Source organism: Paraliobacillus ryukyuensis, assembly GCF_003315295.1.
GTDB lineage: Bacteria > Bacillota > Bacilli > Bacillales > Amphibacillaceae > Paraliobacillus > Paraliobacillus ryukyuensis.
This window is the reverse complement of sequence record NZ_QNRI01000009.1, coordinates 57,672-115,342: the sequence shown is the minus strand read 5'-3', so window position 1 is coordinate 115,342 and position 57,671 is coordinate 57,672. Positions and strand designations below refer to the sequence as shown.

Sequence of the window (57,671 nt, the reverse complement as noted above, 5' to 3'; positions counted from 1 at the left end):
GTAGGGAAGCAAATTATTGAAAAGCTAGCAAATGTCCCTGTTGAAGTGCATATAGCCAGTGAATTTTCATATAATATGCCACTTCTTTCAGAAAAACCATTATTCATTTTTATTTCACAAAGCGGCGAAACAGCAGATAGTCGCTCCGTATTAGTCCGTATCAAAGAACTTGGTCATAGATCCATTACAGTTACCAATGTTCCAGGATCCACCCTTTCTCGTGAAGCGGACCATACGTTACATTTATATGCAGGTCCGGAAATAGCAGTGGCTTCAACCAAAGCTTACACTGCCCAAATTGCAGTATTAACTATACTAGCAGTAGATACTGCTAAAGCAAAAGGTATGACGTTAGACTTTGATCCATTACAAGAACTAGGGATTGTGTCTAGTGTAATGGAATCCTTAACCGATCAGAAAGATGTATTTGAACAAATTGCGAAAGATTTATTTGCGAATACACGCAATGCATTCTTTATTGGTAGAGGAGCAGATTACTTCGTTGTTCAAGAGGCTTCTTTAAAATTGAAAGAGATTTCTTATATTCAAGCGGAAGGATTTGCAGGTGGAGAATTAAAACATGGAACCATTGCATTGATTGAAGAGGGAACTCCTGTTATTGCAATCTCCACCCAAGAAAACGTCAATTACTCGATTCGCGGAAATGTGCAAGAAGTTGCCGCTCGTGGAGCAAAAACATGCGTAGTAAGTATTGAAGGTTTAGATCAAGCTTCAGATGCATTTGTATTACCGCATGTGCATGAATTACTCACACCCTTAGTCAGTGTGGTTCCAATGCAACTTCTTGCTTATTATGCAGCACTACATCGTGATTGTGATGTGGATAAACCGCGTAACTTGGCAAAAAGCGTCACAGTGGAATAAAATGTTTCAGTAACAGGGAGATAATTATCTCCACGTAACTCTCCCTTTCAAAAATGTAACTCTTCTTACAAGATGTAAGTAAGTTTTACAAAGCAGGGGCAGCGACACCCATTTATATATTGGCTTTAGATAATACTTCAAGAAGAATCGGGAACGTACTATTTGTACAGCTTCTCGGTTCTTTTTTGCTTGAAGAAAAGACTGAGAAACTAAGCATGGCAAGGGTTGGAGGTAAAAGAAAAAACGTTAGTGCGTGGAAAAATATGAGGTAGAGAGTAAGAAAAAAGCGTTATGATTCTTCTATCTATTCTCTTAATTATCCAATCTAATCTGTAAAAACCGAGTTCCATTTTTCGATTCTTTCCCGATTAACTTTCAATTCATTTCGACAAGAAAAGATGCTTTTCTTTGTAAAATCGAGTTAAAATAAAAGGCGAGGATTTAGGGATGGGAAAGGGCGTGAGGACAAGTGGGATAAGGTGTTGCGGGGGCGGAGGGGTTTTGTAAAACTAAGTTTCAAAGGCATATAGTAGAAGATAAGGGATAGGGTAAATAGGAAAGGATTGCTGATTAATGTAAAATTGTAAGTTGACTTTTAAATCACTGTTAGTTATCATTTATATAATTTAATAAATAATTTGATGACGAGAAAGAGTAGTTATGTTTATCTTATCTTATCTACAGAGAGTTGACGATTTGCTGGAAGTCAATGTTAAGACCATAATGAAAATCCTCTCCGAGAAGCAAAGTTGAAAGGGCTTTTAAACTTTGACGGCATTCTACCGATATCCAGGACACGTATGATAGTACGTAGTGTAATGAACTGATAAAAACCACTACTATGGTTTTTTTATTTTGTTAAAGGAAGATTATATATTTATATATAAACTCGATTCTACGTATGTGGGGTCGAGTTTTTTTAATTATAATGAGGTGATAATGTTGAAGGAGTCCAGTGTAGAAAGGGAATTAAGGGTTCGTGAAAAATGGGAAAAGGATGGAACGTTCGAACGTTCTATATCTAACCGAGAAGGAAGGGAGACCTATGTTTTTTATGAAGGGCCTCCAACTGCAAATGGATTGCCACATGCGGGTCATGCCCTTGGGAGAACAATCAAGGACTTTGTAGCGAGGTACAAAACAATGTCTGGGTATCAGGTTTTAAGAAAAGCGGGTTGGGATACACATGGCTTACCTGTGGAATTAGAAGTTGAAAAACAATTGAATATTCGTGGTAAGGATCAAATTGAGGAGTACGGAATAGAAAATTTTATTCAGAAATGTAAAGAAAGTGTCTTTGCCTATGAAAATGAATGGAAACAATTTACTGAGGCTCTTGGTTATTGGGTAGATATGGAGGATCCTTATGTAACCTTAAACAACGAGTATATTGAGTCTGTCTGGAATATCCTATCCACTATACATGAGAAGGGTTATTTATATAAAGGACACAGGGTTGTTCCGTATTGTCCACACTGCGAGACTTCACTTAGTTCTCACGAAGTGGCACAAGGATATAAAGATGTTACTGATTTATCCGTTACAGCCAAATTTCGATTAAAGGGAACTTCAAATGAATATCTTTTAGGTTGGACAACGACACCATGGACATTACCAGGTAATGTTGCTGTTGCCGTAAACCCTAATATGAATTATGTACGAGTTAGACAAGTATCAGAAATATTTGTTCTTGCAGAGTCTCTGGCTTCCACTGTTATGAAGGAGGATTATGAGATTTTGGAAGTTATGAAAGGAAAAGATTTAATTGGTCTCTCTTACGAACCGCCTTTTAATTATGTCGCAGTAACCAATGGACATAAAGTTCTCGGTGCAGATTTTGTTACTGATACAAGTGGAACTGGTATTGTGCATATAGCACCTGCCCATGGAGAAGATGATTACAAGGCAATTCAGGATAATCAATTTGATTATGTAAATGTTGTTGATTCCAAAGGCCGTTATAAGGAATATGTAGCCCCACTTGCAGGACAATTTGTAAAGAAAAGCGACGTAGAAATTATCAAAATGCTATCGAAGCAAAACCTTTTATTCGATAAGCAAAAGTATGAACATAGTTATCCCCATTGTTGGAGATGTGACAGCCCTCTTCTTTACTATGCCATGGAGGGTTGGTTTATTAAGACAACAGCAGTTAAGGAAAACATGCAATCAAATAACCAAGGGGTCGAGTGGTTTCCTTCTCACATGAAGGATGGAAGGTTTGGAAACTTTTTGGATAACATGGTGGACTGGAATATTGGAAGAAACAGATATTGGGGAACTCCGCTAAACGTTTGGATTTGTCAAGATTGCAGTAAAGAAAAAGCCCCGCATTCTGTTAAAGAATTAAGAGAGCTTTCTATAGAAGAATTGCCAGAAGATATAGAGTTGCATAAACCATACGTAGATAAAGTACATCTAACTTGCTCTTGTGGCGGTACAATGGTTAGAACAAGCGAAGTTATTGATGTATGGTTTGATAGTGGCTCCATGCCATTTGCTCAATATCATTATCCATTTGAAAATAAAGATATGTTTAAAAAGCAATTTCCTGCTGAGGTGGTCATTGAGGGTGTTGACCAAACAAGAGGATGGTTCTACAGCTTATTGGCGGTTTCTACTCTGTTTACAGGACAATCACCTTATAAACGTGTCCTTTCTTTAGGACATATTTTAGATGAAAATGGACAAAAGATGTCAAAAAGTAAGGGTAATGCCTTGAACCCTACTGAGCTAATTAATGAGTTTGGTGCTGATTCTTTAAGATGGGCGTTGTTAGCTGACAGTTCACCATGGAATAATAAACGCTTTTCCAAAAAGACTGTTAGTCATGCTAAGTCTAAAGTGATTGATACACTTTTAAACGTTTATTCTTTTTACTCCATGTATGCAGAAATTGATCAATTTAATCCAGATAGTGACATGGGTGGAACTCGAACAACTCTCGATAAATGGGTTCTTTCAAGATTAAATACTGTTATTAGGGAAGTTGTCCAAAGTTTAGATGATTATGATATAACAAAAGGGGCAAGATCCATTGCAACGTTTGTTGATGAACTTAGTAATTGGTATGTAAGACGTTCCAGACAACGATTTTGGAGTAGTGGTATGACTGATGATAAAAGATCGGCATTTAGCACCTTATTTGAGGTCTTAAAGAAGCTCACACAACTAATGGCTCCTTATACACCTTTTGTTTCAGAAGATATATACTCAAACTTAGTAAATAATAGTGTTCATGTATCTGATTACCCTCAACCAGATGAAACGCATATTGATAAACAATTAGAAAAGGATATGGATGCTGTATTACAAATAATAGAGCTAACAAGATCCCTTAGAAATACAGTTGCAATAAAAACCAAACAACCATTAGCTCAATTGGTTGTAGTCCCGACAGAGGAAACCACTCTATCTCAGTTGCAAAAGTATGTATCTATCATAAAAGATGAAATGAATATAAAAGAAGTAATGTTTAAGAATGATTATCAAGATTTGTTACAGGTAGATTTCAAATTAAATTTCTCAGTAGTTGGACCAAAGTTAGGCAAATCAGTAGGCGAAGTTAAAAATAAAGTTGATGAGTTAGACGATAACGAGAAGGAAAAATTTCTTGAAAATAGAGAAATACAGTTATTATTAAATTCAGGGGAAACTATCACTCTTAATTCGGATGACATACTTATTGAGAAAAAGGGGAAAAATGGTTTTGAATTGCTGGAAGGGAGTAAATTCATAGCTCTATTAGATACTAATTTGACGCAAGAATTAAAAGAAGAAGGATTAGTAAGGGAATTTGTTCGGGCTGTTCAGACATATCGGAAGGAATTAAATCTTCCAGTTGAACTACGAGTAGATCTTTTTGTTCAGACTGATTTACAGCTTCAAAAAGTATTGATTAAATTTGATGAATTAGTGCAAAAAAATCTAATAATTAATGCAGTTCATTTTGAAAGTAAACCAGGCATGAGAAGTTTCAAAGTAGAAGGGAACGAAGTTAAATTATTCATTAAATCGTAGGAAATACTCATAGATAATTATATTCTTTGACTGTTTTCCAAATAAAACTTTTTCATTCCCATCAAGATAAAAACACCTTGCTTAAAAATAGGCAAGGTGTTTTTTACATACGTTAATTGTCATTATACAATCTTTCAAAATATAAGTCTATTAATATTTTTTATTTGCCTTATAATCGATTTCAAGCACTGAAAAAAAATTTGAAAGGGGATCTAAATGAATAAAGCTAAGAAATATCACCGAGCTTTTGGTGTGTATGGAATCTACGTAGAAGATAACAAGCTCTTGGTAATAAACAAAAACGGTGGCCCGTATAAAAACCGCTATGATCTTCCTGGTGGTAGCTTGGAGGAAGGGGAGAGCTTATCCTTAGCAATGCAAAGGGAATTCAAGGAGGAAACTGGAATTGAAATCATTAAAAATTTAGCTGTTATTGATTTTATGCTTCCTTGGAAGTGGAAAGAGTCTACTGATGTTCACCATATTGCAGTGTATTACTTAGTAAACAAAATAGGAGGGGAAATAAGCGTTCCTGAGCAGTTTGAAGGGCAAGATTCACTTGGAGCTGTTTGGGTAACGAAGCAAGATGTATCACAAGATAACGCCTCCCCGTTAGTACTTAAAGCGTTTGAATGGATTGAATCTAAAAAACTTGGGATAGATGCAGTATGTTATAAGCAGTGGGAAGTTAAAAAATAAAAAAGTAAAGTAGGTGTGATAAATGGGTGAGATATTTGGAAACAAAAAGAAAAATGTTGATTATTCAGTTAGAAAAGGTGCTTACGCTATCATTTTTAATGATTCTAAAGATAAAGTATTAGCTGTACAAACCCTTAACGGAAATCACTTTTTGCCAGGTGGGGGAATTGAAAACAACGAAAGTGATAAAGAATGCTTAAAAAGAGAAATGTTAGAAGAAACAGGATACCAAGTAGCTATCGGCTCCTTTATAGGCAATGCAATGTGTTATTTCCAGTCTACTAAGAATGAACATCTGATATTATGTCAAGAAAATAGACACAGCGAACAGAGAGGATAATATCTTCTACACAGCTGTATGGGTTAAGTCCTTATAATAGTTCTTTTCATAGTGAATAGGTGACATGTATTGATTGGTTGAATGAATACGCTTGTAATTATAAAAGCTGACAATATACTCGAAAATACTGCTTTTTGCTTGATGTCTAGTTTTATAATTTTCATGAAAAATTAATTCTCTTTTGATGATACCATGAAAGGATTCTATACAAGCTTTATCGTAACAGTTTCCTTTTCTACTCATACTTGTCAGTATTCCATTTTCACGCAATAGGTCTTGATAAGCTTTAGAGGCATACTGGCTACCTCGGTCGGAATGATGAATCAAACCTTTTGTTGGAGGTTGTGTAACCATCGCTCGCTTCATAGCTGTTATGACAAGTTCCTTGGTCATCCGTTTTCCCATTGCCCAACCAATAATCCTACGTGAATAGAGATCCATAATAGAAGCTAAATACAACCAGCCTTCACTTGTCCAGATATACGTGATGTCACCGACCCAAACCTGACCTGGTTTATCTACTTTAAAGTGTTGATTTAATAAATTTGGATAAATAGGCAAGTGATGCTTGGAATTCGTTGTTGCTTTATATTTTTTTACTGTTTTGGATCGAATGTTGTTTTCTCTCATAATCCGTGTCACTGTCTTCTGAGATACACTAATACCTTGTGCGTTTAGTATTTTCGTGATTTTAGGACTTCCATAGATTTTTCTAGATTCTAAATAAATTCGTTTAATGCGCGCGGTGAGGCGCTCTCGACTCTTTTTCTGTTCACTTTTTGGCCGGTTAAGCCAATCATAATAACCGCTTTTGGCACACCTAATACTTCACACATCTTCGCTACACGAAATTCATGTCGGTGCTTATAAATGAAGGAATAAATTACTTCTGGTCTTTGGCGAAGATGCCCATAGCCTTTTTTAAGATGGCATTTTCCTCTTCCAGATCACGGACCCGTTTTTGCAGCTCACGTTCCGCCTTCTGTTCAGGCTGTATGTTTCCACTACCAACAAAAGCCGTTTCTTTTCCTTGATTGTATTTCTTCACCCAGTTATGAAGGGTTTGTTCAGCTAAATCTAATTCCCGTGCAACTTCCGCGATTCTCTTGCCGTCCTCCTTTACCATGCGGACTGCTTGTAATTTGAATTCTTTATCATATGTTTTTCTCATTTTTTGGACACTCCCGTAAAATTGTTTGTTTTCTTATACTTTAATTCCTCCCAATTTACCGTGTCCAATTTTTAGACTAACATCAATTAGTGCAAGTATAAATAAGGAAACGATGGTAAAGATCTTTGGATAGGATAGTTTCTGTTTGTCTTTTGACATAAATGCCACTCCATTCTATGTAAGACATATATTTATCATTATCACAAAATATATCTACTCGAGCAATCACGAAGTCATATAGTTTGATGGTGAAAAGAATGCTGGGTACAATAAAGATAAGAGAGGAGTGCATACGAAAATGAACGAGGAAATGATATTTAACCAGGTTGACTTAAGTAGAAATAGCACATTGCAATTATTTGAAGGTTTAACAGAAGAACAGGCAGATTTGATCCCGCAAGGTTTTAATAATAATATTAGATGGAATTTAGGGCACATTTATACCGTCCAAAATACGTTGTTAAATAAATTTGGTGGTAAAAGTATTAAAACACCCCCTCGTTATCTTGAGTTATTCACTCCAGGTACGAAGCCGGCAGAGTGGCAAGGGGAGGTACCGACGCTCGATGAATTAAAACAACTGCTTGAAGCGCACCCTGCACAATTAAAAGAAGCTTTAGCGGGACAACTGCAAGATGAGGCAATTCAATCATTTCAGTCGCTTTCAACTGTAGGTGAAATTCTTAGTTTCACAACATTCCATGAGGGAATGCATGTTGGTGTAATAAAAGGACTGAAAAAAGCCAACGCTGTATAAGTTAGAAAAGAAATTAAATTAGTTAGGCATAATGAAAGGAGAAGATACAATTGAAAATACTAACAACAGGCGCAACAGGTAATTTAGGATCAAAAGTTGTGGAAGCACTATTAAAAACAGTTCCTGCAAGTGACTTAGCAGTTAGTGTACGAAATCCAGAGAAAGCAGCCCATCTAAGTGAACGTGGAATAGACGTGCGTCAGGGAGATTTTGATTATCCTGAAACCTTAGATAAGGCGTTTGAGGGAATTGATCGCTTATTGATTATTTCTGCTGATGGAGATGATGAGACAAGGATTAAGCAACATACTAATGCGGTTGAAGCAGCCGAACGTGCAGGCGTGAATTTTATTGCTTATACAAGCTTGGCAAATGCGACAGAAAGTACGAATCTAATGGCTCCACCGCATGTAGCAACGGAAAACTTAATTCGCAAGACTGGTATTTCCTATTCTATTTTGCGTAACAATTGGTATTTAGAAAATGAAATGGGTAGTATTCAAGGTGCGATGAATGGAGCGCCATGGGTAACAGCAGCTGGAGATGGAAAAGTAGGGTATGCATTACAACAAGATTATGCAGATGCCGCAGCTTCTGTTCTAGTTGGAGAAGGCCATGAAAACACAATTTATGAATTATCCGCTCCGTTAGTAACGCAAGAAGATGTAGCAGGTACGCTAAGTAATGTGTTAGAAAAAGAAGTGCCTGTTCAACATGTGAATGATGAAGAATATGAACAAATAATGAAAGAGCAAGGGCTACCTGAATCTGTTCTTCCATTGGTAGTAGAGATTCAACGAAGTATTCGGAGAGGCTCACTTGCCATTGAAAGTAACGATTTTGAAGCGGTTTTAGGTCGACCTGTTACACCAATCGATCAAGCGCTTAAACAGCTTGTAAATGATATTTCACAATCAAATTAAGCATATTGATCTGACAAACCGGCGTAATGCCGGTTTTTTTATGTTTAACGTTCATCGGAAAGACAACCGAATTATACTGATAAAGAAAAACGTCTACGAACAAATTAAATTTTGTTCTCCCAAAAATCGACAACCATTCTACATAACCCAAATGTATTTCTGTTAAATTAATGTAAATACATTAAAATTAGACAGATTTTGTCGATTAAATAAGTATAGAATTTTTTAGGGGGAAAAGTATGAAAAATAAAAAAATCGTTATTCTGTTAACTATGATAATTAGTTTATTAGTGGTAGCGGGATGTGGGCAAAAAAAAGAAATCAACGCAACAGAAGGTAAATATAAAGTAGGGGTGATGTTATCGGATGTTGGATTAGGCGATCAGTCCTTTAGTGATCTTGCTTTTAATGGCCTTGTTCAAGCGAGAGATAATTTAGATGTGGTGTTTGACTATCGAGAAATTGCATCTACTGAAACATATGAGCAAGGATTTCGTGAGTTAGTAGAACAAGGGAATGACTTAGTGATTGCGGTAGGGTATCAAGGACAAGAGGATCTTGAAAAAGTAGCTAAAGAGTACCCTGACCAAGAGTTTTTATTAATTGATTCGGTGTCAGAATTAGAAAACATTACGTCGGTTAGTTTTAGAGTTGATCAAGCTAGTTACTTAGCGGGCGTTGTATCTGCTTTAACAACCAAAACAGATCACCTTGGGTTTATTGGTGGAGAAGATGTGCCAATTATCCATGATTTTTACAAGGGATTTGAATCAGGCGCAAAATCAGTTAATCCAGACATTGTCGTAGATGAAGCATATGCTGGTACATATAACGATGATAAATTAGGTGCACAGCTTACACGAGAAATGATTGATAATGATGCAGACATTCTATTTGCGGCAGCTGGTTTTACAGGTGTAGGTGTATTAAAAGAGGCACAAGCACAAGGGAAATATGCTATTGGTGTAGATACAGATCAATATTTCCAGGCTGAAGAAGCAGTGATTACATCTGTTATGAAAAATATTGATAAAGCTATTTACCAAGTTGTCGAGCAGCAAGTGAATGGTGGGTCACTATCAGGTGAAAATTTAGAATTTGGTATTTCCAATGAAGGCGTTGGATTAGCACCATTACGTGTTGCAGATTTTCCAAGTGATATTGAAACCAAAATCGAAGCTGCGAAAGAACAAGTAGCGAGCCAAGAGTAGGGGGATATTATGTCAATCAAAAAGAAATTATTTTTTAATACACTTACAACCATAGTGTTAGCAGTAGCTATAATTGCTTATATCATTATTAATATGCTACAAATTCAATCTTCTAATTCCGATCAAGTGGATTCTCTGGTGACAATCGAACAATTTAAGTCAGAAATGCACTCGACACAACAGAGCTTGTCTAGCTTTTCGACGAATCAATCTGATGCATTAGTCCAAGAAGCAACTACTTCAATCGAATTAAGTGAAGAACTGTTAACTGAATTAAACAATATCGTTACCCAAGAAGAAAGTAGAAATTACGTCACAAAAATAACAGATAAGTTCGGTGAGTGGAAAGAAGCTACGCTAGAAGTTTTAGAAACTGGCGATGGTTCTGCAGCGGATAAGCAGGCATCACGATTAGCTGGTATTGAAAATGATGTGTACATGCTACAATTGTACGCAGAAGCTGGATATGAGCAGTCACAGGAAGCGTTATCTCAAAAAGTGCAGTTTATTATTATCGCTTCTGCTATAGGGGTACTTATCTTAATAGCTATTAGTGCATTTGTCTCTAATCGAATTACTAGCCCTATCACAAAAACACTTAAACAATTAGCAGCTAATTCCAATGAAGTAACTAATGGGAATCTAGCGATCGAGCCAATTGACTATAAAAAAGATGATGAGTTAGGGCAATTAAATCGTTCCTTTGACCAGATGATTGAACAAATAAGGACCTTACTTAATTCTATTGGTTCAGTAAGCAAACAGGTAGAAGGTTTTGCTGAAGAGATTGAAAAAGAGAATGGAACGGTAACAGAAATTAATCAACAGGTTGCTGCTTCTACCGATGAATTAGCACAAGGCACGCAAACGATTTCCTCTGATCTTCAAGATGCAGTTACGAAAGTTGAACAAATGGATAAAGCTTTTGCATCGAATGTGAATTATACAGATCAATCTGTCCAATTTGGTAGTGAAGCAATTCAAGCAGTTAAAGCAGGTTTAGCAGCTTTGGAAAAACAACGTGCATTGATTCAAGATAACGCAGCAACAACAGAAAGTATTAAGTCAGCTACACAATCATTTGTGGAATCAACGAAAAAAATCCAAGCAATGGCACATTCGGTTTCTGATATTGCAAATCAAACAAACTTACTAGCGCTTAATGCAGCTATTGAAGCTTCACGTGCAGGCGAGGCAGGAAAAGGCTTTGCCGTTGTTGCAGATGAAGTCAGGAAATTGGCGGAAGAAACAACCGAAGCAACAACAGAAATTTTTGATATGGTTGGTTCAATAGAAACTGGAATTGAAGCGGTGACTAGTGCCGTAGATAAAGGGGTGTCTATTTCAGAAGAAGAAAGATCCTCTATGGAAACAACGAATACAGCTTTCGATGATATTAATCGGAAAGTAGTATCTATTACAGATAAACTTGAAGAATTAATGCAAGGTATCGAACATTCGAAAGGTCTTGGAAGTGATGTCCTACAAAATGTAGAAAGTATCAGTGCCGTTGTTGAAGAAACTGCTTCTGGAAATGAAGAAATTGCAGCTTCAACCCAAGAACAGTTAACTGCGTTCCAAAATGTCGTCACGAAGGTAACAGAACTTCGTACACTTACTGATGAGTTAAATGGAACGGTTAATAAATTCACATTATAAAATTACTTTAGAGTGGGTCGCGGTATTAATCACCGTGGCTCTTTTTTGTGGGATTAAATCAGCAGAGTGTTTATCATTTTGTTGATATGGGGGTTACTTCTATAACCGCTCATTTTCTCTCAAAAAACACTTATTATTTAGTTTCTTATCTTCCAAAAAACAAATATATACCACCTTTTGTAACTGTTTTAATGTATTTTATCAATATACAAAACCTTGAGTAAGAAACAATTGCTTAGATTAAGTGTATAATAGAGAGCAATCAATTAACCTCTTTAATCTGGAGTGATTGGCATTATAATTATATGAGGGATAGCTGGCATCGAATTTTCAACGAATTGATCCAGAACTGTGAGGAAAATAAAACAAGTGCACTTATTTTATAAGAATTGGAGAAATCAAATGAAATTAAGTTTAGCTTTATTATTATTTATAGTGGTGTCTATTGGTTGGTTTCTTTACTTTCCGTCAAATCAGAACCAAGTCAATAAATCGAATAATATTTACGTCGCTACAGATGGCAATGATGAAAACCCTGGGACAAAAACGAAGCCATTCCGTTCGCTAGCAAAAGCAGCTGCGGAAGCTACTCCTGGCACAACAGTCTTGATTCGGGAAGGGACGTATAAAGAAGTATTAATTGTCCAACATAGCGGATCGGAAGCAGAGCCCATTCATTTTCGGCCATACAAAGCAGAACAAGTCATCTTAAGCGGTCAAAACATAGCAAATGAAGCAGGTGATACGGCATTAATTACGATTGAAGATAAAAATCATGTTACGGTTAGTGGTCTTACGATTCAGGATTTAACGACAATTTTGAACGATGAGACTGTAATGGGTATCTATGTAACAGGAAACAGTAACGATGTGGTACTAAACAATAATCACATTCAACGGGTAGAAACCCATGCAGATGAGGGAAATGCACATGGTATCGCCGTATACGGTACAGGTGCAATCCGGGATATTACTATTAGTAATAATACAGTGGAAGATCTGAAACTAGGTACTAGTGAGTCTATTGTTTTAAATGGAAATGTGGAGGACTTTCAAGTCGAAGGTAATCTCGTCCGTCGTAATAATAATATCGGTATAGATGTGATTGGTTACGAAGGTGTTGCTACCGATCAAAGTGTTGACTATGCTCGCAATGGTCTGATAAAAGATAATGTTGTCTATCAAATATCCTCTTATAGTAATCCAGCTTACGGCGAGGAGTACGTGGCAGCAGGTATCTATGTGGATGGTGGTACAGATATTGTGATTGATAACAATAGGGTGTATGAGAATGATATTGGAATAGAAGCAACATCAGAGCACGCAGCCAAATTTGCCGAAAATATCGAGATTACCAATAATACGATCTACAATAATTATTACACTGGAATTGCGATAGGTGGATATGATGAAGAAAGAGGTGGTACGAAAAACTCTTCTATCTCCCATAATATTATTTATCGAAATGACACAAAAGAGCTCGGTGGGGGACAGTTATTAATCCAACATGATGTGCGAGATAATATAATAGAAAAGAACATATTAACTGCTGGACCAACCCGAATCTTTGTAGCAAACTATTTCCAAACAGTGATGAATAATAAATGGAGTAGAAACGTATTCCATTATGAACCTGAAAAAGAGGGCATCTGGACGTGGAAGGATAACGATTATACTTCTTTCCAAGCTTTTCAAAAAGTAACCAATAATGACGAAAAATCAAAATATATTAATGTTGTATTTCGGGATGAAAAAGCATTTGATTTTGAATTAGTAAAAGATTCACCTACATATGATATTGTAAAGTGAAAAATAGCATGTGAACTTAGACTCACATGCTATTGATTCTAGTAATCAATTTTTTTTGGTAAAAGCTAATGTCTTATTTAGAAATAGCGGTGCATAAAAACCGATTGTATCACTTAAGGGAAGTACTTCATCAGCTATATTTATATTTAGAATCTCAATCAGATATGTTCGTCTCGTTTGTATTCTATGCCAAACTGCAGGATAAGCTTTCTTTAATGCTGCTCGTAGATGACTATCTGCAATGGCAATTGGCTCTTCACATGATGTACCTGCGTATCCAGTGATACTAGGGATAATATCAATTTGAAATAACTGACCACTCTTGACTACGGCAGTTGAATCTTTTGTGAATGGGGAGGCTAACCATTCTTCATCAGCTGTAAAATGACCTGGATTTAACCACCAGCCATATTCCTCTTGTGGCAGGGTCTGCTTCATTTGAGCATACATATCTTTTCCACTCAGTCCTGTTTTAATTGTTTCTAGCCAAGTGGCATAAGCGGTAAAGTAAGGCCTTGCCGCACGTTCAATATAATCTTTTTGTTCATCTGGTAATTGAGAGGGTTCTTCTACGATATATCCAGCTCGACTACTTAATCCACCTTTATAACCTACGGTGATCGAGAATGTGTCTTGTAATTGAATTTCTTTGTCTCGTGGATAAACAACGGCGTTCGTAAATCTAGCACCTGTAGCAGTAATAGTCGTTACGGAATTAGGTTGTCCGTCTTGAGCAAGTAAGGCGGCAATTTCTTTTTCCGTTTTACCAATTTCAACACGTTGCAGTGCTCGATACAGGGCACTTCCTGCTAAAGTCCCCCCGTATTCATAGTAGGCAATTTCGTTGGCGTTATTTACAGTTCTAATCCCATCAATTGGTGAAATAAGTGCTGAAGCAAAATTAATTAGCTTGCCTTGTTCAGAGAGATACTTATACATTTCATTGACAAAATAATATGGAATCTCAAACATATCATTATTATCATAAACTGTGCTTGTGAATAATTTCCACCCAATTATACCAATTCTAGCGTCTGGAGAAATATTTGCTTCTTCAAAATAATCGGCAAACTTTTTGTCGTTGCCCATTGGTTGATTAGGTAAAGAAAAAAAAGGAATATGTACAGCTTCTGCTTTTATACGAGATTTACTAGCTAATTTCAAATTTTCATTCCCAAGTAATAAATAACTTTCACCATTGTCATGCAAAACCAGGCAAGCTTCTTCAAAACGAGGGACAAACCCAGTAAAATATTCAAAATTAGCACCATGTTCACGATCTGCATAAATGACGGCTGTATCAATTTGATGTTTTTTCATTTTTCGCAAAAAATTTTCGTGCCTTTTTGCTAAGGTATCATCCGTTAAAATAACAGATTGGATGTTAGTGTGAATTTTGGGCGGGGTTACTTGTTTTAATTGAATTTCCATTATGATTCTCCTTTTATTTTTTAGCAAATAACATGCCGTATTAAAACGACCCTGCTGGAAAATGTCCAAGAGAAAATAACAGCCAATGATCACAGCTGTGATAAGATATAATAATAAATGTACCTTAAGTAGACCTTTTCTCTTTATACTGTCCCTTTAAGTTTACCTGCTGGAAAGAAAGATAACAAATTTACTATTTAATCATGTTCATTTTGTACAACTACAATATGGACACATCTGAGCAAAAATGGTCAAGAGGGCTAAGGAAAACCACTTTATACTTGAAGCACGAGGTGAGGGAAATGGATTTTTTAACAGTCATTAAGCAAGCCATTGATTTTATGGAAGAGCATTTATTAGAACCGATTAACTATACCGATGTCGCCAAACATTTATATATGTCTAACTATCATTTTCACCGGACATTTAGTATGTTTACCGGAATCACAGCAAATGAGTATATCAAAAAGCGTAGGCTCTCGTTAGCTGGGCAGGAATTAATCGCTTCTGATCATAAAGTCATTGATATTGCGCTGAAATATGGTTATGAAACACCAGAAAGTTTTGCAAAAGCTTTTGCCCGTTTTCATGGTGTAACACCAAGTAAGGTAAAACAATTAGCTAAGCCATTAAAATCATTCAATCGCCTCGTTATTAAAATCCAAGTGGAAGGTGGAGTTGAAATGAATTACATGATTACAGAAAGAGAACCATTTCAATTATTAGCAAAGGTTGAGCAATTTGATGTGAAGCACGCATCCAATCCAGATAGCAATGCAATACCTAATTTTTGGAAGGAATCAAAACAAAATGGTGTTTTTAATCAATTAAGTGCGGATCCGGCAAACGCTGATTTTTATGGAGTTTGTGCCCCGATTTCTAAGGAGAGTCAGGCATTTAATTATGGAATTGCAACAATATATCGAGGTGGCGATGTACCTACCGGATATAAAGTCTGGGACATCAATACAACGCTTTGGGCGATATTCCCTTGTGTTGGATCTGATCCAGGTTGTATTGGTGAAACATGGGATAGAATCTTGAAGGAGTTTTTGCCTGGTTCCCCATATACGATGCTGGATGCTGCCGACTTGGAATTATATCCGGCAAAGTCACTTCCCGACCATTTTTGTGAGATTTGGATTCCGGTAGAAAAAAAGGCACACATTTAACTTGCGACGTCACACTCCTTTAGATACACTTTTCTAAAGGAGTTTTTCATATTAGTAGAAAGGTGGCATTTTTAAATGAAAATAGATGTCTTGCAACATGTTCCTTTTGAAGGTTTGGCAGCGATTAACCAATGGGGCGATGAGCGAAATGTGGATTTTCATATTCATAGGATCTATCAAAATGACCCATTGCCAGTTGCGGATAAAGTGGATTTCTTGCTACTATTAGGTGGACCGATGAGTGCAAATGATCCCATCGCGTGGTTGAAGCAAGAACGCCAACTCATTCAGGAATTGATAGAAATGGGAAAGCCAATATTAGGTATTTGTTTAGGGGCGCAACAGATTGCGAAAACACTAGGAGCAAACATTTATCAAGGTCAGTATAAGGAAGTAGGCTGGCATCACATTCAATCCACTACACCAATATTTGATTTTTTTCCAAAAGAAATGGTAGTATTCCACTGGCACGGTGAGCAGTTTGAGCTACCTAAAGGTGCTGATAGATTGTTTGAAAGTGAAGCATGCAGGAATCAAGGATTTGTTTACCATGAAAATGTTGTGGGATTACAGTTTCATTTTGAATCTACGAATGAAAGTGTGGAGGCAATCCTGCAACATGATGGCGATTATATGGATAATACTACCTATGTACAACAAGTAGATTTTATACGTCATTATGAAATTCCTGCTGAAAACAAACTTGTGTTATTTCAACTATTAGATCATTTATACGACTCAAGATAACTTTACATACTTCGGAGGATAAGGCACATGACAGGTAAGACACATATTGTCGGTGGAATAGCAACAACTGTTACCGTTGCTCATTTTACCGATTATCACTCCATTACATTTGTCGCAGCAGGTGTTTTGGGTGCAATTATCCCAGATATATGCCATAGTGGCAGTAAGATTGGACGAAAGTTGCCATTACTATCTAAGTTCATTCAAACGCTGTTTGGCCATCGAACGTTTACACATAGTCTATTATTTTTATGTTTAATCGGTTATCTATTAACATACATCACATCTAATCAAGCAGTGATTCTAGGTGGTTTATGGGGGATCGCAAGTCATTTACTATTAGATGCGGGAACTAAAAATGGGATTAAACTCTTGTTTCCTCTTGATCTTACGGTTCGCTTGCCAATCACGATTAAAACTGGTGGTCAAGTTGAGAACCTAATCTTACTAGGCTTAATTATAATCATAACCTATTTTGCACAAGATATAGTGTATTACTATTTATAGATAGATCTTTAACAAACCTTAGTCACATTGTAATAATAATTTAACTAGAAAAGGAAATTATTTTGTCTTAAAGTATAACTATTAAGATAAATATAAATGTCATGGAGGAGGTAATAGATATGAATAAAAAGTCGTTAATTATATTTGGTAGTATCTTTGCTGTTTTGATTATTGCTTTAGCAGTGGCATTAGGAATGTCTTCGTCTAATAACAAACAAGATACTGCTGCAGAAAACGAAGCGACAAATGAAATAGAACCGCTCGATACGACGCCAATCGAAGGCCAACAAATCGTTTATTTAGGTGAAGAAGATGCAGCAAATGAGATCTTTTTAGCATTCGATTATTCTTGTCCGTATTGTAAACAGTGGATGGATGAAGTACTGCCGCAGTTAGAAAAAGGCTATATTGATGAAGGAATAGCAAAATTCCGCATGCAACCAATGGTCTTTCTCAATGATACCTCGCAACGCCTAGCAAATTTTGATCAAAACCTTGTTCATTATAATAAGGACAACTATTTTAAAATTGCTAGAAGAATTATGGAAGAGGCGGAACATCAAGAAGAAGCCACAGGTGATTGGGGCACAGACCAATATGTGAATAACATTATTGCTGACTATGGACTAGACCAAGAAAAAATGCTGCAAGAACCAGAACGAGATTCTATTAATGTAACAAGAAAATATACACGAGCACTTGGCGTGGAAACCGTACCTAGCGTGTTTGTAAATGGTAAAAAAGTAGAAAATCCCTTCGATGTGAATGAAATTACAGCACTGTTAGATCAGTAGCTATGATAAAGAACGGAGTATCACCTTATCAAAGGTAACTCGGTTCTTTTTTTTGTAGTAACGACGATAATGATAATAATTATCATTATCAATATAATGGGTGAAGAGATACATAAAAGAAATGAGGGATTGGATGTCAGGTAGTAGAAAAATAGAGAGTTTTCAAATGAAAGGAACGCATCATGACTATCAAATTACGGTCTCAATTCCAGATGCAACACCACCTCAGAACGGGTTTCCAGTACTGTATATCTTAGATGGTGATGCTTATTTTATCATGACCAATGAAATACTTCGCTTACAAAGTCGTCGTGTTGAAAAAACAAAAGTAGAAGAGATGATTTTAGTCGGAATCGGTTATCCTGACACAGATGTTTTTCATTCGTATCGTGTGTATGACTTTACCACTCCTGCTATAGAAGAGCATTTACCTACGCGACCAGATGGACAGCCTTGGCCAGCACATGGCGGTGCGGATGCATTTCTAACTGTTATAGAGAAGCAACTAATGCCAGTTATTCGAGAGCATTATCCTATTGATGCAACTAGACAGGCACTGTTTGGGCATTCACTTGGTGGTCTATTTTCGCTGTATACCCTTTTTGAAAAAGCCGATTTGTTTGCTGAGTATATTGCCTTTAGTCCATCCATTTGGTGGAATAATCGAGCGATTCTAGCAAAAGAACAAAACCTAGACAAGCATCTAGCTAAACGTCTTTTCATAGCGGTAGAGCATACCGAGCAGAAAAACATGTATCGTGAAGCTTATGGATTATATACCCGTTTACAGGAGGCGGATAGATTAATAACTATTGATTTTTTTGCCTCCAAAGAGGATAATCACATGTCGATTGTACCAACAGCAATGAGTAGGGCGTTACGGTTCTTGTGGAAGTAATTAAAAATGCGCAATGATTTGCATTGCGTGCTTTTCTATTATGCAGGAAAAAAGCATTGCATTGTAGAATATTGGTTTTTAAATAGTATCTGTTTTATGTTTACTATAAGGGTTGCAAAAGGATTATTAGATACTGGAAGTTAGCGTTTGATGATAAGGAGAACGATAATGTAGTTAGATAGATACATGATGGTAATATTTCCTGGAGTTCAGTTAGAACCGAGTCTTTATTATCAGTGGGATACATCAATTCATTTTGCTTTGGGTGAGGATATATCCCCATGGGAGAGTGGGATGGCTAGACTTAACCCTAGATACTTTCATCTTGTTTACCAACAAACAAATACGTTGTTCGACGCGCTTTTTGACAAGGATGATTCTATTTGGCTCGTCACCAATAATTATAAACCGAAAAGAGCAAAACGCCAAACAGCGAAAAAGATGAAAGTGTATCAGCCGCACATTAAAACAAAACATATTCTGCAACGGCTACAACAAAGAACGATTGCTTATCCGTTTGATGAGGACGATAGTGCTGATTGGGAGACGAACCAATTTGTCCTACAATGTCGGAAACAGGATATAGCCTATCAAGGGCTGATAAAAGCTATTTGTAATCAAGACTTTCCGCGAAATAAACCTGCTGTCTATAATCCGTACGGCTCTTATGCACCAGATGTCTTTTTTATAAATGCAGCAAAACATGTCATTTATTATATCTATGATGATAGAGGATGTGAAGTAATTGCTAAAGATAAGGAAACGATTCGCCCAATTTATCATAAATACAAAGACTGGATTGATGATTACAATCGACCTGAAGTTGATGAACATTTTTCCTGAACAATTAGATGAACTCAAGCGAATGGTAATAAGTAAAAAAGTTAACTGATTAAATCTAGGAGGTCACAATGGATACAAGAGTGAAGGAAATAGTTGATAGCACAAAAGACAAATTTGGATTAGGGGATTACTATCTAAAAACATATGATTTTGACCGTAAACTGACCGTATATAATGAAACGATTTATAGTCTAACGATGGAATGGTTTCCAAACCATGCGAAACAAGACGATGAGGATTTAAACCCGGCGGGAACAGCGGTTATTGAGGTGAATATAGAAACACGGCAGCCAATTGGTGTCATTTTTGTCATGGGAGTCACTTATGCTAAGAATGGTGTTCGGTTCCAAGAAGGGTCACTTCATGAAATAGTACAATGGGTTGAACAACAAACGAGTTTGACCTATCAAAAGGATTTTCAAATTAAAAAACAAGCAGCCGATCATATTCATTTTCATAGCGAGGTAAACGGGATTCCTTTAACGCCTGATGGGTTAATCGAAGTGAAGTGGAATGAATTAGGTCAACTTACCTCTTTTTCTGTACATGAACCTTTTCCCAAAATAGAAAATGTCAAAGAAGACTCCTTCACACTGACGTTGGCTTCAATAGCGGATATAACGAAGGAGCAGATAAAAATGCTACAATCCCCTGATTTTGATGAGGAGAAGTTAATTCATCTTTATGGACTAGAAGAGATTTATGTTAGGGATGAAACAAAAGAAACTATACCGTTTACAATTATGGGACTTGCTTATAGACAGTATGAACTTGAAAAAACATTAGAATGGAGTGAACCACTAGATGAAGCCTTTATAGAAAAGGATATTGAATGTAAAGATGAAGTAACAGCAGAGCAAGCTTTCTCTCAGGAACCGTCTCCAGATGCCTATCCTATTTCTAAGAGTGAACAGGAATTATGTGTAGCAGGTGTTACCGATTTCTTAAGAAAAGTATATCCAGAAGAATCAGGGCATTGGTATATAGCTACTTTGCATAGAGAAAATGGATACATACAAGCAACAGTAAAAAAACATCAACAAGTGGAATTTGTGTTCCAGCAAAAATTAGTGGCTTTTCTTGATGTAACTGAATTTAATGTGGTTAGTTACCTCGATACGCAATCGATGCTGGCGATGTTTGATAAGTACGCGGTATCAAACAAAGTGGTACTCACCAAAGAAGAAGCTTTTAGTAAGTTAGAACCTTACCTAGAGTTAACGCCTTATTACGTATATCATCCGGCACAAGGGGAATACGTGTTATGTGGAAAACTAGATTGTCATTATGGAGTAGATGCTGAAACGAGAGAAGTTCGTCCATTAGATGATTTTTAGAATGGTATAAGGGGTGTTGTTTGATGAAATTGGTGTGCTTCGGTGATAGCTTGACAGCAAGAAAGGAAGGACTTTTGGAACCAATGTTTACGGCAAAACTAAAAGAAAACCTACCTAACTTTACTATTATAAATGCAGGTGTTTCAGGAGATAACACGTTTGATGCAATAAATAGGTTAGAGCGGGATGTGCTTCAGCATCATCCCGATTTTGTTACGATTTTATTTGGTGCCAATGATGCGGCGTTTCATAAGCAAGTTGCATTAGGCGATTACAAACAGAATCTAACCCACATCGTGCAAGCTATTGGAAGTGAAAGATCCATTTTATTATCAACTGCGCCTGTAGATGAAACGGTTCAGTATGCTAGAACCAATGCCGTGTTAACTCAATACGCAGATGCAGTCCAACAAGTCGCAAACGAAACACGTAGCCGATACATTGATTTCTTTTCAAAAATGATTGCATTACCAGATTATCAAGTGAGGTTAAAAGGGATAAAAAATGATGGTTTGCATTTTGGAGAAGCAGCGTATACATTATTGGCTGAATTAATATCTGATATAATACTTGCAGATCAACTACTTAAAAAAGAGTTGAAGGAATACCAATGATACGATTAAATGAAGTCGATCACCTGCTACTTCAGATACAAATACATTACTAAGAATGTGATCTTTTTTTATATTCCGAGTATTGATTCAGACTGATTGATTTCAAACGAGCCACCATAGTTTTAGAAAACACTAGTGAGATGGTAAAACTATTAAGTTATGAAGCAGTATTACTCAGTTAAAGGAGTGATTGGATGTATACAGCACCTATCATCATTGATCGAGCAGAGAATACGCGCGGAGAAATACAATTACAAAAAAGAGATGGAGAATATGAGATTATTAGTAATGGTACCTTCATCATGGCTACTTATAATGGAGAATCAGAAAGGCTATTAGTAAAAAAGGCAATTGAGAAAGCGGAACAGCCTAAGCGTGTGTTAATTGGGGGACTAGGGGTAGGATTTTCTTTAGCAACGGCGTTAGCTTATCCAGAAATTGAAACGGTTACAGTTGTAGAGATTGAATTAAAAATGATTGAGTGGAATCAATCTTATCTAGCAAACTATTCAAATGCAGCATTAAAAGATCCTAGGACAGTTGTTATTCATGCTGATTTTACCAAGTGGATGTCTCAAACAAAGCAAATCTATGATGTAATATGTTTAGACATTGATAATGGTCCAGACTGGATGATGATCGATTCGAATCGCTCATTATATGAAAAAGATAGCATTTGTTTACTAAAATCATTATTAACGCCAACAGGTGTGGTTGCATTTTGGAGTGCCACTTCCTCGTCTAAATTTGTTGACCGATTACAAGAGGTATTTCGTAATGTATCTATTTACGAGGTCCCACAAGAGCACGGTGAACCTGATTATGTGTTTGTTGCTAGTCAGTAATGGAGGATTGTTGCTATTATGTTTTTCTACTCGAGTGAACGGGTACAGTCATAGTAAACATTCAGTAAAAGGAGTGGATATTATGGTCAAACAAAATGGCGTAAGCGATAAAATAAAAAGCGCAGTAAACAAAGTTAAAGGGGAAGCAAAAGATCAAATCGGTAATGCAACAGATAATTCCAAGCTTCAAGCAGAAGGCAAGAAAGACAAAGCTAAAGGAAATGTGCAAGAGAAAGTAGCTAACAAAAAAGAAGAAGACGAAAACCGTGATAATCAGTCATAATAGAAAAGCAATGGATAACCTATCCATTGCTTTTTCTGCTTTATACGCAAGTAAAGGATTGGATTTGTCGTAAATCAATGCCAAAATAGACCCATCTAAATCCATTCCAACGATAGCCCGAAACAGAACGGCGCCCAACATATGTGGGGTAAAACCAGAATTGTTGAAATCCATTTAACCATATATAGGTGTAGCGATAAAGACACCCTTGTATGCTTCCGGGATCAACTGCCTTCACTTGTGCTTGCTGTGGTTGCGTTTGTTGTGTTGGTGTAAAAGCAGGAGGTGGTCCCATTGGCGGCCCATCTTGTGGTGTTTGCCCTGATGGTGGGAATGGAGGCGGTGTACCTGGACCTCCCCCGAACGTTCCTCCGCCGAAAAAAGGTAAAGAAGGTAGTAGACTTTGACGGTCAGGTTCAGTCATATCGCCATAGGCTTGAAAGTCAGCTGGCGTTAAATCATACGGTTGCTTATTATTTTCATACATATCATACCCATTATACGGGTCATATGGGTGCATTAACATTCACTCCTCATAAATTGATTAAAATCCCTAACTGGACTTCTACCCCATCTTATGTCTATGCTAGGCGAATCGCCACCTGTATCAATGAAAATGTGCGTTTACCTATTAGACCGATCGTTTTGTATGGATTACAAGAGTAAAATATTGTCATAGTGATGTGGTAGAAAAGGTAATCGGGACAAATTTATACGGGAGAAGCGACAGATTTAAGCTCATCGAGCCATATAAGAGTAGAAAAGAAAATAGCGTTGACTGCGAAAATCTTAAGCCCCAATATCCCCTTGCTCAATAAGATTAGAGAAACGAAAAAACGACCATGCTAGAACGAAAATGATCATATAATCGAAAAAAAGAGATGAACACTTTCTCGTTCATCTCTTTACTACAAACAGGGATCACATTTAACTCAGCTTTGCTAAACGTTCTTTCTTTTTTTTGAGCATTTTTTTTCGTTCTTTCCATACATGTCTGAGACCTTTAAAAAAGTGGCCATTTACGATCATTAAGATGCCGTCAACCATTGGCATGTTTACAATACCACCCGTCATTTTAGCAATTCCACGGAACGGGAGATAGTAGATCGACATCATAATTAAGTTTGCTGTACTTCGTTTTCCGATTTTTCGTAAGAACCAATACGAAAACACAATAGCATGATAAGCAAGACGTGCAAATGCACCTTTTGCATATTGGCATTGAGCGATAATATCATTGTATCCCAATGGTTTGGTTCGATCCCAGTTTTGGTTTGGTACATTTCTTCCAAGTAACTGTTCAAATTCATGTAATGGTACATCTTTAATTGCCCCATTGTAGTAGGAAGGTAATAACTTTGGTTGATAAGGTATGGGCGCATTTGTTCCCTCTACAAAAAGGCTGTCTTCCAGTCGAATATCGGAGCTGGATGCACCGATTTTAATTTGATAGGTTCCTTCTTCACATTCCCATTGATTCGTTTTAATGTTAAAATAGCGAAACGCTTTGTCGTCAAATGGAATCGTAACTGTTTTCGTTTCCCCTTCATTAATAAATACTTTGGTAAACCCTTTTAATTCTTTACTTGGACGAAAAATGTGATTAGAAGCTCCAGTAACATATAATTGGGCAACCTCCATGCCGGCTTTTTCACCAGTATTAGTAATCTCGAAAGTGACCCCAGCTCTCGTGACTTGGATATTGCTATATTCAAATGTTGTATAACTCAATCCGTAGCCAAATGGGAAAAGGACAGGGACGTTGGCACTGTCGTAATAACGGTAACCGATATATAACGATTCTCGATATTCTACACTAGCTTCATTACCAGGGAAGTAGCGGTAGGATGGTGTATCTTCATATTCAATCGGGTAAGTTTCAGCTAATTTCCCAGAAGGATTTACATCACCAGATAAGACACGTAAAATGGCACGCGCACCTGCTTGTCCTCCTAAATAACCATGAACAAGTCCTTTAACTTTATCTATCCAAGGCATTTCTATTGCGGAGCCACAGGAAAGAATGGCAACAATGTTTGGATTTACTTCATATAGGGCATGCAATAATTCAATCTGATTTTCTGGTATTTGCATGTTAGCGCGATCAAGCCCTTCTGCTTCTGTTACTTCATCAAGCCCAATATATAACAAAACAACATCAGCCTGTTTAGCGAGATCACAAGCATTTTTAATTTTTTGAGGATCTTTTTTTCCGTAACGATCAAACCCTTGTTCAAAACCGATACTTGTAATCCCTGATTCTTCAAAGCAATACAATGTATGATCTAAGATGGTTGGATTCACAATGGAGGAACCCGCTCCTTGATAGCGAGCATCTTTAGCAAAGTCTCCGATTACGGCAACTTTTTGGCTAAATTGCAAGGGGAGCACAGCTTCTTCGTTTTTTAATAACACAATAGATTCTTCTGCAACTTTTTGAGAAAGTCGATGATGTCTTTCTACATCAAATGGTGTTGTTGGACGTTGTGAAGCTTGTTGAGTAGAAAAAACTAGGTCAAGCACGCGATCTACCGCTTCATCTAATACACTTTCTTTTATCTCGTCACGCCGGATAGCTTCAATAATTTCCTGATCAGCTTCTCCGTCTGTTGTAGGCATTTCCAATTCATTCCCTGCTAGTAGACCTTTCACACGATCATTGCCACCGCCCCAATCGGTAATAACCACACCATCATATCCCCATTCTTCACGCAAAATACGCTTCATAATGTGCATGTTTTCATTGGTATATTCCCCGTTTAGACGGTTATAGGAAGTCATTAGAGCTTTTGTATTGCCTTCTTTAACAGCAATTTCAAAAGCAGTTAAGTATATTTCTCTAAGTGTTCGTTCGTCTACCACTGCATCAATGGACATTCTGCGTTCTTCTTGATTATTGACAGCAAAGTGTTTCACGCAGGCGGAGATACCATGCGATTGTACACCCCGAATATAAGCAGCTGCCATTTTTCCAGTAAGATAAGGATCTTCACTGAAATACTCAAAGTTTCTGCCACATAGCGGATTTCTTTTTATATTAATCCCAGGACCTAGCAGTACACTTACCTGCTGTGATACGGCCTCATCTCCAAGATAATCACCAACTTTTTCCCCTAGTTCTTGATTCCAACTATTGGCTACTGTGGCAGCGGTAGGGAAGCAAGTAGCAGGAATGCCAGCATTTAAACCTAGGTGATCAGCTGCTACAGCCTGCTTGCGTATGCCGTGGGGACCATCAGCTAGGAAGAGGCTGTTAATACCTAGTCGTTTAATATCTTGCGTTTGCCAAAAGTCTTTTCCTGACATCAAAGAAGCTTTTTCATCTATTGTCATATTTTCGATTATTGCTTTATATTTCATGATAATTCCTCTTTTTGAACGTTTTTAATTTTGCTATGATTAAACAACGTTGCGTACTGTGTCATAATACAAACATTCTACAATAAAAAGCGTAATTTTTCTAATATGATTGCTAGACTAAATAAAAATGATAAGATAGTTATTATATTTTTAGAATCAAAAGCTTATTGTGAACGCTTTAATTATTGTTTTTTCTAAATGCTTGTGTGTATAAAAAATAGGGAGGAGATTGTTTCAAAAACATTCTCCTCCTCTATTTAATTAAAACCTACTAGTTTTTGAGATATTTTATAAGCACCAACAGAAATTTTTCTTCCAACACTACCAGGTAAATTGATTAGACGTCCCATCACACCATATTTTAAGTTATGATAAAGTTCATAATTGTTTGCTCTAATATAACTCATAAGTTCTTTTTTCTTACGTAAATTCTCAATGTTACCAGATCGAATTAATAGAATAGCTGAAACTACCGTGACAATTTCTAAATGACTAAGCATATAGTTGCGAAGTTTCTCGCTTACAATGGAATCTAAATCTACTTCATTTAACATTAGTTTATTTACTTTGATTTGTTGATCAATTCGACGAATCATTACTTGTTCGTTTACAGATTGATCGTCTCGACCAATAAAATAACGATAGAAGTCGACATTAAGATAATAAATTCTGTTTACATATTTTAAAGGCCTGTAGACATATAAATTATCAACATAGAAAGTGTGCTTAGGAAGTTCAAGCCCACTTTCTTTTAATAAAGTCGTGCGATAGATGACAGAATGCATTAAGATGTATTGTCCTTTTCTTAATGTTCCTAGCTCCTCCCAACTAAATATTCGCTGTTCTGGAAGAGCATTATCATACTTCATTACTTTTTTATATTTTGCGTTTTCCTTTTCATATACAAAGTTACTGATGACTAAATCGACAAAGGATTTATCAGTTATAAACTGTTGCAGTGTTTCTATTACTTTAAAATAGGCTCTTGTGTCCACCCAATCATCACTATCAACTACTTTAAAATATGCTCCTGTTGCATGCTGCAATCCGGTATTAATTGCTTGGCCGTGTCCACCGTTTGGCTGGTGTATTGCTTTTACTATTGTTGGATACTTAGCTGCATATATATCAGCAATTTCTCCTGTTCGATCCATAGACCCATCATTGACTATCAATATTTCGATAGCTTCACCACCAGGTAGGAGGGATTCAATGCAATATTTCATATAATCTTGTGAGTTATAACAAGGAATCACTACTGATAATAGTTTCATACGAACACACCTTTAAATTTCTTATTTCTCATCTGGGACTTGTTTGAATATAATCTTAAAGATAGGGAAGAACACCCAAAACTGAATCGCACTATTGATAATCATTGTAATAACATCAGCAATCGTTTCACCAGTTCCACCTAACCCCCAAGTATCCATTAATAGATTATAAATAGGAGTTTTATAGAATCCTTGAGCAGCTGCTGCGCCTATCGTAATTACAATATAAGCAATAAAATACCAAAGGGCCGCTTTCCAAACGTTACTATTCGATTTAAACGTGATACTTCGCTGTGCAAAGAAATTAATGATTTGCGCAATCGCAATGGTGATTTGTACGGCTAGAAAGTAAGCTAGACCACCACCACCGCCTGTGGAAAGGGCACCAGCGGCATAATCAAATACATAATATGGATTGCCGTTCAGTGTTTGGCCAAATTGTAAAATTTGAAAATTAATTTGGATAAGTGACGTTTGCGCAAATATACTTTTAAATACTGGCATAAGCACTAGCTGTAAGACGGTAATACCGTTACTTAACATAAAGAAAACAAATAATTGTGCAAAGTTTGGATGCTTTTCTTTAAAATTATTCCAAAATCGCAAAGGTCCTGACACGATTTTGCTATCTTTTAAACTCTCTTTCCCCATTTTAACGCTCCTTTCCCACTTCTGCTAGATGCATTTTCTTTTCCTTAGCTGTTTTTAACATTTTTTTTCGTTCTTTAAGAAAATGTTTAAGACCCTTAAAGAAATGACCGTTAACAATCATTAAGATGCCGTCTAACATTGCCATATTAATAATGCCGCCAGTCATACGAGCAATACCTCGAAAAGGCATGTGATAGACCGACATTATAATGAGATTGGCTGTGCTACGTTTCCCAATTTTGCGTAAAAACCAGTACGAAAATCGAATTGCTTGAAAGCTGAAACGTGCAAATGCACCTTTTGCATAACGGCATTGAGCAATTGTATCGTTATAACCAAGCGGTTTCGATCGATCCCATGTTGGAACTGGAACAGAATGTCCGAGTAGTGTTTCAAATTCTTCTTTCCCAACATTACGAACATCGCCAGCATAATAAGTAGGAAGATTCTCTTTGTTATAAGGTGAACTTGCATTTGTACCTTTCACAAAAATCGAATCTGTTAAGCGGATATCCGCACTAGAGGAAGCGATAGTAATGGTGTAATTTGCTTCTTCTACTTCCCATTGATCTGTCTTGATGTTGTAATAACGGAAAGTTTTATCATCAAATGGTATGGTAACGGTTTTTGTTTCACCGGGTTCTAGAGCCACCTTGGTAAATCCTTTAAGCTCCTTTTCTGGTCTGAAGATAGCCTCAGATTCGGCGCTTACATACAATTGTGCAATCTCCATGCCGGCTACTTTACCGGTGTTGGTAATAGCAAACGTTACCCCATCTTTGGTTACGTCGATATCGCCATAGTCAAATGTTGTATAACTTAGCCCGTAACCAAATGGGAAACGTACATTCACATTTGCAGTATCATAGTAGCGATAACCAATATACATTGACTCACGATATTCTACACTTACTTCTTTTCCGGGAAAATAATGATAAGCTGGTGTATCTTCATAACGAATTGGATATGTTTCAGCTAACTTACCGGATGGATTCACTTTTCCTGTTAAAATATTTAGCATTGCTCTTGCTCCTGCTTGACCGCTTAAATAACCATGGACGATCCCTTTAGTTTTATCAATCCAAGGCATTTCGACTGCAGAGCCACAAGAGAGAATAACCACAATATTTGTATTTACTTGATGGATTGCGTGTAAGAGGTCAATTTGGTTCTGTGGAATTTTCATATCTTGGCGATCCAATCCCTCTGCTTCCGTTACTTCATCTAAGCCGATATATAATAAGACAACATCTGCTTGTTGTGCTAGCTGACAAGCTTTATTTAGCTTATTGTTATCTTTTTTTCCATAGCGATTAAACCCTTCTTCAAAGCCGATGCTAGTCAAATTGGCATCTTTTAAACTATCAATTGTGTTATCTAACTGCGTAGGGTTAACAATAGAAGAACCTGCACCTTGATATCTTGGGTTTTTTGCAAAATCACCAATAATCGCAACTTTTTTCTCTGGAGCAATTGGTAGAATGCTTTCTTCATTTTTTAATAAAACAATTGATTCTTCAGCAACTTGTTGTGCCAGTTTATGGTGTTGATCAATATCAATTCTTGGCGTAGGTTGTTGATATACCTTTTCTGTTGTGAAGATAAGATCGAGTAAACGGTCCACGTTTTCATCTAAAAGCTCTTCTGGAATTTTCCCAGCTTTAATGGCATGGATAATCTCTTGATTGGTTTCGCCATTTGTAGTTGGCATTTCTAACTCGTTGCCAGCTTTTAAACCTGCAACACGATCATTACTGCCGCCCCAATCGGTTACAACGACACCATCGTAGTTCCATTCTTTACGTAAAATATCACGCATTAAGTGAAGGTTTTCATTGGTGTAGGCACCATTTAACATATTGTAAGAAGACATCACGGTTTGCGTCTTTCCTTCTTCAATCGCTATTTCAAAACCTGTTAAGTAAATTTCGCGAAGTGTACGTTCATCAATGATTGTATCTATTGACATGCGTCGTTCTTCTTGATTATTTGCAGCAAAGTGTTTTACACAAGCAGAAATCCCTTTTGATTGAATCCCTTTAATATAGCTGGCAGCCATTTTACCAGCATGGTAAGGGTCTTCACTAAAGTATTCAAAATTACGTCCACATAAGGGGTCTCTTTTCATATTAATTCCAGGCCCTAGGAGGACGTTTACTTTTTGGGAAACAGCTTCTTCCCCTAAATAACTCCCGATTTTTTCGCCTAGATTCTCATCCCAACTGTTTGCGACGGTCGCAGCGGTTGGAAAACAGGTGGCAGGGATACTTTCGTTTAAACCTAAGTGATCTGCTGCTTCAGCTTGCTTCCGAATACCGTGTGGACCATCAGCGAGAAAGATGTTTGGAATGCCAAGACGCTCAATATCTTGTGTTTGCCAAAAATCTTTACCAGACATCAGTGATGCTTTTTCTTCTAATGTCATTTTCTCAATGATATCTTTGTATTTCATAGCTTTATCCCCTCGTTTTGTAGTTTGAGCGGTACCTCGAGTAGGAGGTACCGCTAATTATTTTCAATTATATTGCTGATTTATATATTTTCAGGGTTATCTGTAGCGTATTGCTTTGGTTTTCTATAAGCTATTTTATAGAATCCAAGTGCGATAAGGCCCAGCGCTAACACATTTCCAATTCCTAAGAACATAGCCCAAAGTGGGTATACATCAGTCTTAACGTCAAAGACGTTACTGTTTGCAACAGTATAAAGGATATTGTGGCTTGCTTGGCGCATTGCTTGATGCCCAGTATTTGTTTCTGTTGTTTCTTCAGTCGGTTCATCCCCAACTGGTGATAACATGAGATCGCCGCCGTTTCGAATTGCGTGGTCGGGATGCATATGAGGGAAGACATCCATATCAGTGATGACCATTCCTCTGAATCCCCATTCGTTACGTAATACATCCCGTAATAGACCTTCATGTTCACCAGCCCAGACAGTTCCGATACGGTTAAAGGCGGACATGACAGCGGTAGAGCCGCCTTCTTTAACTGAAAGCTCGAAAGGCTCTAAATAAATTTCACGAATTGCTTGCTCGTTAGACCAAGTTGCTACGCCATCACGATTGGTTTCTTGGTCATTCAATGCGTAGTGTTTAATATACGTATAAACACCTTTGGAATTAATTCCAGCTACTTCAGCTGCGCCAATTTTTCCAGATAAGAATCCATCTTCAGAATAGTATTCGAAGTTTCTTCCAGAGAATGGGGTGCGGTGAATATTCATTGATGGTGCATATAGTCCACTAATATTATGAACTTCTGCTTCGTTTGCTAGTGTTTCTCCCATTTCTTGAGCTAAGTCTGTATTCCAAGTGGATGCAAGCACAACTTCACTCATAAACTGCACACCGTTTAACCCTGTTAGTAATGAATTGATACCTGCTGGTCCATCATAGTCAATCGTTTGTGGTTTGTTAATCGATTCAATTTCTGCCGTTGAATAACCACCATGTCCAATTAATTTAGACATGTCTGCTACACTAAGTTGCTCTAATAACTGGTCCCATTGTGGATCATCATACGGTAGACCCGCCATATCTTCTAGATCTAATCCATGATCAGCAAACGTTACATCTTCATCGTCAGGATTATTTTCTACTGGTTGTTTTTGTAGTGCTTCGACTAATTCCTGAGATGCTTCTTTATTTTCAGTACGTTCTGTAGGTAGCGTTCCTTCCCAATCAGCACGAGAAACGAAAGTAAGGTCGCCTTGTGCATCTTCAAATTGATTGGTTGCAGCGACTTGATCACTGTCACGCTTGTTACCTTCATTGTAAACTGTTCTATCAGACACTTCGTAATCTCTAGAATCGATTACCTCATGTGCATTGTTCATTAATTTAATGTTGTATGTGCCTTCATCTAATACGTAGGCTCCTTCATTTGCATAATCATAAGAGGCCATATCTTCTACTGCTAACTCTAATGTGATCGTTTCTGTTGCTCCAGGTTCTAATGTTTCCGTTTTATCAAACGCGCCTAGAACCACATGCGATTTTTCTATTTCGCCTTCATAGTATGGAGCTGTATAATAGAGTTGTACGACTTCTTTACCAGCTACATCACCTGTGTTTGTCACATCCACGGTCATGGTTATTGTGTCATCTGTGGTGGTGTAGTCGGTAATTTCTTGCGTAAAGTCTGTATAGCTTTGACCATATCCAAATGGATATTGAACGGCTTCACTGTATGCTGCTTCATCTACTTCTCTTGTTTCATTATCTACATAACGTGTTTCGTAATAACGGTAGCCAACATAAATTCCTTCTTCATAATTTAAGAATGTACGGAATTTTTGACTTTCACCACCACCCATTTTTTGTGTGGAAGTATGTTCGGTATTGGTGTATTTAAAATCACCTTGATTATAAAATGCTGGTGAAGATGTCACATCATACGCATACGTATCTGCTAATCGTCCAGATGGATTAACTGTACCAGCTAGGATTTTACCAAAGCTGTTCATTCCAGTAGATCCCGGTCCACCTACCCAAATAGCTCCATCAATACCTTCATTTTCTAGGAAACCAAGTTCCATTGCGTTACTAGAATTGATAACCACAATTACCTTTTCGAAGTCCATTGAAGTAACCATATCGATCATTTCTTGTTCCGCTTCTGATATTTCCAAGTAATGGCGATCTTCGGATCCGCCATATTCTGACGTTTCCATTGGGAGGTCGCCACCTTCACCACCAGAACGAGCAAGTGTAACTAAAGCAACATCAGAGAATTCTTCTGCACTAGTTAATAGTTCATCAGAAAAATCGCTTGGAGCAGGTTCACTTAATGTGTAATCGCCTCCATCTAAATTAAAATTATTTTGCTCTTCTTGTTCTGGTTTGTGTTCTTGATAAAAATCAGTTAGATCAGCATTAACTGTGAAACCAGCATTTTCTAACCCTTGCTGTAAATTGATGTTATTGCTTTCATCTCCGGCCCCAGAGCCACTTCCGCCGTAAACTAATTTAACAGAAGCCTGTCCGAATACGTTTACATTTTTTTCACTTTCATTTGCAGTGTCTAGTGGAAGGGCATTGTTTTTGTTCTCTAATAATACCATTCCTTCATCACTTACTTTTTCAGTCATTGCTTTTGAATCCGCTTCTGCTGCAGCAACTGCTTCTTCGTCAACTTCTGCTGCAGATAAGTATTGATCGATAACACCGACATAATTTAATACTGCGCCATTAAGGACAATAACTGCAATCGAAGCAATACTTAATAAACTGACAAGTACACGCCGCTTATTTTTCTTCTCCGTTTTATTCCTTTTAGTCCATATAAATGCAAAAATAAATATTACAATTGCAAGAATGGAAGTGCCAACAATAAAGCTTGTTACCAATTCTGAAAGGCTTACAAAGAAAGGTGCTATAATTGTAGCAATAATAAGTGCAAGCATAATACTTAAAGCGATTGCAAAGACTTTTTTCCCATTTGTTTTACTCACAAGATTCCCTCCTAATGAATGATTTAAATCATGATGTACGTGCTTTCATGACTACACTTTTCATGTTAACGCATACATATATAAATAACCATCAACGAAAAGTTACTTGGAAACAACTTTTTGTTGATGGTAAAACAAATCCGTTTAACATAAAGATGACGTTAAACGGTTTTAGAAATTTTTTATATAATGTTGGAATAAAGATACCGCTTCAGATTGAAACCCTCTTTTTCTCGTGACTAAATAAATATTTTGTGGAAGTTTTTCTTTTAGTTTAACGATCTTTAATTGGGGATTTTGCAATGATTCTTCTACAAAATCGACAGACACGGCTACGAAATTGTTTATTTCTACTAAACGGTGGGCGGATATAATATTACCAAACTCATGTACGATGTTTGGTGTAAACCCTTGATTAAGGCACTCTTCTACAAAGATATGGTCATGACCTTTGGCAGTTGTTTTTAAAACAAATGACTCGTCAGTTAATTCATGGATAGAAATTTCATCTCTATTAGCCAACTTATGCTGTTTATTAACCACTAAGACAACCTCACCGTACGTAACTTGTTCATGTTCACAATTCTCAAAATCATTATGCCCCATTACAAGTCCAACGTCTGCTTCATCTTGAAATACTTTTCCAGTAGGGCTTTCATCGGGTACTTCTCGAATTTTAATTTGAATATCATTATGTGCTTGTGAAAACTGGTATAAAAAATCAACAGGGAAGTAGGCAGTGGCAGAGTAGGTGACAATTAAGTTAAGTACCCCTTTGCGCCCACTAATCACACTAATTTCTTTTTTTATGTCCTTCATTAAATATCGGATGTGCTTCGCTCTTGCATGTAGCAACTCTCCAGCTTCTGTAGCTTCCATTCCTCTAGGCCCTCGGAAAAACAACTCTGCTTCTAATTCTAATTCCAATTGTTTAATCGTTTTGCTAACACCTTGGGGAGTAATATATAGTTCTTTAGCCGCAGCAGTAACACTTTTTTCTTCGTATACTTTAATGAAATATTCTAATGCCTCTGTGTTCATACTAAGGTCCTTTCGTTTGCAGCGGGGTAGTTTATTCTTTAATAACGCACAGACTTTTAAATAATATGATAGACCAATTTTCTGATTTTGTGTAGGGTAAAAGGTAAGTAAATCTAACACATTACGTTCATTAGTTGTCAAAAATATGACAATATGGAAGAATAAAATCAATAATGTTAAATGGTAATTCTATTTAAATACAAGACTATGGATTAAAAGGAGCAAAATATATGTATGATTACTTAATCGTCGGTGCAGGATTATTTGGGGCTGTCTTCGCTTACGAAGCTTCCAAGCGTGGGAAAACGTGTTTAGTCATCGATAAGCGCGACCATATCGGGGGAAATGTGTATACGGAAGAAGTGGAAGGAATTAACGTACATCGCTATGGTGCGCATATTTTTCATACGAATAACAAGAAAATATGGGATTATGTAAACCAATTTGCCACATTTAATCGCTATACCAATGCACCGATAGCGAATTACAAAGGAGAACTTTACAATCTTCCTTTTAATATGAATACGTTTTATACACTTTGGGGGGTTACATCACCTCAAGAAGCACAGCAAAAAATAAAAGAGCAAAGAGAAGCAGCTGGGATTAGCAAACCAACGAATTTAGAAGAGCAAGCCATATCTTTAGTTGGTACAGATATTTATCAAAAACTGATTAAAGGATATACAGAAAAGCAATGGGGAAGAGCAGCGAAAGATTTGCCTGCATTTATTATCAAGCGACTTCCAGTTCGTTTTACATTTGATAATAATTACTTTAATGACCGCTATCAAGGGATTCCAATAGGCGGTTATACAGCGATGGTGGAAAAAATGTTGGAAGGTGTAGATGTAACATTAAATGTAGATTTCTTTGAGGATAAAGAAAAATGGTCAAACCTAGCAAATAAAATTGTGTTTACTGGCATGATTGACCAATACTATGATTACCAACATGGTGTGCTTGCTTATCGAAGCCTGCAATTTGATACAACAGTATTAGATGATGTGGCCAATTATCAAGGAAATGCCGTAGTGAATTATACCGATCGAGAGACCCCTTATACACGGATTATTGAACATAAACACTTTGAATTTGGTACGCAAGATAAAACAGTGATTACAAAAGAATATCCAAGCGAATGGCATCCTGGTGACGAACCATATTATCCGGTTAATGATAAGAGAAACGAAGCAATCTATCAAAAATATAAACAATTAGCAGAGCAGGAGGTAAATGTTATTTTTGGCGGGAGACTAGCTACATATAAATACTATGATATGCATCAAGTAATTGGAGCTGCTTTAGCGACTGTAACTCGTGAATTGGATTAGTCGCAGGATAACCAAACAACCACGCTTTTCCCAATGTAAAAGCGTGGTTGTTTGGTTTAGTGCATTTTTTTTAATTGTTCTATTTGTGTTTCTACTATCGGGATTAATGGAGAATTAGTAGGTAATTCTGAAACTTCTCGCAAAGCACCAGCAAAACCTTTTACTTTCACTTTCTCTTGTAAAGATACAGCTTCGGCATCCGCCGCATAATCATATTGAAGTGCAGCTGCAATGGCTTTAGCTAAAAAAGTTGGTTCCTCATTTAATATTTCAAGATGCAATATAGCTGGACGAATTAGCCGATCGTTTTTACCTAATTTGCGTAAAGGCCCTCGTGCTACACGAGTGACGTCATCCGAAATATGTGGATTCAAGAAACGTGCGATTATTTTTTCAATATATTGATTATGTGTTTCTTCTTTAAAACCATATTGTGTAATTAATATATTTCCAGTTTCTTTTAAAGTTGATTTAACAAGAGAAGAAACTTTAGAATTATCCATTGCTTGTTTAATAGTTTCAAATCCAAGGTTATACCCTAGATAGGCAGCAACTGCATGTCCGGTGTTTACCGTGAATAATTTACGCTCAATATAAGGCTTCAAATCATCTACATACGTAACGCCTGTAATATTAGGTTTAACCCCTTTGATGGCTGAAGCGTCCACGACCCATTCATAGTAAGGTTCTACAGCCACCGTTAATAATTCTTGATTGGTTTGATTTGGTACAATCCGGTCTACCGCGGCATTTGGAAAAGCGAAGATAGATTCAAATGCAGTTTTATCTTTCAGATCAACATGTTCTAGTACTTTTTCTTTTAAAAGTTCACTCCCGCCAATCATATTCTCACATGCAATGATATTTAACGGTTGTTGATTTTGCTGTAATCGCTCTGAGAGGCCTTCAGCAAGTAGCTTTGCGATGATTGGCAAAACGGTCGGCCCAACAGCTGTTGTAATAATGTCAGCGTTAACAATTGCAGCTACAACTTCGGATGGATTGTCTTTGCTATTAATGCCATTGATATTTGTTATCGTTTCTTCTTGTTTGTTTTCATCAGCTAAAACGACAGTGTATTGTTGTTTTTTATTTATCTCAGAAATGATTGCATCGTTAACATCCACAAAAGTTGTATGATAATTTGCACGATTGAGTAGCATACCAATAAAACCACGACCGATGTTTCCGGCGCCAAAATGGACAGCTTGCATATTAGTTCACCTCACTAAAAAGAGTAATGATTTCATCTTTACTTGAAGCCTGAATAAGTTTTTGTATATTCTCTTCATCAGCACATACTAATGCGATTTTTGATAAAATCTCGAGGTGTTCGTCTCCTTTTCCTGCAATACCAATAAGAATATTGACTGTATTACCATTAAAATCAACGCCATCCGGAACGATGACTACAGATAAACCAGTTTCTTTTACTGCACTTTTCCCATCTTCTGTACCGTGTGGGATAGCAACATTGTTTCCAATATAAGTAGAAGTAACTTTTTCTCGTTCTAACATTTTATCCACATAAGAGGGAGCTACATAACCATTGTCTACAAGGATTTTCCCAGTAAAACGAATAGCTTCTTCTTTATTAGATACTGTTGCACCTAATCTAATATTGTCTTTTGTTAAAATTTCTTTTGCCATTTCATATGCACTCCTTAATTTAATTTATCGTTAACAAATTTATTTAGATGGTGAGCGATGAATTGATTAATTTTAGCTTCATCTTTTGATTGAAATAAATTAATACTTTCTTGATTCCTTATAATAAGCCCACTCAAATAACTTAATAATTCCAATATTTCTTCACTTATTTCTGTAGGTGCTAGCATAAACATGATCGTATCTGCCTGCATTTGCTTGTTATCCATCCCATGTACTGTCAACGCATGTTCTGTATTTAAAGCATAAATGATAAAAGTAGGCTTCTTTATTTGTTTATGTCTTGTGTGATACAGCGCCATTGAGGTATTTGGGATACCCAACCCACCTAGTTTTTCTCTTTCCAATAAAGCGTGGATTACAGGTTCTATTTCATTTATTTGCTGTGCGTCTTGTGCATCTTTACAAACTACTGTTAATAATTCTTCTTTAGTCATTGCTTTTTGCAAATACTCTAAACGAAACGTTGAAAGTAGTTCTAACGTAATTTGCGAGTACACTTGCATACGTTCAATACGAGATATAATTTGATGCTGTGTCATGCTGTCTTCAGCAGAAGCGGTTTGAGTTTGATTCGTATTAGTTTTCTTAGAACTGTAGTGCTTCTTTCGTTGGACAATTGATTTAATTTTATCAATTTCGTTTGGTGTTAAAATGGGTGAAACTAGCGTATACTCACCAACTAAATCTTTTAGCGGGATGGTAGATATAATCAAATCATAATCCTCTAAGTTAATCATCTGTAAATCAAACAATGAGCGGTTATCTATTGTACTTATTTCTGTTATTTCTTGACTTAAACGTGATGCAAGCATTTTTGAAGTTCCAATTCCACTTGAACAAATTACCAAAGCGTGTAGTTTAGTTTGCTGACTATAATGAATCGTTGCTGAGGCAAAATGCAAAACCAAATAGGCAATCTCTTCTTCAGGGAAATAGATAGTATGAAACGTTTTTTCACAACCATTTTTGATAATGTTGAATAGCTTTTGGTAATCGGTTTTTATTTCATTCAATAAAGGATTCTTAATAAGCATTTCCTTTTGCATTCGATAGATTGCCGGTTTTAAATGTGTGATTAAGTCGTGAAATAAGTTTAGGTTATCACTCAGATCTATATTTAATGCATTACCAACATACTGAATAAGCTCTTTTACTTTTATAGCAATGTTAATTGAAGAATCTTCAATTAAGTACTCGTGGTCTGAACGGATTTTAGCACCTAACAAATGCATGGTAATGTAGCCAATTTCATCTACGGGTATCTTCATTTCAAATGAACCCTCAAGGTCGGTAATAATCTGTTGAGCAATTTTATATTCTTTAGTATTTTTAATCTCTGCCAGGTACTTTCGGTCAAAGCGAATAGCATCTCCTTGTTGTATTCGCTCCATCGCAAGTGCTAAGTGTACAACAAGGCCAATATATGAGCTATCTGCAAATTCATAAGGAAGAGATTCTCTGACGCGTTCAATACTTTTCTCAATTGGTTTTAGTTTTTCTTGATCTACAAGCCCCAATAAGCGCTCCGAGATAGTATCAATTGGTTGATTCCCCCTTTTTTCAATGTTTTCTTTAATGAAAGTAAGGAAATCCGACTCGTTAATATATGTCGAAATTAAAAAGCTCAATGCGGCACGTTTATTTGTTTCTTCACCATCTACTTTTACTCCAAAACCACGCTTGCGAATAATTGTTAGTTGATACGTAGTTAGGATATTTTGAAGTTTATCCAAATCATTGCTAATTGTTGCAATGGTAACTTCTAATTCTTTTGCTAATGTAAATAATTTAATTGGTTCACTTGCTTCTAATAATGTGGCAAGTAAGATAGCTTGCCTTTCTTCAGGAGTGTAGTCTGTGTATTCTACGGTGGAGATTGATTGCGCTAGCTTTTTTTTATTCATTACATTGCCATCAATTTTAACTCCAATTCCTGCCTTTTTGTTTAGTTTGAGTTGGTATTTTTGTAGTACTTTATCCACATTCTTTAAGTCTCGGTGAATCGTTCTTCCGCTAACATCTAATTGATTTGCTAGTGTCTGAATGGTGGCACCTTGTGTACTATCGAGTAAAATGTCAATGATTTTTCGTTCGCGTCCTGAGATATACAGGCGTTTCACCCCCTATAGATACTACACACAAAGCTTCATGACAAAATTTAAAAAGCTTTCCAAGTAACATCTTTGATACTAAACCAACTTTTTTAAACCAAATAATTCGTTTTACCACTAATTTCGACCGTTTAGATGCTGACATTATTTAATAACTCTTTTTTATAAATAGCCTTATGGTCAATTAAGATGATTGACCGTAAGGCTATAAAAGATCTTTATCTTTTTAACTGCTGGACGAGTTCTTCATACTTAGGACTATTTAAGAAGTTTTCTACGGATACATGTTGTGCATTAGGTAATTTATTTTTAGCTCTATCAGTTAAGTCTTTGTGCGTTACCACAATATCTGCATCACTAGGTAAGTTATTAATCGCTGTATTCGTTACCTCAATGTCAGTGAGCTCTGCTTTTTTAAACTTATCTCTTAGTAATGAAGCTCCCATAGCACTTGACCCCATACCAGCATCACAAGCAAAGACAACTTTATTTACGTTTTCTGCTGGCGTTACTTGATTTGTTGACTGTCCAGCAAATGAGTCTGCTACAGAACTTTTCTTCCCTTTCATTTCTTCCATTTTGTCAGCTGCTTCAGAGATATCTTCCTCATCTTTTCGTTTGCTTGTTTTTAGAATAAGTGAAGCAATTAAGAATGATACAACTGTCGCAATAATAACTCCCAGGATAACAGCGAAATAATTACCACGTGGTGTCATAGCCATTAATGCGATAATACTACCTGGAGATGGAGAAGCGGTAAGACCTGCATTCAATAAGGAGAATGTTAGGACACCACTTGCGCCTCCTCCAATAGCTGCTAGAATTAACGTTGGTTTCATTAAAACGTAAGGGAAATAAATTTCATGAATCCCACCAATAAAGTGAATAAACGCCGCTCCTGGTGCAGAGCTTCGAGATGCTCCTTTTCCAAATACCATAAATGCCAGTAAGATCCCTAAACCTGGTCCAGGGTTTGTTTCAATTAAGAACAGGATTGATTTCCCTGCTTCTAATGCTTGTTCTGTACCTAAAGGAGTAAAAATTCCATGGTTGATTACGTTGTTTAAGAATAGTATTTTGGCAGGCTCAACTAAAACACTTGCTAACGGTAATAAACCAGCGTTGACGATCGCTTCTACTCCTGCTCCTAGAATAGAGTTCAATCCACTTACAATTGGTCCAATCCCTTTAACCCCTAATAATGCAAGTGCTCCACCTATGATTCCAGCTGAGAAGTTATTGTATAACATCTCTAACCCTTGTCTAACTTTAGGGAGAATAGGTTTATCGATTAGTTTAATAATGTAAGCTGCTAGTGGTCCCATAATCATTGCTCCTAAGAACATTGGTGTTCCACCGATTCCTCCAGCTCCAACGATAACCCCCATTGTAGCAATAGCGGCAACGACGCCCCCTCGATTCTCATATACCATTCGACCACCGGTAAAACCTATTAATAGTGGCAATAGATAGAAAATCATTGGATCAACTAGTTGCGCAAATGTTTCATTTGGATACCAACCATCTGGAATAAATAGTGCTGTAATAAGTCCCCATGCGATAAATGCTGCAATATTTGGCATGACCATGCCGCTTAAGTAGCCGCCAAACTTTTGAACTTTTGCACGAACCCCTTTTTTCGCCATCTTTTCTTCCCCTTTCCATCGTTAAATAGTTATTAATAATTCCTATAGCTTAATAATAAAGCGATTACATACCGTGTTCAATCTTTTCTAAAGCTTCTTTTGTCAAATGAGTTGTTGACACAATTAAATAAGTGTAAAGTTAAAAAAACCCTTTATTATTAACCTTAGATGTTGTTCATAGTTTAGAATGTCACAACCTATTAATTTTTATAAAATACGCATACAATACAAAAATAATAGAAATTAAAATTGCTTTAAGCGTACGAAAAGGCAACATAAGAAGTAATTTGTTAAGATTACATTAAGTGCTTGTTACCCTTTCACAGTAATTTACTAAGTACATAGCCTTATTCATGCTATAATAGTTGTATTATTAACTAATTGTGCGTGCAAAAACATTAAACTATAAAAGGGGAGGAAACAATGGATTATAATTATCAGACACCACGATATCTTGTTGTAATTGAACAAATAAAATCAAAAATAAAAGACGGGGAACTAGAACCTGGTGAGCGTCTGCCATCGGAAGCCGAGTTTTCCAAGCAATTGCATGTTTCAAGAAACACATTAAGAGAAGCGTTACGGATATTAGAAGAAGAAAATATTATTGTTCGCAAGCATGGTGTAGGGACGTTTGTAAATAAAAAGCCCATTTTCTCCGGTGGGATTGAAGAGTTGTTTAGTATTACCGACATGATTAAACGTGAAGGTAAAGAACCGGGGACTGATTTGTTGTTTACTGGTTATGTTGATCCGCATAGCGACGATATTTCAGAATTGCATTTAGAGAAAAATGAACAAGTGTTTCTTGTCAAACGTGTTCGTACGGCGAACCAAGAGCCTATTGTATACTGTATCGATAAAATCCCGGCAACACTTTTAGAGAAAGGCTATAAACTGCAAGGAGAATCGATGCTTTCCTCGCTGCAAGAAGATGCTGGGATCACGATTAGTTATGCGAAAGCAGATATCCATACAATTGGATATCACGACGAAATATCGGATATCCTTCAAAGCGAGAAAAATATACCTTTATTAGTTTTAAAACAAATTCACTTTGATTTAGCAGACCGACCTATTTTATATTCGCTGAATTTCTTTCGATCTGATCAAGTAAGTTTTAATGTATTTAGAAAACGAGTCTTTTAATTTCAAACGCTACAATCTTGTCAACAAAGGTGAAATAAAAGCCCATGTCTCTCTACAATAGACAGTATTATGCTTGCTACGCTGTCTATTGCAAGGGGGATATTTTTATTTTTCGTAATTGTATCAAATGATTACATCGATCACTACCACTAGCATAAGAACAAATATAAGTACTAAAGGGTAATGATTATCGAAATTTTTGTTTTTCTCTCCTAACACAAAAGCTAATGTGGTTGATAAAAGTGCTGATGAATAGATGATAGACGAAGCAATTGTTGATGGAACAAGATGGAGTGTTAAGTGAAAAAAACCAATGTAATGGGTGCTGCGATTAATGTAGATAGGTCATTTTTGGACGTAAACAACCATCTTTTCAGCTTTTTCAATTGGACTTCCCCCGTTAAACTCTTCAATAGTGTACCACCCAAAATGGGAATTATAAACTCTTAATCAAATTATATCCACTAAAAAGTCATTGACTTGTTGGACGTCTTACCTTTACAATGAAATTGTCCTTAAATGTATGCCCTTTCATTTGGTTTGTTTGGCCAACAACTATATGAACTGATGGCATAGGAAGAATAAAGTTGTTAATATTAAAACTTGTGGTTAAACAATTTATAGAAAGAGAGTGATTTTCATGAACTTATTATGGGGTATAGTTGGAATTATAGTTGTGCTTTCAATTGCATTTCTGTTTTCTTCACATAAAAAATCGATTAAATTACGCACCATATTAGGAGGACTATCCATTCAGATTGTCTTTGCCTTTATTGTGTTAAAATGGGAAGCAGGTCAAAATGCTTTAAAAGCCTTTACGTTAGGTGTTCAGAATGTCATTAATTATGCTAACGAAGGAATTAGCTTTTTGTTTGGTGAATTAGCAAACAGCGATAAATATGGAAGTATTTTTGCGTTTCATGTACTTCCGATTATTATTTTCTTTTCTGCGCTTATTTCAGTTTTATACTATTTAGGTATTATGCAATGGTTTATCAAAATTATAGGTGGTGGATTATCAAAACTGTTAGGAACAAGTAAAACAGAATCGATGTCTGCTGCCGCTAATATCTTTGTTGGACAAACAGAAGCACCGCTTGTTGTTCGACCATTTCTAGAGAAAATGACTCGTTCTGAGTTGTTTGCTGTTATGACAGGAGGACTAGCATCCGTGGCTGGTTCGGTATTGATTGGTTATTCCTTATTAGGTGTACCACTTGAATATCTATTGGCAGCAAGCTTTATGGCGGCGCCAGGTGGACTAATTATGGCGAAAATTATTATGCCTGAGACGGAGACGTTAAAAACAACAGACGATATTCAACTAGAAAAAGATCATGACACAGTTAATGTGATCGATGCAGCGGCTAAAGGTGCGAGTGATGGGTTAAAGCTAGCGCTAAATGTTGGTGCAATGCTACTAGCTTTTGTTGCGTTAATTGCTTTGATTAATGGTATATTAGGAATATTTGGTGGTATTACACTAGAAGGTATCTTAGGTTACATTTTTTCACCTCTTGCATTTGCTATTGGTGTTCCTTGGTCTGAGGCTGTTCAAGCAGGAAGTTTCATTGGACAAAAGCTTGTATTAAATGAGTTTGTTGCTTATGCTAGTTTTGCACCGGAAATGGCGTCATTATCAGCAAAAACAAATCTAGTTGTAAGTTTTGCGTTATGTGGATTTGCTAACTTGAGTTCAATGGCTATTTTGTTAGGTGGTTTGGGTGGTTTAGCGCCAAATCGTCGCAAAGATATTGCTCAATTAGGTCTCCGTGCCGTAGCTGCTGGGATGCTAGCCTCCTTACTAAGTGCCGCGATAGCAGGTATGTTCTTTTAAAAAGTAAAGTAAGAATGGAAAAAGAAAGGATGAGACGAATGAGAATGGTAGATGTAATCGCAAAAAAAAGAGATGGGCAAGCATTAACCAAAGAAGAAATTGACTTTGTTATTGCGGGTTATACCAATGATGAAATTCCAGATTATCAAATGTCAGCTTTAGCGATGGCGTTATATTTTCAAGATATGACAACAGAAGAACGTGTAAACCTCACGATGGCAATGGTAGAGTCAGGAGATCAAATTAATCTGTCGGACATTGATGGAATTAAAGTAGATAAACACAGTACTGGTGGTGTAGGTGATACGACCACACTAATCTTAGCGCCATTAGTAGCAGCTGTAGGTGTTCCTGTTGCTAAAATGTCTGGACGCGGTCTTGGGCATACAGGCGGAACAATCGATAAGTTAGAATCAATAGAAGGTTTTCAAGTTGAATTAGACGGAAAGACATTTAATCAATTAGTGAATAAAAATAAAATTGCAGTCGTTGGACAAAGTGGTAATTTGACTCCAGCAGATAAAAAACTCTATAGCCTACGCGATGTAACTGCAACAGTCAATTCAATTCCACTGATTGCAAGCTCCATTATGAGTAAAAAAATTGCTTCTGGCGCAGATGCGATTGTCCTAGATGTAAAAACAGGTTCTGGAGCATTTATGAAGGAACTAGACGATGCAAAAGCATTGGCTAAAGCAATGGTCCAAATCGGAAATGGCGCAGGTAGAAACACGATTGCTGTCATTTCGGATATGAATCAACCACTTGGCTTTGCCATTGGAAATGCTCTAGAAGTAAAAGAAGCAATTGATACACTACATGGTCATGGGCCAGCAGATTTACATGAGCTTTGCTTAACATTAGGAAGCCAGATGGTTTACTTAGCGAATAAAGCAAACTCAATTGAAGAAGCTCGGTCAATGTTGGAAGATGCCATTCAATCTGGTAAGGCGATTGAGAAATTTAAAACATTTCTTTCTTCTCAAGGTGGTGATGCATCTGTAGTAGATGACCCGACTAAACTACCAACAGCTGCTTACCAAATGGAAGTGAAAGCAACCGCTGATGGTTACATTTCAGATATCATTGCGGATGAAATCGGCATAGCAGCAAGTATGTTGGGTGCTGGTCGGATTACCAAAGACTCAACCATTGATTTAGCTGTTGGGTTGGTATTACAGAAAAAAGTTGGTGATCCTGTTAAAGAAGGAGAATCCATTGTAACCATCCACAGTAACAAAGCAGATGTAGCTGAGGTAATTGAAAAAATTCAGCAAGCTTATACGATTACGGAGCAAGAGCCTGCAGAAAATCGATTGGTTTACGGTGTTATTGACCAATAAAGGTGGTAAAGGTTGGACATCTAACTAAGCGGCAGGTAAAATAGCAACTAGGAGAGAACAGATGAAAGAATTAATCTTAGCTTTAGTAGCAGGCATAAGTGTAGGCATTGTATTTAAATTTCTGAAACTGCCATTGCCAGCACCACCAGTACTTGCTGGTGTGCTAGGTGTAGCAGGGGTTTACTTTGGCGGTATCATAGGAGATTGGATTAAGAGCTTTTTTTAACAAAGAAAGGAAGGGATAAAAATGAGTTCATCATTTAAACGTGTTTTCTTAATCGTGATGGATTCGGTTGGTATCGGTGAAGCACCAGATGCGGGGCAATTTAATGATGTTGGTGCAGATACGTTAGGGCACATAGCTGAAAAAATGAATGGTTTGCATATGCCGACGATTGGAAAGATGGGACTAAGTAATATTAGAGAAATTCAAGGCATCGAGAAGGCAGAGCAGCCATTAGCACATTACACTAAAATGCAAGAAGCGTCGAATGGAAAAGATACCATGACTGGTCATTGGGAAATCATGGGTCTATATATTGATCAGCCATTTCAAACATTTCCTGAAGGATTTCCAGATGACTTGTTACAACAATTAGAAGAAAAAACAGGCAGAAAAATCATTGGAAATAAACCTGCATCTGGAACAGAGATTATTAAAGAACTAGGCAAAGAACACATGGAGACAGGCGCATTAATTGTCTATACATCTGCAGACTCTGTCCTTCAAATTGCAGCACACGAGGATATTGTGCCAATTGAAGAGCAGTATAAAATCTGTCAAATTGCACGTGAATTAACGAAGAACGATAAGTATATGGTAGGTCGTGTGATTGCTCGTCCATTTGTTGGTGAGCCAGGTGCTTTTGAACGTACATCGAACCGACATGACTATGCGTTGAAACCATTTGGTAGAACGGTAATGAATGATTTAAAAGATGAAGGTTACGATGTGGTTGCGCTAGGTAAAATTTCTGATATCTATGATGGAGAAGGCGTCACCGAAGAGATCCGCACCAAAGATAATGATGATGGTATGGAAAAATTCATTCAATCAATGGAGAAAGATTTTCATGGTTTGAACTTCTTGAATTTGGTTGATTTTGATGCAAAATATGGTCACCGTCGTGATCCAGAAGGTTATGGAAAAGCATTAGAAACGTTTGATAAACGCTTACCGGAAGTATTAGAGAAATTAAATGATGATGACTTACTCATAATTACTGCAGACCATGGGAACGACCCAGTTCATCATGGAACAGACCATACACGTGAGTATGTTCCATTACTCGTCCATCATAAAGGAATTTCAGAGGGTAAAGAGTTATCATTGCGAAACACATTTGCGGATATTGGCGCAACAGTTGCCGAGAACTTTAAAGTTAAAATGCCTGCACATGGCGTTAGTTTTCTAAAAGACATTAAGTAAGGAGGAAAGTCTGATGAATCTTCAACAAATTGAAGAAGCAGCTTCGTTTATTTCAGCAAAACTTTCCGGTGCTCCGAAAGTAGGGTTAATTTTAGGCTCTGGCTTAGGTATGCTTGCTGACGAAATTGAAAATCCAGTAAAAATTAAATATGAAACAATTCCAGGTTTTCCAGTTTCCACTGTAGAAGGACATGCTGGTCAGTTAGTTAGTGGAACGTTAATGGGTGTTCCTGTTATCGCGATGCAAGGACGTTTTCATTTTTATGAAGGATATGATGTTCAAGCAGTAACTTCACCCGTTCGTGTTATGCGAGCATTAGGTGTGGAGAAGCTTGTGGTTACCAATGCTGCTGGAGGCGTAAATGCTGATTTAAATCCAGGTGATCTGATGTTGATTACTGATCATATTAATAATACAGGACAAAATCCATTAATCGGACCAAATGAATCACAACTAGGTGTTCGTTTTCCAGACATGTCAACAGCTTATGCCAAAGAGCTACAACAAATCGCTCAACAAGCAGCGAAAGACATGGATCTAGATGTAAAACAAGGTGTGTACGTTTGGAATACAGGGCCGAGCTATGAAACACCAGCCGAAATTCGCATGCTACGAACACTTGGAGGAGACGCGGTAGGTATGTCCACTGTTCCTGAAGTTATTGTAGCTCGTCATGCAGGTATGGATTGTTTAGGCATTTCATGTATTTCTAACATGGCAGCGGGTATTCTTGATCAGCCATTATCGCATGATGAAGTTATAGAAACGACAGAAAAAGTAAGAGAATCTTTCTTAACTTTTGTAAAAGAAGTATTAACACGTATGAATAAGCTCCTATAAAAATGTTATATTCAAGGAGGAAGTAACATGGCAGCTGTAGAAGAAAAAATGATTGAAGAAGCGAAAGCCGCCCGTGAATTGGCCTATACGCCTTATTCAAAATTTAAAGTAGGCGCTTCGCTGCGAACAACAGACGGACAAGTCTTTCATGGGTGTAATATTGAGAATGCTGCATATTCGGTAGCAAATTGCGCAGAACGCACAGCGTTATTTAGTGCCTATGCAACAGGAGCACGTGAATTTGATCTGCTTGTTGTTGTGGCAGATACCGATCGCCCGGTATCGCCTTGTGGAGCTTGTCGTCAAGTAATTGCCGAGTTATGTAAGCCAGATATGAAAGTTGTGTTAACTAATTTACAAGGTGATGTATCAGAAACAACTGTCAGCGAGCTATTGCCGGGTGCATTTTTAGCTGATGATTTATCTAATGCAAAATAAAGGAGGAGAACAGATGGCAACAACCCTAGCAAGTAAAATCGATCATACGGCGTTAAAGCCAAATACGACAAAAGATCAAATTACAACATTATGCCAAGAAGCGAAGGATAATGGTTTTTACTCCGTCTGCGTGAATCCAACATGGGTGCAAGAAGCAGCAACCCTCTTAGCAGGTTCTGATGTAGCAGTTTGTACGGTAATTGGCTTTCCTTTAGGAGCAACAACATCAGAAGTGAAAGTATTTGAGACAAAAGATGCCATCGGTAAGGGTGCAACGGAAGTAGATATGGTAATTAATATTGGTGCGTTGAAAGATGGCGATACTGATTTAGTGAAAGCTGATATTCAAGCGGTAGTGGATGCAGCTAATAAAAAAGCATTAGTGAAAGTAATCATTGAAACGTGCTTATTAACTGATGAACAAAAAGAAATAGCGTGTAAGTTAGCAGTAGAAGCTGGTGCAGATTATGTTAAAACGTCTACTGGATTTTCAACTGGCGGTGCAACAGTGGAAGATATTCAATTGATGCGAAAAACAGTTGGAGCCCATGTAGGTGTGAAAGCTTCAGGCGGTGTCCGTGATCAAGCAACCGCTCAAGCAATGATTGAAGCTGGTGCAACAAGAATCGGAGCAAGCGCTAGTGTGGCGATTGTTAAAGGTGAAACATCTAATAGTGATTATTAAAGGAAAAAGATCTACTTTAGCTAGTAGATCTTTTTTAGTGCGAGTATTGATGTCTTCGTAGTATTTTTCCGTTTTGGTCGTGGACAATGGTTGCCGTTCCTTTATTTTTCGCAATACCTTTCGCGCGATCAATTGCATCATCTTTGTTCCTATAAACATGAGCTGGTTGTTTTGCATCTTGCGTTTGCACGGACCAACCTTTTTCATGTGGGAGGACATGCTCCCCTTTTTCCATTAATTCTGGGCGCCCATCTTCCGGATTATTATCACGATGACGTAACGATTTATCGCTCATTTCTTTGACCTGATTAATTTCCTTTTCGCTGGCATCACGATACCATTGTTTTGCTTGCGTTGTAGCAATAGGAATCGCTCGACCTTCACTGTACCCTTCATCAAGCATCGCGTTGGCAATATCAATCGCTTTTTTCCGAACGGCTGTGTCTAAATTTTTAAATGAACTAGGATAATCAGTTGTATCCCAAGGCATAAAAAATTCCTCCTTTGTATGGAGGTTTACCCGATTATGAGAGAAATAAACGAGGGTAACATCGTCATAACGTAGGTGTTTCGGTCACTTAAAATGGAGCCGCGGTCAGTTAGAGGTGATTTACGGTCACTTAAGCTTCTATAGCGGTCACTTCGCCCGAATTTCATAATAAAAAACGAAGCCAAATTGACTTCGTTTTAAAGAAAATAGATTATTGTTCGTTATATGCACCATGTTTCACTGGCCCAACAAATTCATTTAACTTCCATCCATGTTTAATGGCAGCATGAACGAAGTCTTTGGCAGCCATAACAGATTCTTTTACTGTTTTTCCATTTGCTAGATTAGCAGTAATAGCAGCGGCAAATGTACAGCCTGCACCGTGCGTATACGTTGTATCTACTTTTTCGCTTTCCAATAGTACATGTTCATTACCATCATAGAAAAGATCAACTGCTTTCTCATGGTCTAGTGCTTTGCCGCCTTTGATAACTACATTTTGTGCACCAAGCGAGATGATTTTTTCTGCAGCTTGTTTCATGCCGTCAATTGTTTTAATCGGACCAGTTTGTGCTAGTTGGCCTGCTTCAAACAAATTAGGCGTTGTAATAGTTGCTAGTGGTAACAATAATGCGCGCATTGCATCAGTGTTTTCTGGTTGAAGGACTTCATCTTCCCCTTTGCAGACCATTACTGGGTCAATAACAACTTTATCAATTCCATTGGCTTTTATTTCTCTTGCACCTAGTTCGATGATATCAACTGTACCAAGCATCCCCGTTTTCATCGCGTCAATGCCAACAGACAGGATGGTTTTTAGTTGTTTTTCAACTGTGTTTACTTCAATTGGCGTCACTTGATGACTCCAATCTTCTGGTTCCATTGAAACAATTGAAGTTAGTGCTGTCATTCCATATACCGCATGCTCTTGGAATGTTTTTAAATCAGCTTGAATACCAGCTCCACCGCTTGAATCAGAGCCTGCTAATGTTAGTGTTTTTTTCATTGTTTATGCCCCCTAAAGCTTTAGTTCCTCTACTTTATACTTTATCACACTGGAGGATGAATAGAAAATATCTGTTTCTCTAGATAGTTTCTCATTTTTCTAAATCATTTTCATATAGTTGGTTAAAATAAAAATTATCATTGGTACGTTTATCCATATATGAAAAGTTATCGTACCGCACCGTTTTTTTAGGACTGAACACTTCTCCTTTGCTATTTTCTGCAAGCCAACCTAATTGAGTAAATGAAGGAGAAGTAGAAAAGACACTTTTGTTATTAGGATCCTTCCCCTCAGTTAAGAGGTAACGCCATTCTGTGGGGAACTCCAAACTTCCATAATCAGTTGAGTTAATGGTTACTTGTTGCTCCATCTGTACACCAGGAAAATAAGCTTCCATGTTATAATTTCGATCTTGTAAGAAATAAAAATACAATGTACTAACCGGTTCTTCAGGATCAAAATTCCATACAAAAAAATAAGTAGTTGGATCATCTGAATCAACTGAAACGAATGCAGGTGTACCTTCTGTATCCATGGAATGAACTTTCCAATGAAGTCTTTCCCATGTAAATACACCGTACCCGTAGGAACCGCTACTTGTTTTGAATGGAGTAAAGATGGTGTTATCGTCTAATTTTTTGGTATCCTGAATGGAACTTACTTTGATGTCACGTTCTTCGTAGCTATTGTCTTTAATCGTTTGATTTAATGTCTTAAGTAATTTATTGGTAGAAGGGATTGGCCCAGGAGGTGTAAGGGAAAAGAAATAATAGCTACTAATAATCCCGAAAGCTAACACCACGAGGATACCGGTACGCCAAGCAAAACGTTTTTTTGTCATATGGTTTATTCCTCCTCCCAAATAGATTGATCAAGTGTAAAATAATATTGTTGTTGTTCCGTCTGAATCAACAACCCTTTACCATTATCTTCTACAAAAATGAGCGGTTCAAGATTAGACCCCCATTTTGCTTTCGTTCCTATAAGTATATAGGCAAACTTTTCATTTACTTCTCCATGGTTAAAGGTTGGATCTGAGCTACTGAACCACTCTCCTCCATCGACTTGTTGTAGCTGAGCTTGATGTAATTGGGTTTGTAAAGCTTGCTTATCAAATACTTTTGTTTCAGCTGTATTATGTATTCTTAGGGTAGACGCTCCACCTGAGTCGCTAATAAAGGTAATAAGCTGCTTACTCGGATATACAAGTGAAAATAGTAAATGTGCAAGAACCATCATTATTAGAAATAGATAATTAGTAAAGAAGCCAAGCCAAAGATACGGTCGATGTCGATACCACCTATTTTGATGCTTATAAAAAGCAGCATGTTGATCCTGAAAATAATAAATGAGAAATACCAACCACACTCCTAGAGGTAAAATACTTATCTGTAGCAGTAGTCCATCCCAAAGTAAGTTAACAGAGAATGAAAACAAACCAATTAATAGTAAAATGAAAGCGACCCATATTCTTGGACGTTCTTTTTGTTTTTTGCGAATAACAAAGAATCCAATGAAAAAGAAAAGGAACCAACTAATTATGATAAAAATTAATTGAATAATATTTGGCAACTCCCATTGCATAGTAATCCTCCTAATTTACTAAATATGGTACAACTAGTGTAACACAGTTAATTAGCTCAACGTATATACCGTTTAGAAAAATGCAAACTACTTTTAGGGATAGCTATTCACGTGGTAAAATTGTGACGATTATCACGTCAATAAGATTGATTGTCCATTTTAATTACTTTATAATAAAATTTCTAATAACTTTTACTATCTATATAATGAAGGAGTGAAAACTGTGCACCATAATAAGCAGCCACACTCTCAGGAAAATATTGAAGTATGGGCAGATTTAGTTAATATAAAAGATTTACTGCTTGCATTAGTTATTACGAGTGCACTAACACTAGGTGCTTACTTTATCGCTCCGAATGAAGAGCCTAAACCATTGTACTATGGATTAGTAGGGGCGCTTATTGGTTTCATTATTTCAAGTATTATCATTAAGCCAAAACGTAAATTTGAAACTACGGAGGATAAGTAAGTATGTTAGATGCTGGTGTAATAATGCAAATGTTGCTTGCGGCAGTCGGAGGAACACTGATTTACACCCTGATTGGTATTGCACCTGGAACGGATGAAACAGCAGTGTTAGCGCCAGTAACGTTAGTTTTGGTTTTAACGGGTTTAGAGCCGATTGTTATTCTAACCTTTTTTATGGCAGCTATTATTGCTAAGAAACTCACCGATTCAATCCCAGTCGCTGTAGCAGGTGTGCCAGGTGGGGTAATGGCTGCGCCAATGGTTGAGCATGCGATTGTGTTGAAAAAGCATGGAAAATCTGATCTTAGCATTAGAAAAATGGCTTCTGGTTCGGTTATAGGAACGATTGTTGCTGTTCCGGTTAGCTTATTATTAGCGAATATATTAGTACCATATGCCGATCAAATCCAAGGCTATACCAATCAAATTTTATTTGGAGGGGCCATACTTTTAGCCTTAATGTCAAAAAATAGATGGATAGCCCTTGCGTCCATTGTGCCATTTGCTATACTAATACAAGGCTTACGTCATTTATATTGGGGTGTAGGTGTCGTTCCAGAAGGGACAAACGTATTTATCTCTTTCTTTCTGGGAATCACCATTGGTCCGGTAATTTTAACGTTATTTGAGCTTTTAAATAAGGATAAAAGAAAAGCGATGAATCGTTATGATAATAAAACGATTGCGCTTCAAACAGAACAATCACAGAAAGGATTACCTAATCCTTTTAAAATATTAACCCAACAAGAATTGAGTATGAGTACACTTGCATCATTTTTTGGTTCTTTGTTATTTGTTTTAAGCCCTGTAGGTATTACAATTCTATTAGGGGAGCTTGTATCTGCGCGTGTAAAGGATCCAGTAAAAAAAAGCACCCTAGCAATTTCAAGTATGGATGCTTTGACAAATGCCTCCTATATTTCTGGCACATTGATTCCATTAATTGCACTAGGGATTCCGTTGTCTCCTGTTGCAATTGGACCAGCAAATGCGTTGTTTAATGCACCACCTGTCTTTACATTAGAACATAATATGCATCATCTGTTGACCAAAACCGATTTTATCTGGGCTGTCGTAATAGGAGCAGTCGTTGCAATCGTGATTACGTATTTTATTATTGTAAAATATGCGCAACAAATATGCAGGTTTGTGTTCAAGTGGATTCCACATGAAGCGGTGCTAGGATTGTTTTTTGGTTTAGTTCTTTTATTAGCGCATATGGATGGTGGTTTGATTAACATCGGGGGTGTATTGTTAATTGGACTAGTTGCTGGTTTTATGCACCGTTTAGGTATTAATTATGGTGTGCAGTTTATGGTTCTGTACGCGGCACCATGGATTGTCACGCAACTTGCAGGTTTATCATAAAGTACGTTTGGGAATTGTTCTTTGGAATGCAGAAGAAAAGTGATAGATAAAGGAGAGGCAGCAACATGTTAGAACTACCACAGCAGTTAGCAATTGGCAGTGCACATAGTAAACTGATATTAGTAGGTGAGCATGCCGTTGTATATGGAGAACCAGCAATTGCATTACCTTTTCCATCTATACATGTGAAATCTATCGTACAGCCCAATGAAGGGCCAGTACTACTAGAAAGTAGCTTCTATGTTGGACCTTTAAATAGCATCCCTGAAAAACTAAAAGGCATTGCTACTTGTATTAAACAGACATGCAAAAAATTGAATAGAGAACCAAATGGATTTCGCATGCATATTAAGTCGACTATTCCAATTGGGAGAGGACTCGGTTCTAGCGCTGCTATTGCTACTGCTGTTGTGCGTAGTTTGTATCATTTTTTTAATGAGCCATTAAGTAAGGATGACTTACTCGAGCTTGTTCATATGGCGGAAACATATGCACATGGAAGTCCAAGTGGAATAGATATGGAAGCTGTCACTAGTGATGCACCAATATGGTTCGAAAAAGATAAGCGAAGTAAAAAAGTAGACATTAAACAAGCCTTTCATATTGTGGTTGCAGATACCGGAAGAATTGGTGATACCCATGCAGCGGTATCTAGCATTAAAGAAAAATATAAATCGATAACCGATCAAACGAAGTATTCCATTAAATCATTAGGTCATCTAACCAAGGAAGCAAAGCGAGCATTAAAAGACGGAGATCTTGATGCTTTAGGAGATATTCTAAATCGTGCACAGGATGAATTAGTCCATCTAGGTGTTAGTGACGCAGGAATTGATTACCTAGTCAAAGTTGCACGTCAAGCTGGGGCTTTAGGTGCTAAACTAACTGGTGGCGGACGAGGTGGTTGTATCATTGCACTTGCGAAGCATGCCGTTCACGCTAAAAAATTGGCTGAACGATTTTTACATGCTGGAGCAGACCAAACATGGCATTTTCAAATTGGCAGTGACGAAAATCAATATACTACCACTACAGTTAGCGGATCGTAAATAAAGGAGCTTATCGTATGAAAGCAACCGTTAAAGCACATACCAATATTGCCTTAATCAAATACTGGGGGAAACGTGACGAAGCGCTTTTCCTTCCGACAAATAATAGTTTGTCAGTGACTTTGGATAAATTCTATACTATTACTACTGTGGAGTTTTTGCCCGCGTTACAAGCTGATGAATTTTATTTTAATGGAGAACTTGCAGAAGAAAAAGAGTTAATGAAAATATCTGCGTTTTTAGATCGTGTTCGTGCTAACGCAAAAAAACCGATGTTTGCTTGCGTGAAATCGCAAAATCATGTGCCGACTGCAGCTGGTTTTGCTTCTTCAGCTTCGGGATATGCGGCATTGGCAGCAGCTTCTGCAAAAGCAATTGGCTTACAACTTACTGACAGAGAATTATCTCAACTGGCACGTCAAGGCTCTGGATCAGCCAGTCGTTCTATCTTTGGTGGATATGTCGAGTGGGAAAAAGGAAGTAATGCTGATGGGTCGGATTGTTATGCCCAACAGATTTTGAAAAAGGATGCTTGGGATTTACGAATTCTTTCAGTAGAAGTTACAACGAAGGCGAAAAAAGTATTGTCTCGTGAAGGCATGAAGCGAACGGTACAGACATCGCCTTTTTTTGCTGGTTGGCTAGAAGCAGTAGAACAAGATCTTATCGCAATAAAAGAGGCAATAAATGAGAGAGACTTTACTAAGTTAGGTCAAGTAGTGGAGGCGAATGCATTGAAGATGCATGCTACTACATTAGGTGCCAATCCGCCTTTTATGTATTGGCAAAGTGCAACCGTCGAAGTGATGCAAGAGGTGCAAGCACTGCGTGAAAAAGGGATAGAAGCATATTTCACGATAGATGCTGGCCCAAATGTAAAAATTGTTTGCCAACCAGAAGAAGAGCAAGTAATTCATGAATCCTTGGAAACATTACCTGTTGTTCAGCAGATTCATCATTGTCGCATAGGCCCTGGAATTACCTATTTGTAGTATTAAAAATGAAATGGAAGAGGGACGAGCATGCAAGCTAGATCCTATCAAATCGCAACACCAGGTAAATTGTTGATAGCTGGTGAATATGCGGTGACGGAATTAAATCAACCTGGTATCGTTGTAGCTGTTAATCGCTATATTAACGTATCTATTGCAGAGAGTAACGCCCAAGTACTTGATTTACCCCAATTAGGATTAAATCAAGTGAAATGGTACTATGTCAATGGAAAAGTGACTTTTTCAATCTCAGATAATCGATTGCGATTTATGCAACAGGCTATGCAAACAGTATATGCTTATTTGACTGAGCAACAAATTACTATTCAGCCGTTTCAATTAAGCGTGACAAGTGAGCTAGATGATTCATCTGGCATCAAATATGGATTAGGATCTAGTGCAGCAATTACAGTCGCAACAATCTCAGCTATTTTACGATTACATAAAGATGAAACGTTAGACAAAGATATTATTTATAAATTAGCTGCTATTTCTCATTTTCAAACCCAAGGAAATGGTTCTTGTGCAGATATTGCAGCCTCCACTTATGGAGGTTGGTTGCACTATACTTCGTTTGATGGTTCATGGTTATTAAAACAATTGAAAACACAATGCAACATAAGTAAAATTGTTGATGGAAATTGGGCTTCCTTACATATAGAGAAACTTAACCTACCTAGCAGTTTAGTATTCTGTGTTGGTTGGACAGGCAAAGCTGCTGCAACAGCACCAATGGTCACGCGTATCCAGCAATTAAAGGAAAATAATCAGCAAGTCTATCAAAACTTTTTAACGGATAGTCAAAAAGCTGTTGAAACAATCGTCAATGGCTGTAAAACTGATAATGCAAAATTGATGTTGGACGGTATTAAACAAAATCGGAATGTGTTACGTCGACTGAGTAATCAAGCTGGAGTGGAAATAGAGACAACTTTGTTAAATCAATTGGCAAATCTTGCAGAGGATTATGGAAGTGGCAAGTCATCTGGTGCAGGTGGCGGTGATTGTGGCATTGCTTTTGTCGAAGGGGAAGAAAACGTCGTTAAATTAAATCAAGTGTGGGAACAGATTGGGATTAAAACGTTAGATCTGATGCCGTCGATTAATGGGACTAGGATTATTAAGCATGAATAAAAAGAGCTTGAAGGACACTGCAATTGAAGTAATAGGCAGTCCTTCAAGCTTTTTTGATTCATACTGGCAGTATAAGTATGGGATTAAAAATCTCTTCGGTCATAATAGTTTTTTCCAGGTAATAGATGTTAATATGATTGGTTCTATTTTATGATTCACATTGTTTACATTCCCACCATAAAACAATTCACCGTACTTTTAGATCCAATGTGTGTAAATGCTGTTTTCACCCGTTTTGCTTTCACCCAACGCTTTAATCGTTTTAAATTAAGTCAATTTCTTCATATCAAAAACACCTTAGAAACAATTCAGTTGACGCATGAACATAGATCGTGCTACATTTATCTTGAATTAAAGATAATTAATTGGATATT

At 37.1% G+C, this 57,671-nt stretch carries 50 protein-coding genes and 1 pseudogene (1 of these 51 only partly in view); 33 read left to right on the top strand and 18 right to left on the bottom strand.

Annotated features, from left to right (window positions below; all coding sequences use genetic code 11):
- The 4 genes from glmS to DES48_RS12455 all read left to right on the top strand — a co-directional run.
- A protein-coding gene (glmS, locus tag DES48_RS12470; RefSeq protein WP_113869664.1) for a glutamine--fructose-6-phosphate transaminase (isomerizing) crosses the window boundary here: on the top strand, positions 1-885 show its 3' end. The gene continues 918 nt to the left of window position 1, outside the view; the window shows 885 of its 1,803 coding nt (coding positions 919-1,803); its start codon lies off the left edge, out of view; it ends in the stop codon at positions 883-885.
- Between the two features lie 939 nt (positions 886-1,824).
- Positions 1,825-4,905 (top strand): isoleucine--tRNA ligase, encoded by a 3,081-nt coding sequence (gene ileS / locus DES48_RS12465; RefSeq protein WP_113869662.1) that lies wholly within the window; start codon positions 1,825-1,827, stop codon positions 4,903-4,905.
- 216 nt (positions 4,906-5,121) lie between these two features.
- Positions 5,122-5,604, top strand: a complete 483-nt coding sequence (locus tag DES48_RS12460; RefSeq protein ID WP_113869660.1) for an NUDIX hydrolase — start codon at positions 5,122-5,124, stop codon at positions 5,602-5,604.
- 22 nt (positions 5,605-5,626) lie between these two features.
- Positions 5,627-5,944 carry an NUDIX domain-containing protein gene (locus DES48_RS12455; RefSeq protein ID WP_113869658.1) on the top strand — a complete coding sequence of 106 codons (318 nt, stop codon included), beginning with the start codon at positions 5,627-5,629 and terminating at the stop codon, positions 5,942-5,944.
- A 6-nt stretch (positions 5,945-5,950) separates the two neighbouring features.
- On the opposite strand, the pseudogene DES48_RS12450 reads toward DES48_RS12455, so the two are convergent.
- Together DES48_RS12450 and DES48_RS16425 are read right to left on the bottom strand one after the other, a co-directional pair.
- A pseudogene (locus DES48_RS12450) lies at positions 5,951-7,115 on the bottom strand (IS3 family transposase).
- A 33-nt stretch (positions 7,116-7,148) separates the two neighbouring features.
- Positions 7,149-7,274, bottom strand: a complete 126-nt coding sequence (locus tag DES48_RS16425; RefSeq protein WP_281269247.1) for a hypothetical protein — start codon at positions 7,272-7,274, stop codon at positions 7,149-7,151.
- A 139-nt stretch (positions 7,275-7,413) separates the two neighbouring features.
- On the opposite strand from DES48_RS16425, the gene DES48_RS12445 reads away from it, so the two are divergent.
- From DES48_RS12445 to DES48_RS12425, 5 genes are all read left to right on the top strand, one after another.
- A complete protein-coding gene (locus tag DES48_RS12445) occupies positions 7,414-7,872 on the top strand; it encodes a DinB family protein (protein WP_113869656.1) in 459 nt (152 codons plus the stop codon).
- Between the two features lie 50 nt (positions 7,873-7,922).
- Complete coding sequence (locus DES48_RS12440) at positions 7,923-8,795, top strand: SDR family oxidoreductase (RefSeq protein ID WP_113869654.1); 873 nt, start codon at positions 7,923-7,925, stop codon at positions 8,793-8,795.
- 239 nt (positions 8,796-9,034) lie between these two features.
- A complete protein-coding gene (locus DES48_RS12435) occupies positions 9,035-10,006 on the top strand; it encodes a BMP family lipoprotein (protein WP_113869652.1) in 972 nt (323 codons plus the stop codon).
- A gap of 9 nt (positions 10,007-10,015) precedes the next feature.
- On the top strand, positions 10,016-11,665 hold the full coding sequence (locus DES48_RS12430) for a methyl-accepting chemotaxis protein (protein WP_113869650.1): 1,650 nt from the start codon (positions 10,016-10,018) through the stop codon (positions 11,663-11,665).
- Positions 11,666-12,067: 402 nt separating this feature from the next.
- The gene (locus tag DES48_RS12425) at positions 12,068-13,474 is read left to right on the top strand and encodes a right-handed parallel beta-helix repeat-containing protein (RefSeq protein WP_113869648.1); all 1,407 of its coding nucleotides are present in this window, start codon (positions 12,068-12,070) and stop codon (positions 13,472-13,474) included.
- Positions 13,475-13,519: 45 nt separating this feature from the next.
- On the opposite strand, the gene DES48_RS12420 is transcribed toward DES48_RS12425, so the two are convergent.
- Positions 13,520-14,905: a M24 family metallopeptidase gene (locus DES48_RS12420; protein WP_113869646.1), complete on the bottom strand. Its 1,386-nt coding sequence runs from the start codon at positions 14,903-14,905 to the stop codon at positions 13,520-13,522.
- Positions 14,906-15,207: 302 nt separating this feature from the next.
- Between DES48_RS12420 and DES48_RS12415 the strand changes: the two genes are divergently transcribed.
- The 10 genes from DES48_RS12415 (at position 15,208) to DES48_RS12370 (ending at position 22,945) form a co-directional block, all read left to right on the top strand.
- Positions 15,208-16,077: an AraC family transcriptional regulator gene (locus tag DES48_RS12415; protein WP_113869644.1), complete on the top strand. Its 870-nt coding sequence runs from the start codon at positions 15,208-15,210 to the stop codon at positions 16,075-16,077.
- A gap of 75 nt (positions 16,078-16,152) precedes the next feature.
- Positions 16,153-16,824, top strand: a complete 672-nt coding sequence (locus DES48_RS12410) for a type 1 glutamine amidotransferase (RefSeq protein ID WP_113869642.1) — start codon at positions 16,153-16,155, stop codon at positions 16,822-16,824.
- A gap of 27 nt (positions 16,825-16,851) precedes the next feature.
- Positions 16,852-17,331 (top strand): metal-dependent hydrolase, encoded by a 480-nt coding sequence (locus DES48_RS12405; protein ID WP_113869640.1) that lies wholly within the window; start codon positions 16,852-16,854, stop codon positions 17,329-17,331.
- 119 nt (positions 17,332-17,450) lie between these two features.
- On the top strand, positions 17,451-18,125 hold the full coding sequence (locus DES48_RS12400) for a thioredoxin domain-containing protein (RefSeq protein ID WP_170126218.1): 675 nt from the start codon (positions 17,451-17,453) through the stop codon (positions 18,123-18,125).
- A gap of 133 nt (positions 18,126-18,258) precedes the next feature.
- A complete protein-coding gene (locus DES48_RS12395; protein WP_170126217.1) occupies positions 18,259-19,023 on the top strand; it encodes an alpha/beta hydrolase in 765 nt (254 codons plus the stop codon).
- Positions 19,024-19,209: 186 nt separating this feature from the next.
- The gene (locus DES48_RS12390; protein ID WP_113869634.1) at positions 19,210-19,866 is read left to right on the top strand and encodes a DUF3885 domain-containing protein; all 657 of its coding nucleotides are present in this window, start codon (positions 19,210-19,212) and stop codon (positions 19,864-19,866) included.
- 68 nt (positions 19,867-19,934) lie between these two features.
- Entirely contained in the window at positions 19,935-21,203 is a 1,269-nt protein-coding gene (locus DES48_RS12385; RefSeq protein ID WP_113869632.1) for a hypothetical protein, read from the top strand.
- 20 nt (positions 21,204-21,223) lie between these two features.
- Positions 21,224-21,817 (top strand): SGNH/GDSL hydrolase family protein, encoded by a 594-nt coding sequence (locus DES48_RS12380; protein ID WP_113869630.1) that lies wholly within the window; start codon positions 21,224-21,226, stop codon positions 21,815-21,817.
- Positions 21,818-22,011: 194 nt separating this feature from the next.
- Positions 22,012-22,662: a spermine/spermidine synthase domain-containing protein gene (locus DES48_RS12375; RefSeq protein WP_113869628.1), complete on the top strand. Its 651-nt coding sequence runs from the start codon at positions 22,012-22,014 to the stop codon at positions 22,660-22,662.
- Between the two features lie 82 nt (positions 22,663-22,744).
- A complete protein-coding gene (locus DES48_RS12370; RefSeq protein ID WP_079707945.1) occupies positions 22,745-22,945 on the top strand; it encodes a CsbD family protein in 201 nt (66 codons plus the stop codon).
- Between the two features lie 40 nt (positions 22,946-22,985).
- Here DES48_RS12370 and DES48_RS12365 read toward each other — a convergent pair whose 3' ends face one another.
- The 7 genes from DES48_RS12365 to DES48_RS12335 all read right to left on the bottom strand — a co-directional run bounded on the left by DES48_RS12365 (position 22,986) and on the right by DES48_RS12335 (position 34,725).
- Entirely contained in the window at positions 22,986-23,465 is a 480-nt protein-coding gene (locus DES48_RS12365; RefSeq protein ID WP_245911441.1) for a hypothetical protein, read from the bottom strand.
- A 407-nt stretch (positions 23,466-23,872) separates the two neighbouring features.
- The gene (locus tag DES48_RS12360; protein WP_113869626.1) at positions 23,873-26,305 is read right to left on the bottom strand and encodes a beta-glucosidase family protein; all 2,433 of its coding nucleotides are present in this window, start codon (positions 26,303-26,305) and stop codon (positions 23,873-23,875) included.
- 257 nt (positions 26,306-26,562) lie between these two features.
- A complete protein-coding gene (locus DES48_RS12355; protein WP_079707942.1) occupies positions 26,563-27,579 on the bottom strand; it encodes a glycosyltransferase family 2 protein in 1,017 nt (338 codons plus the stop codon).
- Between the two features lie 21 nt (positions 27,580-27,600).
- Complete coding sequence (locus tag DES48_RS12350) at positions 27,601-28,230, bottom strand: hypothetical protein (RefSeq protein ID WP_113869624.1); 630 nt, start codon at positions 28,228-28,230, stop codon at positions 27,601-27,603.
- A 1-nt stretch (position 28,231) separates the two neighbouring features.
- The gene (locus DES48_RS12345; RefSeq protein WP_113869622.1) at positions 28,232-30,682 is read right to left on the bottom strand and encodes a beta-glucosidase family protein; all 2,451 of its coding nucleotides are present in this window, start codon (positions 30,680-30,682) and stop codon (positions 28,232-28,234) included.
- 80 nt (positions 30,683-30,762) lie between these two features.
- Positions 30,763-33,684, bottom strand: a complete 2,922-nt coding sequence (locus tag DES48_RS12340; RefSeq protein ID WP_245911439.1) for a glycoside hydrolase family 3 protein — start codon at positions 33,682-33,684, stop codon at positions 30,763-30,765.
- Between the two features lie 171 nt (positions 33,685-33,855).
- Positions 33,856-34,725, bottom strand: a complete 870-nt coding sequence (locus DES48_RS12335; RefSeq protein WP_113869620.1) for a LysR family transcriptional regulator — start codon at positions 34,723-34,725, stop codon at positions 33,856-33,858.
- A gap of 230 nt (positions 34,726-34,955) precedes the next feature.
- Between DES48_RS12335 and glf the strand changes: the two genes are divergently transcribed.
- On the top strand, positions 34,956-36,056 hold the full coding sequence (gene glf, locus DES48_RS12330; RefSeq protein ID WP_113869618.1) for a UDP-galactopyranose mutase: 1,101 nt from the start codon (positions 34,956-34,958) through the stop codon (positions 36,054-36,056).
- Between the two features lie 56 nt (positions 36,057-36,112).
- On the opposite strand, the gene DES48_RS12325 is transcribed toward glf, so the two are convergent.
- The 4 genes from DES48_RS12325 to DES48_RS12310 all read right to left on the bottom strand — a co-directional run bounded on the left by DES48_RS12325 (position 36,113) and on the right by DES48_RS12310 (position 41,484).
- The gene (locus tag DES48_RS12325) at positions 36,113-37,270 is read right to left on the bottom strand and encodes a mannitol-1-phosphate 5-dehydrogenase (protein ID WP_113869616.1); all 1,158 of its coding nucleotides are present in this window, start codon (positions 37,268-37,270) and stop codon (positions 36,113-36,115) included.
- Between the two features lies 1 nt (position 37,271).
- On the bottom strand, positions 37,272-37,706 hold the full coding sequence (locus tag DES48_RS12320) for a PTS mannitol transporter subunit IIA (protein ID WP_079707936.1): 435 nt from the start codon (positions 37,704-37,706) through the stop codon (positions 37,272-37,274).
- A 14-nt stretch (positions 37,707-37,720) separates the two neighbouring features.
- The gene (locus DES48_RS12315; RefSeq protein WP_113869614.1) at positions 37,721-39,847 is read right to left on the bottom strand and encodes a BglG family transcription antiterminator; all 2,127 of its coding nucleotides are present in this window, start codon (positions 39,845-39,847) and stop codon (positions 37,721-37,723) included.
- Positions 39,848-40,056: 209 nt separating this feature from the next.
- A complete protein-coding gene (locus DES48_RS12310) occupies positions 40,057-41,484 on the bottom strand; it encodes a PTS mannitol transporter subunit IIBC (protein ID WP_113869611.1) in 1,428 nt (475 codons plus the stop codon).
- A gap of 423 nt (positions 41,485-41,907) precedes the next feature.
- On the opposite strand from DES48_RS12310, the gene DES48_RS12305 reads away from it, so the two are divergent.
- The 8 genes from DES48_RS12305 (at position 41,908) to deoC (ending at position 49,206) form a co-directional block, all read left to right on the top strand.
- Positions 41,908-42,633 carry a GntR family transcriptional regulator gene (locus DES48_RS12305; protein ID WP_079707933.1) on the top strand — a complete coding sequence of 242 codons (726 nt, stop codon included), beginning with the start codon at positions 41,908-41,910 and terminating at the stop codon, positions 42,631-42,633.
- 640 nt (positions 42,634-43,273) lie between these two features.
- Positions 43,274-44,470: a NupC/NupG family nucleoside CNT transporter gene (locus DES48_RS12300; RefSeq protein ID WP_079707932.1), complete on the top strand. Its 1,197-nt coding sequence runs from the start codon at positions 43,274-43,276 to the stop codon at positions 44,468-44,470.
- A 38-nt stretch (positions 44,471-44,508) separates the two neighbouring features.
- On the top strand, positions 44,509-45,813 hold the full coding sequence (locus DES48_RS12295) for a pyrimidine-nucleoside phosphorylase (protein WP_147232415.1): 1,305 nt from the start codon (positions 44,509-44,511) through the stop codon (positions 45,811-45,813).
- A 61-nt stretch (positions 45,814-45,874) separates the two neighbouring features.
- Positions 45,875-46,039: a XapX domain-containing protein gene (locus DES48_RS12290; protein WP_079707931.1), complete on the top strand. Its 165-nt coding sequence runs from the start codon at positions 45,875-45,877 to the stop codon at positions 46,037-46,039.
- A 21-nt stretch (positions 46,040-46,060) separates the two neighbouring features.
- Complete coding sequence (deoB, locus tag DES48_RS12285) at positions 46,061-47,242, top strand: phosphopentomutase (protein ID WP_079707930.1); 1,182 nt, start codon at positions 46,061-46,063, stop codon at positions 47,240-47,242.
- 13 nt (positions 47,243-47,255) lie between these two features.
- Positions 47,256-48,083, top strand: coding sequence for a purine-nucleoside phosphorylase (locus tag DES48_RS12280; RefSeq protein ID WP_113869609.1), 828 nt, complete (start codon positions 47,256-47,258; stop codon positions 48,081-48,083).
- 27 nt (positions 48,084-48,110) lie between these two features.
- On the top strand, positions 48,111-48,521 hold the full coding sequence (gene cdd, locus DES48_RS12275; RefSeq protein ID WP_113869607.1) for a cytidine deaminase: 411 nt from the start codon (positions 48,111-48,113) through the stop codon (positions 48,519-48,521).
- A 13-nt stretch (positions 48,522-48,534) separates the two neighbouring features.
- Positions 48,535-49,206 (top strand): deoxyribose-phosphate aldolase, encoded by a 672-nt coding sequence (gene deoC / locus DES48_RS12270; protein WP_113869605.1) that lies wholly within the window; start codon positions 48,535-48,537, stop codon positions 49,204-49,206.
- Positions 49,207-49,240: 34 nt separating this feature from the next.
- On the opposite strand, the gene DES48_RS12265 is transcribed toward deoC, so the two are convergent.
- The 4 genes from DES48_RS12265 to DES48_RS12250 all read right to left on the bottom strand — a co-directional run bounded on the left by DES48_RS12265 (position 49,241) and on the right by DES48_RS12250 (position 52,286).
- Positions 49,241-49,696 (bottom strand): DUF2188 domain-containing protein, encoded by a 456-nt coding sequence (locus DES48_RS12265; protein ID WP_113869603.1) that lies wholly within the window; start codon positions 49,694-49,696, stop codon positions 49,241-49,243.
- A gap of 211 nt (positions 49,697-49,907) precedes the next feature.
- Complete coding sequence (pdxK, locus tag DES48_RS12260; protein ID WP_113869601.1) at positions 49,908-50,702, bottom strand: pyridoxine/pyridoxal/pyridoxamine kinase; 795 nt, start codon at positions 50,700-50,702, stop codon at positions 49,908-49,910.
- 91 nt (positions 50,703-50,793) lie between these two features.
- Positions 50,794-51,543, bottom strand: a complete 750-nt coding sequence (locus DES48_RS12255; RefSeq protein ID WP_113869599.1) for a hypothetical protein — start codon at positions 51,541-51,543, stop codon at positions 50,794-50,796.
- 5 nt (positions 51,544-51,548) lie between these two features.
- Positions 51,549-52,286, bottom strand: coding sequence for a hypothetical protein (locus DES48_RS12250; protein WP_113869597.1), 738 nt, complete (start codon positions 52,284-52,286; stop codon positions 51,549-51,551).
- A gap of 223 nt (positions 52,287-52,509) precedes the next feature.
- Here DES48_RS12250 and DES48_RS12245 point away from each other — a divergent pair, with 223 nt between their 5' ends.
- The 5 genes from DES48_RS12245 to DES48_RS12225 all read left to right on the top strand — a co-directional run bounded on the left by DES48_RS12245 (position 52,510) and on the right by DES48_RS12225 (position 57,297).
- Positions 52,510-52,755: a hypothetical protein gene (locus DES48_RS12245; protein WP_113869595.1), complete on the top strand. Its 246-nt coding sequence runs from the start codon at positions 52,510-52,512 to the stop codon at positions 52,753-52,755.
- Positions 52,756-52,757: 2 nt separating this feature from the next.
- Entirely contained in the window at positions 52,758-54,122 is a 1,365-nt protein-coding gene (locus DES48_RS12240; protein WP_113869593.1) for a tripartite tricarboxylate transporter permease, read from the top strand.
- Positions 54,123-54,187: 65 nt separating this feature from the next.
- Complete coding sequence (mvk, locus tag DES48_RS12235; RefSeq protein WP_113869591.1) at positions 54,188-55,171, top strand: mevalonate kinase; 984 nt, start codon at positions 54,188-54,190, stop codon at positions 55,169-55,171.
- Positions 55,172-55,188: 17 nt separating this feature from the next.
- Complete coding sequence (gene mvaD / locus DES48_RS12230) at positions 55,189-56,163, top strand: diphosphomevalonate decarboxylase (RefSeq protein WP_113869589.1); 975 nt, start codon at positions 55,189-55,191, stop codon at positions 56,161-56,163.
- A 30-nt stretch (positions 56,164-56,193) separates the two neighbouring features.
- Entirely contained in the window at positions 56,194-57,297 is a 1,104-nt protein-coding gene (locus DES48_RS12225; RefSeq protein WP_113869587.1) for a phosphomevalonate kinase, read from the top strand.
- The last annotated feature ends 374 nt before the right edge of the window (positions 57,298-57,671 follow it).

What these genes read in the sequence shown, in the direction of transcription:
- ileS (WP_113869662.1), top strand. Translation starts at nt 1,825, where the DNA reads ATGTTGAAGGAGTCCAGTGTAGAAAGGGAATTAAGGGTTCGTGAAAAA.
- DES48_RS12460 (WP_113869660.1), top strand. Translation starts at nt 5,122, where the DNA reads ATGAATAAAGCTAAGAAATATCACCGAGCTTTTGGTGTGTATGGAATC.
- DES48_RS12455 (WP_113869658.1), top strand. Translation starts at nt 5,627, where the DNA reads ATGGGTGAGATATTTGGAAACAAAAAGAAAAATGTTGATTATTCAGTT.
- DES48_RS16425 (WP_281269247.1), bottom strand. Translation starts at nt 7,274, where the DNA reads ATGTCAAAAGACAAACAGAAACTATCCTATCCAAAGATCTTTACCATC.
- DES48_RS12445 (WP_113869656.1), top strand. Translation starts at nt 7,414, where the DNA reads ATGAACGAGGAAATGATATTTAACCAGGTTGACTTAAGTAGAAATAGC.
- DES48_RS12435 (WP_113869652.1), top strand. Translation starts at nt 9,035, where the DNA reads ATGAAAAATAAAAAAATCGTTATTCTGTTAACTATGATAATTAGTTTA.
- DES48_RS12430 (WP_113869650.1), top strand. Translation starts at nt 10,016, where the DNA reads ATGTCAATCAAAAAGAAATTATTTTTTAATACACTTACAACCATAGTG.
- DES48_RS12425 (WP_113869648.1), top strand. Translation starts at nt 12,068, where the DNA reads ATGAAATTAAGTTTAGCTTTATTATTATTTATAGTGGTGTCTATTGGT.
- DES48_RS12420 (WP_113869646.1), bottom strand. Translation starts at nt 14,905, where the DNA reads ATGGAAATTCAATTAAAACAAGTAACCCCGCCCAAAATTCACACTAAC.
- DES48_RS12415 (WP_113869644.1), top strand. Translation starts at nt 15,208, where the DNA reads ATGGATTTTTTAACAGTCATTAAGCAAGCCATTGATTTTATGGAAGAG.
- DES48_RS12410 (WP_113869642.1), top strand. Translation starts at nt 16,153, where the DNA reads ATGAAAATAGATGTCTTGCAACATGTTCCTTTTGAAGGTTTGGCAGCG.
- DES48_RS12405 (WP_113869640.1), top strand. Translation starts at nt 16,852, where the DNA reads ATGACAGGTAAGACACATATTGTCGGTGGAATAGCAACAACTGTTACC.
- DES48_RS12400 (WP_170126218.1), top strand. Translation starts at nt 17,451, where the DNA reads ATGAATAAAAAGTCGTTAATTATATTTGGTAGTATCTTTGCTGTTTTG.
- DES48_RS12395 (WP_170126217.1), top strand. Translation starts at nt 18,259, where the DNA reads ATGTCAGGTAGTAGAAAAATAGAGAGTTTTCAAATGAAAGGAACGCAT.
- DES48_RS12390 (WP_113869634.1), top strand. Translation starts at nt 19,210, where the DNA reads ATGATGGTAATATTTCCTGGAGTTCAGTTAGAACCGAGTCTTTATTAT.
- DES48_RS12385 (WP_113869632.1), top strand. Translation starts at nt 19,935, where the DNA reads ATGGATACAAGAGTGAAGGAAATAGTTGATAGCACAAAAGACAAATTT.
- DES48_RS12375 (WP_113869628.1), top strand. Translation starts at nt 22,012, where the DNA reads ATGTATACAGCACCTATCATCATTGATCGAGCAGAGAATACGCGCGGA.
- DES48_RS12370 (WP_079707945.1), top strand. Translation starts at nt 22,745, where the DNA reads ATGGTCAAACAAAATGGCGTAAGCGATAAAATAAAAAGCGCAGTAAAC.
- DES48_RS12365 (WP_245911441.1), bottom strand. Translation starts at nt 23,465, where the DNA reads ATGCACCCATATGACCCGTATAATGGGTATGATATGTATGAAAATAAT.
- DES48_RS12360 (WP_113869626.1), bottom strand. Translation starts at nt 26,305, where the DNA reads ATGAAATATAAAGCAATAATCGAAAATATGACAATAGATGAAAAAGCT.
- DES48_RS12355 (WP_079707942.1), bottom strand. Translation starts at nt 27,579, where the DNA reads ATGAAACTATTATCAGTAGTGATTCCTTGTTATAACTCACAAGATTAT.
- DES48_RS12350 (WP_113869624.1), bottom strand. Translation starts at nt 28,230, where the DNA reads ATGGGGAAAGAGAGTTTAAAAGATAGCAAAATCGTGTCAGGACCTTTG.
- DES48_RS12345 (WP_113869622.1), bottom strand. Translation starts at nt 30,682, where the DNA reads ATGAAATACAAAGATATCATTGAGAAAATGACATTAGAAGAAAAAGCA.
- DES48_RS12335 (WP_113869620.1), bottom strand. Translation starts at nt 34,725, where the DNA reads ATGAACACAGAGGCATTAGAATATTTCATTAAAGTATACGAAGAAAAA.
- glf (WP_113869618.1), top strand. Translation starts at nt 34,956, where the DNA reads ATGTATGATTACTTAATCGTCGGTGCAGGATTATTTGGGGCTGTCTTC.
- DES48_RS12325 (WP_113869616.1), bottom strand. Translation starts at nt 37,270, where the DNA reads ATGCAAGCTGTCCATTTTGGCGCCGGAAACATCGGTCGTGGTTTTATT.
- DES48_RS12320 (WP_079707936.1), bottom strand. Translation starts at nt 37,706, where the DNA reads ATGGCAAAAGAAATTTTAACAAAAGACAATATTAGATTAGGTGCAACA.
- DES48_RS12310 (WP_113869611.1), bottom strand. Translation starts at nt 41,484, where the DNA reads ATGGCGAAAAAAGGGGTTCGTGCAAAAGTTCAAAAGTTTGGCGGCTAC.
- DES48_RS12305 (WP_079707933.1), top strand. Translation starts at nt 41,908, where the DNA reads ATGGATTATAATTATCAGACACCACGATATCTTGTTGTAATTGAACAA.
- DES48_RS12300 (WP_079707932.1), top strand. Translation starts at nt 43,274, where the DNA reads ATGAACTTATTATGGGGTATAGTTGGAATTATAGTTGTGCTTTCAATT.
- DES48_RS12295 (WP_147232415.1), top strand. Translation starts at nt 44,509, where the DNA reads ATGAGAATGGTAGATGTAATCGCAAAAAAAAGAGATGGGCAAGCATTA.
- DES48_RS12290 (WP_079707931.1), top strand. Translation starts at nt 45,875, where the DNA reads ATGAAAGAATTAATCTTAGCTTTAGTAGCAGGCATAAGTGTAGGCATT.
- deoB (WP_079707930.1), top strand. Translation starts at nt 46,061, where the DNA reads ATGAGTTCATCATTTAAACGTGTTTTCTTAATCGTGATGGATTCGGTT.
- DES48_RS12280 (WP_113869609.1), top strand. Translation starts at nt 47,256, where the DNA reads ATGAATCTTCAACAAATTGAAGAAGCAGCTTCGTTTATTTCAGCAAAA.
- cdd (WP_113869607.1), top strand. Translation starts at nt 48,111, where the DNA reads ATGGCAGCTGTAGAAGAAAAAATGATTGAAGAAGCGAAAGCCGCCCGT.
- deoC (WP_113869605.1), top strand. Translation starts at nt 48,535, where the DNA reads ATGGCAACAACCCTAGCAAGTAAAATCGATCATACGGCGTTAAAGCCA.
- DES48_RS12265 (WP_113869603.1), bottom strand. Translation starts at nt 49,696, where the DNA reads ATGCCTTGGGATACAACTGATTATCCTAGTTCATTTAAAAATTTAGAC.
- pdxK (WP_113869601.1), bottom strand. Translation starts at nt 50,702, where the DNA reads ATGAAAAAAACACTAACATTAGCAGGCTCTGATTCAAGCGGTGGAGCT.
- DES48_RS12255 (WP_113869599.1), bottom strand. Translation starts at nt 51,543, where the DNA reads ATGACAAAAAAACGTTTTGCTTGGCGTACCGGTATCCTCGTGGTGTTA.
- DES48_RS12250 (WP_113869597.1), bottom strand. Translation starts at nt 52,286, where the DNA reads ATGCAATGGGAGTTGCCAAATATTATTCAATTAATTTTTATCATAATT.
- DES48_RS12240 (WP_113869593.1), top strand. Translation starts at nt 52,758, where the DNA reads ATGTTAGATGCTGGTGTAATAATGCAAATGTTGCTTGCGGCAGTCGGA.
- mvk (WP_113869591.1), top strand. Translation starts at nt 54,188, where the DNA reads ATGTTAGAACTACCACAGCAGTTAGCAATTGGCAGTGCACATAGTAAA.
- mvaD (WP_113869589.1), top strand. Translation starts at nt 55,189, where the DNA reads ATGAAAGCAACCGTTAAAGCACATACCAATATTGCCTTAATCAAATAC.
- DES48_RS12225 (WP_113869587.1), top strand. Translation starts at nt 56,194, where the DNA reads ATGCAAGCTAGATCCTATCAAATCGCAACACCAGGTAAATTGTTGATA.